Annotated in this window: 57 protein-coding genes and 3 pseudogenes (1 of these 60 running past the window's edge); 29 read left to right on the top strand and 31 right to left on the bottom strand. The window is 62.5% G+C overall.

Going from position 1 to position 54,518, the window contains the following annotated elements; translation table 11 throughout:
* Nucleotides 1-71 precede the first annotated feature (71 nt).
* The gene (locus JG739_RS15965; protein WP_202362441.1) at nt 72-464 is read left to right on the top strand and encodes a DoxX family protein; all 393 of its coding nucleotides are present in this window, start codon (nt 72-74) and stop codon (nt 462-464) included.
* Between the two features lie 53 nt (nt 465-517).
* On the opposite strand, the gene JG739_RS15960 is transcribed toward JG739_RS15965, so the two are convergent.
* From JG739_RS15960 to JG739_RS15940, 5 genes are all read right to left on the bottom strand, one after another.
* On the bottom strand, nt 518-1,339 hold the full coding sequence (locus tag JG739_RS15960; protein WP_202362440.1) for a class I SAM-dependent methyltransferase: 822 nt from the start codon (nt 1,337-1,339) through the stop codon (nt 518-520).
* Between the two features lie 14 nt (nt 1,340-1,353).
* Nucleotides 1,354-2,172, bottom strand: coding sequence for a methyltransferase domain-containing protein (locus JG739_RS15955; RefSeq protein ID WP_202362439.1), 819 nt, complete (start codon nt 2,170-2,172; stop codon nt 1,354-1,356).
* A gap of 431 nt (nt 2,173-2,603) precedes the next feature.
* Nucleotides 2,604-2,906 (bottom strand): DUF982 domain-containing protein, encoded by a 303-nt coding sequence (locus JG739_RS15950; RefSeq protein ID WP_202362438.1) that lies wholly within the window; start codon nt 2,904-2,906, stop codon nt 2,604-2,606.
* A gap of 428 nt (nt 2,907-3,334) precedes the next feature.
* Nucleotides 3,335-3,625 carry a hypothetical protein gene (locus JG739_RS15945; protein ID WP_202362437.1) on the bottom strand — a complete coding sequence of 97 codons (291 nt, stop codon included), beginning with the start codon at nt 3,623-3,625 and terminating at the stop codon, nt 3,335-3,337.
* Nucleotides 3,626-3,678: 53 nt separating this feature from the next.
* A complete protein-coding gene (locus tag JG739_RS15940) occupies nt 3,679-3,915 on the bottom strand; it encodes a hypothetical protein (RefSeq protein WP_202362436.1) in 237 nt (78 codons plus the stop codon).
* Between the two features lie 475 nt (nt 3,916-4,390).
* On the opposite strand from JG739_RS15940, the gene JG739_RS15935 reads away from it, so the two are divergent.
* Nucleotides 4,391-5,056: a DUF1236 domain-containing protein gene (locus JG739_RS15935; protein ID WP_202362435.1), complete on the top strand. Its 666-nt coding sequence runs from the start codon at nt 4,391-4,393 to the stop codon at nt 5,054-5,056.
* 864 nt (nt 5,057-5,920) lie between these two features.
* Nucleotides 5,921-6,490, top strand: coding sequence for a hypothetical protein (locus JG739_RS15930; RefSeq protein WP_202362434.1), 570 nt, complete (start codon nt 5,921-5,923; stop codon nt 6,488-6,490).
* 34 nt (nt 6,491-6,524) lie between these two features.
* On the opposite strand, the gene JG739_RS15925 is transcribed toward JG739_RS15930, so the two are convergent.
* From JG739_RS15925 to JG739_RS15915, 3 genes are all read right to left on the bottom strand, one after another.
* A complete protein-coding gene (locus tag JG739_RS15925; RefSeq protein WP_202362433.1) occupies nt 6,525-7,199 on the bottom strand; it encodes a LuxR C-terminal-related transcriptional regulator in 675 nt (224 codons plus the stop codon).
* Nucleotides 7,199-8,602 carry a sensor histidine kinase gene (locus JG739_RS15920; RefSeq protein ID WP_202362432.1) on the bottom strand — a complete coding sequence of 468 codons (1,404 nt, stop codon included), beginning with the start codon at nt 8,600-8,602 and terminating at the stop codon, nt 7,199-7,201. The genes JG739_RS15925 and JG739_RS15920 overlap by 1 nt, the downstream gene beginning before the upstream one ends.
* Before the next feature lie 383 nt (nt 8,603-8,985).
* Nucleotides 8,986-9,177, bottom strand: a complete 192-nt coding sequence (locus JG739_RS15915; RefSeq protein WP_202362431.1) for a DUF3606 domain-containing protein — start codon at nt 9,175-9,177, stop codon at nt 8,986-8,988.
* Nucleotides 9,178-9,657: 480 nt separating this feature from the next.
* Between JG739_RS15915 and JG739_RS15910 the strand changes: the two genes are divergently transcribed.
* The 3 genes from JG739_RS15910 (at nt 9,658) to JG739_RS15900 (ending at nt 11,083) form a co-directional block, all read left to right on the top strand.
* On the top strand, nt 9,658-9,957 hold the full coding sequence (locus JG739_RS15910; protein WP_202362430.1) for a DUF1236 domain-containing protein: 300 nt from the start codon (nt 9,658-9,660) through the stop codon (nt 9,955-9,957).
* A 308-nt stretch (nt 9,958-10,265) separates the two neighbouring features.
* Nucleotides 10,266-10,565, top strand: coding sequence for a DUF1236 domain-containing protein (locus JG739_RS15905; RefSeq protein WP_202362429.1), 300 nt, complete (start codon nt 10,266-10,268; stop codon nt 10,563-10,565).
* A 74-nt stretch (nt 10,566-10,639) separates the two neighbouring features.
* Entirely contained in the window at nt 10,640-11,083 is a 444-nt protein-coding gene (locus JG739_RS15900) for a hypothetical protein (protein ID WP_202362428.1), read from the top strand.
* Nucleotides 11,084-11,146: 63 nt separating this feature from the next.
* On the opposite strand, the gene JG739_RS15895 is transcribed toward JG739_RS15900, so the two are convergent.
* Nucleotides 11,147-11,521: a M20/M25/M40 family metallo-hydrolase gene (locus JG739_RS15895; protein ID WP_342216460.1), complete on the bottom strand. Its 375-nt coding sequence runs from the start codon at nt 11,519-11,521 to the stop codon at nt 11,147-11,149.
* Here JG739_RS15895 and JG739_RS15890 point away from each other — a divergent pair.
* The 3 genes from JG739_RS15890 to tnpC all read left to right on the top strand — a co-directional run bounded on the left by JG739_RS15890 (nt 11,501) and on the right by tnpC (nt 13,945).
* Nucleotides 11,501-11,887, top strand: a complete 387-nt coding sequence (locus JG739_RS15890) for a transposase (protein WP_183445375.1) — start codon at nt 11,501-11,503, stop codon at nt 11,885-11,887. The two genes, JG739_RS15895 and JG739_RS15890, sit on opposite strands and share 21 nt — an antisense overlap.
* Nucleotides 11,884-12,228 (top strand): IS66 family insertion sequence element accessory protein TnpB, encoded by a 345-nt coding sequence (gene tnpB, locus JG739_RS15885; RefSeq protein ID WP_183445374.1) that lies wholly within the window; start codon nt 11,884-11,886, stop codon nt 12,226-12,228. The genes JG739_RS15890 and tnpB overlap by 4 nt, the downstream gene beginning before the upstream one ends.
* 76 nt (nt 12,229-12,304) lie before the next feature.
* Nucleotides 12,305-13,945, top strand: coding sequence for an IS66 family transposase (tnpC, locus tag JG739_RS15880; RefSeq protein ID WP_183445373.1), 1,641 nt, complete (start codon nt 12,305-12,307; stop codon nt 13,943-13,945).
* Nucleotides 13,946-13,996: 51 nt separating this feature from the next.
* Here tnpC and JG739_RS15875 read toward each other — a convergent pair.
* Nucleotides 13,997-14,992, bottom strand: a pseudogene (locus JG739_RS15875) (amidohydrolase); the annotation flags it as partial.
* Between JG739_RS15875 and JG739_RS15870 the strand changes: the two are divergent.
* Nucleotides 14,957-15,805 carry an AraC family transcriptional regulator gene (locus JG739_RS15870; protein WP_202367270.1) on the top strand — a complete coding sequence of 283 codons (849 nt, stop codon included), beginning with the start codon at nt 14,957-14,959 and terminating at the stop codon, nt 15,803-15,805. The pseudogene JG739_RS15875 and the gene JG739_RS15870 sit on opposite strands and share 36 nt — an antisense overlap.
* A 66-nt stretch (nt 15,806-15,871) precedes the next feature.
* Here JG739_RS15870 and JG739_RS36040 read toward each other — a convergent pair whose 3' ends face one another.
* Both JG739_RS36040 and JG739_RS15865 read right to left on the bottom strand, forming a co-directional pair.
* Nucleotides 15,872-15,997 carry a hypothetical protein gene (locus JG739_RS36040; protein ID WP_274609458.1) on the bottom strand — a complete coding sequence of 42 codons (126 nt, stop codon included), beginning with the start codon at nt 15,995-15,997 and terminating at the stop codon, nt 15,872-15,874.
* Nucleotides 15,998-16,086: 89 nt separating this feature from the next.
* On the bottom strand, nt 16,087-16,590 hold the full coding sequence (locus JG739_RS15865) for a nuclear transport factor 2 family protein (protein WP_202367269.1): 504 nt from the start codon (nt 16,588-16,590) through the stop codon (nt 16,087-16,089).
* 125 nt (nt 16,591-16,715) lie between these two features.
* On the opposite strand from JG739_RS15865, the gene JG739_RS15860 reads away from it, so the two are divergent.
* From JG739_RS15860 to JG739_RS15850, 4 genes and pseudogenes are all read left to right on the top strand, one after another.
* Nucleotides 16,716-17,624: a LysR family transcriptional regulator gene (locus JG739_RS15860; protein WP_202367268.1), complete on the top strand. Its 909-nt coding sequence runs from the start codon at nt 16,716-16,718 to the stop codon at nt 17,622-17,624.
* Between the two features lie 159 nt (nt 17,625-17,783).
* Nucleotides 17,784-18,349, top strand: a pseudogene (locus JG739_RS15855) (copper homeostasis protein CutC); the annotation flags it as partial.
* 45 nt (nt 18,350-18,394) lie between these two features.
* Complete coding sequence (locus JG739_RS35370; protein ID WP_244749908.1) at nt 18,395-18,547, top strand: hypothetical protein; 153 nt, start codon at nt 18,395-18,397, stop codon at nt 18,545-18,547.
* Nucleotides 18,544-19,065 (top strand): GNAT family N-acetyltransferase, encoded by a 522-nt coding sequence (locus JG739_RS15850; protein ID WP_202367267.1) that lies wholly within the window; start codon nt 18,544-18,546, stop codon nt 19,063-19,065. Before JG739_RS35370 ends, JG739_RS15850 begins: the two co-directional genes overlap by 4 nt.
* A gap of 160 nt (nt 19,066-19,225) precedes the next feature.
* On the opposite strand, the gene JG739_RS15845 is transcribed toward JG739_RS15850, so the two are convergent.
* From JG739_RS15845 to JG739_RS15830, 4 genes are all read right to left on the bottom strand, one after another.
* Nucleotides 19,226-20,023 (bottom strand): FAD binding domain-containing protein, encoded by a 798-nt coding sequence (locus tag JG739_RS15845; RefSeq protein ID WP_202367266.1) that lies wholly within the window; start codon nt 20,021-20,023, stop codon nt 19,226-19,228.
* 117 nt (nt 20,024-20,140) lie between these two features.
* Nucleotides 20,141-22,489, bottom strand: a complete 2,349-nt coding sequence (locus JG739_RS15840) for a xanthine dehydrogenase family protein molybdopterin-binding subunit (protein ID WP_202367265.1) — start codon at nt 22,487-22,489, stop codon at nt 20,141-20,143.
* 110 nt (nt 22,490-22,599) lie between these two features.
* Entirely contained in the window at nt 22,600-23,094 is a 495-nt protein-coding gene (locus JG739_RS15835) for a (2Fe-2S)-binding protein (RefSeq protein ID WP_202367264.1), read from the bottom strand.
* Nucleotides 23,095-23,357: 263 nt separating this feature from the next.
* Nucleotides 23,358-23,789 carry a nuclear transport factor 2 family protein gene (locus JG739_RS15830; protein ID WP_202367263.1) on the bottom strand — a complete coding sequence of 144 codons (432 nt, stop codon included), beginning with the start codon at nt 23,787-23,789 and terminating at the stop codon, nt 23,358-23,360.
* Nucleotides 23,790-24,084: 295 nt separating this feature from the next.
* On the opposite strand from JG739_RS15830, the gene JG739_RS15825 reads away from it, so the two are divergent.
* The 4 genes from JG739_RS15825 to JG739_RS15810 all read left to right on the top strand — a co-directional run bounded on the left by JG739_RS15825 (nt 24,085) and on the right by JG739_RS15810 (nt 28,196).
* A complete protein-coding gene (locus tag JG739_RS15825; protein WP_446720554.1) occupies nt 24,085-25,164 on the top strand; it encodes an FIST N-terminal domain-containing protein in 1,080 nt (359 codons plus the stop codon).
* An 8-nt stretch (nt 25,165-25,172) separates the two neighbouring features.
* A complete protein-coding gene (locus tag JG739_RS15820) occupies nt 25,173-26,513 on the top strand; it encodes an ATP-binding response regulator (RefSeq protein ID WP_202367262.1) in 1,341 nt (446 codons plus the stop codon).
* A gap of 487 nt (nt 26,514-27,000) precedes the next feature.
* Nucleotides 27,001-27,405, top strand: coding sequence for a hypothetical protein (locus tag JG739_RS15815; RefSeq protein WP_202367261.1), 405 nt, complete (start codon nt 27,001-27,003; stop codon nt 27,403-27,405).
* Nucleotides 27,406-27,515: 110 nt separating this feature from the next.
* Nucleotides 27,516-28,196 carry a transposase gene (locus tag JG739_RS15810; RefSeq protein ID WP_202367260.1) on the top strand — a complete coding sequence of 227 codons (681 nt, stop codon included), beginning with the start codon at nt 27,516-27,518 and terminating at the stop codon, nt 28,194-28,196.
* Nucleotides 28,197-28,521: 325 nt separating this feature from the next.
* Here JG739_RS15810 and JG739_RS15805 read toward each other — a convergent pair whose 3' ends face one another.
* Nucleotides 28,522-29,205 carry a response regulator gene (locus JG739_RS15805; protein WP_023803603.1) on the bottom strand — a complete coding sequence of 228 codons (684 nt, stop codon included), beginning with the start codon at nt 29,203-29,205 and terminating at the stop codon, nt 28,522-28,524.
* Between the two features lie 303 nt (nt 29,206-29,508).
* Between JG739_RS15805 and maiA the strand changes: the two genes are divergently transcribed.
* The 3 genes from maiA to JG739_RS15790 all read left to right on the top strand — a co-directional run bounded on the left by maiA (nt 29,509) and on the right by JG739_RS15790 (nt 32,344).
* Nucleotides 29,509-30,159, top strand: coding sequence for a maleylacetoacetate isomerase (gene maiA, locus JG739_RS15800; protein ID WP_202367259.1), 651 nt, complete (start codon nt 29,509-29,511; stop codon nt 30,157-30,159).
* Between the two features lie 32 nt (nt 30,160-30,191).
* Nucleotides 30,192-31,232: a zinc-dependent alcohol dehydrogenase family protein gene (locus JG739_RS15795; RefSeq protein ID WP_202367258.1), complete on the top strand. Its 1,041-nt coding sequence runs from the start codon at nt 30,192-30,194 to the stop codon at nt 31,230-31,232.
* Nucleotides 31,233-31,414: 182 nt separating this feature from the next.
* A complete protein-coding gene (locus JG739_RS15790) occupies nt 31,415-32,344 on the top strand; it encodes a hypothetical protein (RefSeq protein ID WP_202367487.1) in 930 nt (309 codons plus the stop codon).
* A 55-nt stretch (nt 32,345-32,399) separates the two neighbouring features.
* On the opposite strand, the gene JG739_RS15785 is transcribed toward JG739_RS15790, so the two are convergent.
* Nucleotides 32,400-33,263, bottom strand: a complete 864-nt coding sequence (locus tag JG739_RS15785) for a DMT family transporter (protein ID WP_202367257.1) — start codon at nt 33,261-33,263, stop codon at nt 32,400-32,402.
* A gap of 107 nt (nt 33,264-33,370) precedes the next feature.
* On the opposite strand from JG739_RS15785, the gene JG739_RS15780 reads away from it, so the two are divergent.
* Nucleotides 33,371-34,774, top strand: a complete 1,404-nt coding sequence (locus JG739_RS15780; protein WP_202367256.1) for an aminotransferase-like domain-containing protein — start codon at nt 33,371-33,373, stop codon at nt 34,772-34,774.
* A gap of 57 nt (nt 34,775-34,831) precedes the next feature.
* Here the strand turns inward: JG739_RS15780 and JG739_RS15775 are convergent, their stop codons facing one another.
* The 3 genes from JG739_RS15775 to JG739_RS15765 all read right to left on the bottom strand — a co-directional run bounded on the left by JG739_RS15775 (nt 34,832) and on the right by JG739_RS15765 (nt 37,400).
* On the bottom strand, nt 34,832-35,332 hold the full coding sequence (locus tag JG739_RS15775; protein WP_202367255.1) for a MaoC family dehydratase: 501 nt from the start codon (nt 35,330-35,332) through the stop codon (nt 34,832-34,834).
* A 246-nt stretch (nt 35,333-35,578) separates the two neighbouring features.
* Entirely contained in the window at nt 35,579-36,007 is a 429-nt protein-coding gene (locus tag JG739_RS15770) for a phasin family protein (RefSeq protein WP_202367254.1), read from the bottom strand.
* 97 nt (nt 36,008-36,104) lie between these two features.
* On the bottom strand, nt 36,105-37,400 hold the full coding sequence (locus tag JG739_RS15765; RefSeq protein WP_202367253.1) for a DUF445 domain-containing protein: 1,296 nt from the start codon (nt 37,398-37,400) through the stop codon (nt 36,105-36,107).
* A gap of 198 nt (nt 37,401-37,598) precedes the next feature.
* Here JG739_RS15765 and rirA point away from each other — a divergent pair, with 198 nt between their 5' ends.
* A complete protein-coding gene (rirA, locus tag JG739_RS15760) occupies nt 37,599-38,057 on the top strand; it encodes an iron-responsive transcriptional regulator RirA (RefSeq protein WP_202367252.1) in 459 nt (152 codons plus the stop codon).
* 253 nt (nt 38,058-38,310) lie between these two features.
* On the opposite strand, the gene JG739_RS15755 is transcribed toward rirA, so the two are convergent.
* From JG739_RS15755 to hemP, 5 genes are read right to left on the bottom strand one after another with little or no spacing between them, the layout of a single operon-like run.
* Nucleotides 38,311-39,099 (bottom strand): heme ABC transporter ATP-binding protein, encoded by a 789-nt coding sequence (locus JG739_RS15755; RefSeq protein ID WP_202367251.1) that lies wholly within the window; start codon nt 39,097-39,099, stop codon nt 38,311-38,313.
* A 42-nt stretch (nt 39,100-39,141) separates the two neighbouring features.
* A complete protein-coding gene (locus tag JG739_RS15750; RefSeq protein WP_202367250.1) occupies nt 39,142-40,242 on the bottom strand; it encodes a FecCD family ABC transporter permease in 1,101 nt (366 codons plus the stop codon).
* A gap of 12 nt (nt 40,243-40,254) precedes the next feature.
* Complete coding sequence (locus JG739_RS15745) at nt 40,255-41,157, bottom strand: heme/hemin ABC transporter substrate-binding protein (protein ID WP_370463552.1); 903 nt, start codon at nt 41,155-41,157, stop codon at nt 40,255-40,257.
* 11 nt (nt 41,158-41,168) lie between these two features.
* A complete protein-coding gene (locus tag JG739_RS15740) occupies nt 41,169-42,236 on the bottom strand; it encodes a hemin-degrading factor (protein WP_202367248.1) in 1,068 nt (355 codons plus the stop codon).
* Between the two features lie 27 nt (nt 42,237-42,263).
* A complete protein-coding gene (gene hemP, locus JG739_RS36375; RefSeq protein WP_370463553.1) occupies nt 42,264-42,515 on the bottom strand; it encodes a hemin uptake protein HemP in 252 nt (83 codons plus the stop codon).
* A gap of 207 nt (nt 42,516-42,722) precedes the next feature.
* Here hemP and JG739_RS15730 point away from each other — a divergent pair, with 207 nt between their 5' ends.
* From JG739_RS15730 to JG739_RS15715, 4 genes and pseudogenes are all read left to right on the top strand, one after another.
* Nucleotides 42,723-44,942, top strand: coding sequence for a TonB-dependent hemoglobin/transferrin/lactoferrin family receptor (locus tag JG739_RS15730; protein WP_202367246.1), 2,220 nt, complete (start codon nt 42,723-42,725; stop codon nt 44,940-44,942).
* 5 nt (nt 44,943-44,947) lie between these two features.
* Nucleotides 44,948-45,391, top strand: a complete 444-nt coding sequence (locus JG739_RS15725) for a hypothetical protein (protein WP_202367245.1) — start codon at nt 44,948-44,950, stop codon at nt 45,389-45,391.
* A 61-nt stretch (nt 45,392-45,452) separates the two neighbouring features.
* On the top strand, nt 45,453-46,487 hold the full coding sequence (locus JG739_RS15720) for an energy transducer TonB family protein (protein WP_244749906.1): 1,035 nt from the start codon (nt 45,453-45,455) through the stop codon (nt 46,485-46,487).
* A gap of 43 nt (nt 46,488-46,530) precedes the next feature.
* Nucleotides 46,531-46,844 (top strand): annotated as a pseudogene (locus tag JG739_RS15715) (antibiotic biosynthesis monooxygenase family protein).
* A 174-nt stretch (nt 46,845-47,018) separates the two neighbouring features.
* Here the strand turns inward: JG739_RS15715 and putA are convergent.
* Complete coding sequence (gene putA, locus JG739_RS15710) at nt 47,019-50,630, bottom strand: bifunctional proline dehydrogenase/L-glutamate gamma-semialdehyde dehydrogenase PutA (protein WP_202367244.1); 3,612 nt, start codon at nt 50,628-50,630, stop codon at nt 47,019-47,021.
* 162 nt (nt 50,631-50,792) lie between these two features.
* Here putA and JG739_RS15705 point away from each other — a divergent pair, with 162 nt between their 5' ends.
* Nucleotides 50,793-51,245 (top strand): Lrp/AsnC family transcriptional regulator, encoded by a 453-nt coding sequence (locus JG739_RS15705; RefSeq protein ID WP_202367243.1) that lies wholly within the window; start codon nt 50,793-50,795, stop codon nt 51,243-51,245.
* A 4-nt stretch (nt 51,246-51,249) separates the two neighbouring features.
* Here the strand turns inward: JG739_RS15705 and JG739_RS15700 are convergent, their stop codons facing one another.
* The 4 genes from JG739_RS15700 to JG739_RS15685 all read right to left on the bottom strand — a co-directional run bounded on the left by JG739_RS15700 (nt 51,250) and on the right by JG739_RS15685 (nt 53,594).
* Nucleotides 51,250-51,564, bottom strand: a complete 315-nt coding sequence (locus JG739_RS15700) for a helix-turn-helix domain-containing protein (RefSeq protein WP_202367242.1) — start codon at nt 51,562-51,564, stop codon at nt 51,250-51,252.
* The gene (locus tag JG739_RS15695) at nt 51,561-51,788 is read right to left on the bottom strand and encodes a type II toxin-antitoxin system RelE/ParE family toxin (protein WP_244749905.1); all 228 of its coding nucleotides are present in this window, start codon (nt 51,786-51,788) and stop codon (nt 51,561-51,563) included. Before JG739_RS15695 ends, JG739_RS15700 begins: the two co-directional genes overlap by 4 nt.
* 143 nt (nt 51,789-51,931) lie before the next feature.
* Nucleotides 51,932-53,095 carry a cytochrome-c peroxidase gene (locus JG739_RS15690; RefSeq protein ID WP_244749950.1) on the bottom strand — a complete coding sequence of 388 codons (1,164 nt, stop codon included), beginning with the start codon at nt 53,093-53,095 and terminating at the stop codon, nt 51,932-51,934.
* Between the two features lie 49 nt (nt 53,096-53,144).
* Nucleotides 53,145-53,594 (bottom strand): FixH family protein, encoded by a 450-nt coding sequence (locus JG739_RS15685; protein WP_202367239.1) that lies wholly within the window; start codon nt 53,592-53,594, stop codon nt 53,145-53,147.
* A gap of 210 nt (nt 53,595-53,804) precedes the next feature.
* Between JG739_RS15685 and JG739_RS15680 the strand changes: the two genes are divergently transcribed.
* Nucleotides 53,805-54,518, top strand: partial view of a sugar kinase gene (locus JG739_RS15680; RefSeq protein WP_202367238.1) — the 5' portion only. 207 nt of this gene lie beyond the right edge of the window; 714 of the gene's 921 nt are visible here — the first part of the coding sequence; the start codon lies at nt 53,805-53,807; its stop codon lies beyond the right edge, outside the window.

Here is a 54,518-nt window from a genome sequence, read left to right as displayed (position 1 = left end):
GCGTTGTCCGGCAGGCAAACGCCATTCAACGCGATCGACCCGCCGAAGTAGCGGATGAGCAGGAAGACACCATGACAGCAATCTATGTATACTGGATCAGCACGGCACTCTTATCGCTGCTATACTTGGCATCAGCCTCTATGTACGCGGCCAAGACAGCCTGGGTGCGGCAAACTCTTGCCGACCTTCACTATCCGGCTCCCTACCTCGTCCCGTTCATGGTCGTCGCGAAGGTTCTCGGCGTGGTCGCCATTTTGTCGCGCGTGAACGTGCCGCTGAGCGATCTCGCCTACGCCGGCATCTTCTACCACCTCACTCTGTCTGGCGCGGCGCATTTTGGCGTTGGCAAGCCCAAGGGCGCCTTACCGGCCGTCATAGGCCTGGCGCTGCTGGTCGCGTCATTCGCCACGCAGAACGCCGCTCGCGAAGTGCCGTCGCCCTACGCGCTGACGGCGCTGCTTTGACAGGGCGAAGCTCGAACAACCCTACGCGAGGTTCTGAGTAGCAGTGAAACACTCTAGCCTTTGGCGGTGGCCAGGTTGGTGCTGAGTTCGAAGGCCAGTCCGGGTCCGTCGCTGTAGGACCGGGCGACAGCAGCGCTGTCGTTCACGATCGCCTCGATAACGCGCTTGCGCTCCTGGTCGTCCATCGTCTTGCCGGCAGCGCTCATGCCGACCAGTGCCATAGTGTTCAACCGCAGAAAGGGTTCGCTTTCCTCGAATCGTATGGTGCGCGACAACTTCTTCGAGCGGACGTCACTGAAGCCTGCGTCGCGGAGCAGAGCCTCGAGCGGGTCCGCCTCGCCATAGCCGTACCGCTGATCGGCGACCGGGCCGAGATGTCGCTCGGCGACGCGGCGCAGTTCCCGAAAGAAAGGGATTTCCTCATCGGAGCGCCAGGTGGCAACCGCCAACCGGCCGCCCTGCGCCAGCGCCCGCCGCATCTCTGCCACCGCAGCTTGCTTGTCGGGAAAGAACTGCAGCCCCTGCTGACAGACGACCACGTCGAACTGCTCTCCGTCAGCGAGCGGCAATGCGCTGGCATTGCCTTCGCGCCAGTCGATGTCCGGCGCCACGCTGCGCGCGACGGCGAGCATGTCTGGGCTGATGTCGATGCCGGCAACGTACCCAGCGGCGCCGAGCCGCTCCCTTGCAACGCGCGCGACTATTCCAGTACCGCAGGCGATGTCGAGGACACGATGGCCTGGTGTCAGCTTCACTTCGTCGAAGGTGACTTCGGCCCAAGGCCGGAACAGAGGCCCCACGAGCCAACGCTCGTACATCTCCGGAAAACTTTCCTGACCCATCGCATAACTGGGCAAGGTCGCTGTTGCTGCCATGGTTTTCTCCTATCTCAAATCGTCGCACGCGTCGGCTTGCGGGTGGTGAGGCTTGCGTAGGCGATGTGGCCAAAGAAGGTTCCCGCACCCACCCGGCGACGCGCTTCCGACTTCAAGGCGGCCGCCGTTGCTTCGCCGATTGCGCCTGACGCATGCAGAATATCGGCGCCTCGATCGATAACGGACTGCATATAGGCGCCGCCGCCGGTTTCCGCGTAGCCGTGGCTTCGAAAATCCGCCTCCTCGAATCCGCTGGCGCGTATGAGCGATGGAAGCCGGCGCATCAGCCAGCGGTCGTTCACCGAATTGGCCATCATGGCAGCGACGCAGGTCTGCAGCGGATCGTGATCGCCGAAAGCGACTGTCGCGGTCGCATAGTCGCCGTCAAGCACCGCGAGCAAGCCGCCCGGCCGCAGCACGCGGTGGGCCTCCGCGAGCGCTCGCTCTGGTCCCGGGACGTGTGAGAGAGTGGAATCGAAGACGACGACGTCGAATGCATCATCGCCGAACGGGAGAGTTCGTCCGTCAGCTTCCTGAAAGGTCACGTTGGCAAGGTTGGAAGCCAATCCTTGCGCCTCCCGGATCAGCGATGCCGCCGGGTCGATGCCCACGACCGCTTTGACGTTGGGCCAGCCTGCAAGGACCCGCGTCAGCACGCCCGTTCCGCAGCCCACCTCCAGGACATGCGCCCCTGTGGGAAACTTGATGTCTGAAAGAAAGACGCGCCGCATGGCCTGTTGCTGCGGGTCCGCGCCTCGTGTCTCGAGGACGCTGGCCAGGCGTTCCTGCATGGAAGACCCCAGCTCGGCGACAGTGGCCCAGACATCAGGCATCGGATCATCCTACCCAATGAAAGCTCTTATCGGGGCACCAGGGGCGGCCGCTTCCCCCCCGAGCTCCCGGGTCCGAGCATACCGCAACCGCGGGCTCACAAAAATGCAATTGTCTCATCGGCTCGATGCATGACGTGCATCAGGGAAATAATCCGTGGAGATACAGAGGTTCGCGCGCAGGTAACGCCCGTTCGTGGCGAAGGCGGCCTGGCCGGCGCCAACCTAGGCAAGGCAACCCACCTCCCCCCACTCCCTGCGGCGCCGGCCATCTTTTCACGAATGCACGTCGCGAAAAAGGCACGCCCTCGGGCAGGAACCAAGGGTACGCAGCGGTTTGCAACAGCGGCATGCATAACAACAACAACCCTAAGCGCGCCGCAGGCGTCGCATGGGTCCATTCCAGCGCGCCGCGCTTCAGGCAGCTACATCAGCTACGCCGTCACGCCACCGCGACCGGTTTTCTGTGCCGCCATCCACGGCATAGCTGCAGAGACGTCCTCGAGGATCTTGGCCGATCTCGCGAAGCCGGCGAAAGCTTCGCGTGCAACTGAAATGGGAACCTGGCCATCGTAGGCGCGCTGGCAGGCTCGGAGCGCCGTGTCAAAGATTGGCCCTCTGCGATTGTTAGGCCATTCCTGCAGGAACTCGAAAGCGTCAGCCAGGCATTCGATTTCCTCCACCATGAACTCCCCTTTCCTGACGAAAACAGGCCGGTCGAAAGTCCTGTCGTTCATTAGCACCTCCATTCAACTGAACGAGTGTTTGAGCTTCCACGAGAGCCGTGAGCGACGGCTGCGGAAAAATATGTGAAGCGCACTTTTTGCTGTCAAGGAACGGCCAAACCGGGATTGAAGCAAAACGGCTCGCAGCTCTGAGACCGCATGCGAAACCGTCGCTGTATGCCGCCGCACCTGCAACCGAGGACGGTCAGAACGCCATTGCTCCCGATGAAGCCGAACTCTCGCAAAGGCCGTCGGCCGCATTCGCCACGCCGGCGGACAACAACAGAAAGCCCGCGCACTCGGGAGAGACGCGGGCTGACCGGAGCTACCGATCTCGCAGCATTTGTATGAGGGGACAATACTACGCTGCTGGCACTAAACTTTCGTCGCAGGACAGTGTTCCAGCCTCAAAGGAAAAAACCGCAGGCTTGTGTTCGCCGCTACAGCAGCGCCTCCCAACGCAGCACCGCGTAAACTGCTCCGGCCACCATCGAGAGCACAGCAAGAAGCAGGAGCAAGATGAACGGGTACGGCTTGCTGACGGCGGCGTCAACCTCGTCTTGCTTCTCGTTCAGACCCTCGTCTCGATCGCCTTTCCCGATGACACTGCGGGTATTTTCCCCCTGCGTCTCCTGGGAAATTTTTGTAGCGATGTCCCATGCGATCACCGGATCATCGGGCAGGTGCCTCTGAAGCCATTCAGGGAGACCGCGGCCAGTGTTCTTGTCCATTTCGCGAACAAGTCTTCTGCTTCAATTATGTCCCTACTCGCTAATATACATCATTAGCTTTCCGCAGTTTTCAAGGCAGGACGGCCCAGTTTTCCGGCTGTTTCAGTTTCAAGGCTCGGCAGCACGTCCTGGTCCCTGGATCGCTTCAGCAGCGCTCCCGACGCCTGCAGCAAGCGTTGCGACAGGGCCAGTGTGTAGCGAAGGTCCTCAACCAGCGCCCTTCCATGCTCGGCGGTCTGCCGAACGCGCGCCGCATGGATTTTGGTGGTTTCCCAAACAGGTTCTTCCACGGTGACTGACTCCCAGGGCTGCGTCGTGGAATGGAGCATTGGCCAATTTGCACTATCTGCGTTAAGCCAACGGAGTTCCAGCGCAGACAAAAAAGCCGGCCGTACCCGCAGGTGCGACGGGGCGATCACGCGGTCACCCAAGCACGGCTTGGGGCTGAGATGTGCCCGGTGCGCGCGGACCGAGAAGAATCATACGCGTGGCTGCTGCCCGGCGTCTACCAACCGCGGGTTGGAGGACCAGCAGGGAGCGCGGATCGTTCTATCTCCGCCTCCCAACCAGGACCTCGCGTGGGCCGAACGAGGGAACCCGCGCGTCTGCTGGAACAAGGACACGCCCTATTCGGCGCGCGCCCGATGGCTCAGTCCGGCGCGCGCCTGGACGCGGGCTTCCGCGCCCGGTCAATTCGCCTGGAACAAAACATTGCAGAGGTGGTTTTTCCCCATGAAGGGACAGGCTTTTCGAAGGAGACGTCTCGTGAAAAAAGTTCTGATCACCAGTATGCTGGCCATAGGCGTTGGCTGTGGCGCAGCGCTTGCGCAGGAACAGCAGCCGGCCCAAAGCCAGTCGGGCGCCGATTGCCCGGCCGGTTCGGCTGGTTGCCCGGAAGGTGCGATGGGCGAACAGGGTAAGGCCGGCGCCACCACCGAGGAGCAGGCTCAAGGCAAGGCGAAGATGCAGACCGACGAGCAAGCCCAGGGTAAAGCCGGCGTAACCACCGAGCAGCAAACCCAAGGCGAGGCTGGCGCCACAACCGAGCAACAGGCGCAGGACAAGGCCAAGACCCAGACCGAGCAGCAGACCCAAGGCGAGGCTGGTACCACCACCGAGCAGCAGACCCAGGGCACTGCTCAGCCACAGGATAAGACGGAGACCGGCGCGATCAGCAATGTGACCGTTGAACAGAAAACGCAAATCACCCAAATCCTCAAGGAGGAAAAGGTCGAACCGGTTGCCGACGTCGACTTTGACATCTCAGTGGGTGTCGAGGTTCCGCGGCAGAAGGTTAAACTGCGTCCTCTGCCACCCAGAATCATCGAGATCGTTCCGGCTTACGAAGAGTACGAGTATTTCGTGTTGGCCGATGGCCGTATCGTCATCGTCGACCCGGATACGCTCACGATCGTCCTTATTCTGGCCTAACGCCCTTGTTCGCGCTAAACGAGGGGTCCGCTGCCCCCACGGCGGACCCCTCACCTGCACCGACCAGTCTCCTGTCACCGAAGGCGACGGCTATTACGTCGGTTCAAGCTGACAGGCTTTTGTGCGTGTCGAGGATCCTTCCAGCCGTTTGCCACCTGGATTACACCTGGACGGCGTCCTTCCTGCTCAAAAGGCCTGAGATAGGACTTCGGTCTGGCGACTTGCCGACCATGGGCTGGCCCAGGCAGTGCTTTGGTCCGGGATCGCTACAGCAAAAGCCTGAAATGGGGGAGTTCTTAGGAACCGAGTTCCTGCAGGCGTCGTTGCGATGCCGACCCCGTGACAGGAGGCTGCAATGGACCCCAGCATTCACCAGGCACGATGGCTGCTTTTTCCGGTATTTGGCCTAGTGGTCGGGGTCGCAGCCGTTGGGCTTTTCATCGGCTGATGGGGTCGACCGATGAAGGCAACGCACTCGCGCAGTCATGAGTCCCTTCCTGCGCAGCGAGACCCACCGGTTTCTCCCCTTGAGACTGGTGGGTCTTGACACAGCCCGATGATGGCGAAAGCGTGATAAATTGGTGCAGAGTACAGAGGATCGAGTTAGGCGAAGGACTGACTGGGGCAAAGGATTGACCTGGGCGAATTCGAAACTGGTAGAAATGCAACATAGAGCGTGACGGTCAAAGGATATTCTGGCGTGCTATGGCAAATTCATTGATCACAGACGCAATACGGCCGCAGCGCCCGAAGCAATGTGAGACAAGAGTTCTCGCCAATGCGCGGCCTGCGCTGCCTCAATCGCAGCGCAGTCTCAAATCTCTTCGAGGGCTTCGCGTTGCCATCTGCCTGAGCGCATCGGCCTTGGTTCTCGTCGCGAGCCCCTACCGTGTGGCACAGGACGGCCTGTCCCTGACGCTAAGCCCGCAGGCCGCCTGGGCGCAAGGGAACTCTGGGAGGTCTGACTCTGGCAACTCTGACTCTGGCAACTCTGACTCCGGCAACTCTGACTCCGGCAACTCTGGAGACACTGGTGGCCCCGGCAACTCTGGAAATGCCCCTGGAAACGCCGGAGACCCTGGCAACGCTGCAGACACCGGAAATGCCGCAGACCCTGGAAATGCCGCTGACCCACCGGATACGGACCCGATCGGCAACCCGGACGAGGACGAATCAAAAGCACTGAACGTCACTCCCCCGACAAATCCGGTTACCGCGCTAAATCCTGGCAACAAGCCCAAAACATATGTCAACGCGACCACTGGAGACCGGATCGAGGTGCGCGGGGCAAGCGTGGGTGTAGTGCATTCCAACGGGCTGAGCGAGCGCATCGATGGCGGCCATTATGAGATGCGCGATGCCATGGGCCGCATCATCATACGGCGGCAGGCAAAGAACTCCGATCGGGCAAGACTGCTCCGGATGATCGAGTGATGGCAGGTTCCAAAGGCCGCAAGGCTGTCTTGCTTCATGCAGGATGGCGGACAGGCGGATGCTGATGCTCGGTCGCGTCGCGCAATGTCATCGCGGCTTCGGTCCGGTTGCTCACATTGAGCTTGGCGAGAATCCGCGTCATGTGATGCTTTATGGTTTTCTCGTGCAGGTTCAGCTGAAGACCAATCCGCTTGTTGCTCAATCCCGCGGCAACGAGCGTCAGGATCTCTCTTTCGCGACTGGTGAGTTCGGCCAGCACGTCGGGTTTCTCGATCGCGGTTGATTGGCTCGACAAGTCGACCAACACGCGCGCCGACAATTGCGGGCAGACATACCGTTCGCCCATCGCCACGGTGCGCAGTATCGCGGCTAGGGTTCTCGATCCGACACCCTTCAGGACGTAGCCTCTTGCCCCGCTCTGCAAGGCGGTCATGACGTGCTGGTTTTCCTCCGAAACGGTCAGCATCACGATTTTCAGATCCGGGTGCCGCTCCAGAGCCGGCTCGACCGCGCTGAGGCCTCCTCCAGGCACCGAGATGTCCATCAGGAGAATATCGAGCTGCTGGTCTTCCGATATCCGCAAGGCGTCATCTCTAGTGCTGCCTTGGGCAACGATCTCGAACCCACCGATCTGCTCGAGAGTGCGCACAACACCTTCTCTGAACAGCGGATGGTCGTCGACAATGGCGAGCTTTATTGCCGTTGCCATCACGTCTGTCCTATTTCGACTGTGTTGAGAACCATTTTCACCACCGTGCCATTCTGTGAAGATGTTACATCAAATTGGCCGCCAAGGCTTTCTACCCGCTCACGCAACCCGATGAGCCCCAGCCGTTCAGGGTGGATGACCTTCGGGTCGAAACCTGGGCCGGTGTCGGAAACCTCGATACAAACGCGCTCCCCGTCGAAATGTTTCGCGACCGATTGACCGGCGCCCCCGGCATGGTGGAAGCCGTTGTTCAGCGCCTCCTGAATGAAGCGAAAGATGCAGATCTTGGCCGCTGGCGGCAAGGGTGTGTAGCTCCCGGTCATGGACAGCATCACTTTGACGCCGGTCCGCTCCTCGTGCGCTCGCACGGCAAGCTCGAGGATTTCCGTCAACTCGGCATTCTCGACATGCGGCAGCATAAGACCCTTGCTGACATTCCTGATTTCTCGCATCGCGTCGTCCAGATTCGCTTTGACCACCTGCAATTCCCGCGCTCGCGCCGCAACCGGCGTGGCAGGATCGGCTAGCACGGGGCTGTCAATCCCTAGCGCAGCGAGGGCAACCAGCTGCGCCGGCCCGTCGTGCAGGTCCGCGCCGATCCGCCTGAGGTAACGTTCGTTAAGTGCCGTGGCGCGCTGCGAAGCGCGCTGCACCCGCAACCTCAACATTTTGTTTTGAGCAACCAGGTCGGAAAGCTCGGCAATGCGCTGCTTCAACGAACGGCTCTGGGAACGAATCGTGCGGCTGCCGCGGAAGACGATCACCGAAAGCCCGAGGAAAAAAACCGCGGTGACGGCTGCGACGTCGAACCAGGTCCGAACAAGTGCCTGCCGGAGATCCTTCTCGAAATCGGTAGCGATCTCGTCGAATTCCAAAACAGCCACGACTTCGCCCGACCATGGCTGAAGCATCGGATTATAGATTTCAAGAAGATGCAGGCCCCTGTCCCGCTCAGCCTGGTTGTCATAGTGCCTGTCCAATTCAGCAACCATGTCGCCGGCGAATGCGGCCTGGAGATTGTCGTTAAGGGGAAGGCGCTTCCCGACCAGATTTTTATTGGTTGAATAGAGGATCGTGCCATCGCGGCGCCAGAGCTTGAACGATTCGAGCCTTGTGCCGAGTGCGCCTTGTCCCAGCGTTTCATCCAGCGCGTGCGCAACGCTCTCGTCCAGCATCTCGCTCCTGCGCATGTCGGGAAGCAGCGGGGCGATGACGCTGTCGACGTAAAGAGCGGTAGAGGCGGCCGAGTTCCGGGTGACCGCGGCCTCAATCTGGCTTGTCACGGACATTCCCACCACGATCATCGCCGACAGCGAGAACAGGCCGCCGGCGAGCAGAAACTGAGTGGCCAGCGACAGTGCATTCCACCGATCGATCAGTCTTGTCGCTCTGTATGGCGCCATATCCCCAACGGCTCGGTCGGCGGCGCGTCGCGCCAGCGGCACGATTCGAGAGAACCGGCCAATGTGCTGTCGAACGGCACTAAGGGACGCCATCTTAGATCTGCAACCGATCAATCACAAAGGGAACCTAGGGCTTACCGACCGGGCGAAAACCGCACGTTACGGATTTTTGTGCAAGCCACTGCCCTGATCGAGTCAACTGGCGGTGGTTTCGAGAACCGGCGAGCAGCGGACATTTTTGGTCCGTGGAGCACCGGAAGCGAAGAATAACGCCATCAGCGGGCCGCCAGAGTAGAGTTTCCAAACGGGCTCTCAACCATGATGCTGCCAGTACAGATCAAGACCTTGTCGCCGCGCGCAGCGGCAGAAGGTGCGGCGCGCTTTCACTTCCGGTCGCGCAATGCCCTCACCGCTTGGATGAGGGTCTTCCGATCGTTGCCGTTCTTCTTGATCAGCTTACGGACCTGGCTGGGCGAAACGCCATTTTCTCGCGCGAAATGTTCTACCTCGTCATACTCGTCCACCAACAGGCGGTCGCGGTCGAGATAATCTCGATTTTTGTTGTTATCGTCCATTTGCTTATCCCCGCTAAGCTCGTTTGAACGTTGGCGGAAACGATGGTCCTCTCGCCAAATCGAGGCACGGCGGTGGTCCTTGTCGGCGCAGAAAGGGACGTGGCCGCGCAGACATCTTTTGTTATCAGTATCATCGTCAAGTCGGTCGTTCGTCAGCTGACGACTATGCCAATTGCCAGGAAGGCAATGGAGACAGCGAAAACCGGTGCAAGCAGCCAGCGAGCCTGGTGAACACTATTCTCCATCGATTCCTCCCGTGACGCACGGCGAGCAACGAGTGCTGGCAGTCGTGGTTCCCGGCCAACACTCCATTGTCGCCCTTTGCGCACGACAATTCAGACTTAGGTCCAACGGCACGGCGTCTCTGGTCGGACCGAAGCCCTGCCGCGGAACGTTTGCAGCTGTCCCGTTGTTGAAAGAGTGCTTGGCGCGACGAAGATGCGTACCAGCGCAAGAGAGCTCATTAGGAAGGAAAAACTTATGAGAATTCATCTTTCCACTGCAGCCGCAGGATTTCTGCTGCTGGCAAGTGTCGGCGCCGTGGCTGCCCAGGACGTGATCATCCAGCCCGAACAGGAGACCGTCATCAGGGAGTATGTGAGAAAGCAGCCGCTTGCCTCGGTGAACCTGCTTGGTGTGGAGCTCAATATCGGCTCGGCGCTGCCCGAGACGGTCGAGCTTCATGAAGTTCCCGACGTCGAGTATCGCTACGTCGTCGTCGACAACCGGACCGTTCTTGTTGATCCGGGCACACGCAGAATCGTTAAAATCATCGATTGACGTGAATCGGTTGGGGAGGGCAGGCCCGCCGCTTTGAACGCGGCGGGCCGTTTTGCCGTTCCGCTGTCACCTACGGTGCAAAGCGCCTACGGTTCATAGCGAGTGAAGCGTGCAGTCGGTGCGCCCGAACCCGCGGCAACGCCCTTTGCGCAAGACGCCTCAGACTTTGGTCCGACGCAAAGGCCCGCCGAATCGGACCGAAGCCCAGCCAAGGAACGTTTGCGGCTGCCTCAGGTTTGGATAAGCAAGGCGCGGATGCCGTCCAGCGCAAATGGGCTTACAAGTCACATCACATAAAGGAGGCACTTATGAGAATGCATCTTTCCACCGCAGCCGCGGGACTTTTTCTGCTGGCTAGCGCTGGCGCTGTTGCCGCTCAGGACGTGATCATCGCGCCTGAACAGGAAACCGTGATCAGGGAGTATGTGAAAAAGCAGCCGCTCGCATCCGTGGAACTCCCTGGGGTGGAACTCAATATTGGTTCAACGATACCCGAGACAGTCGAGCTTCATGAAGTTCCCGACGTCGAGTATCGCTACGTCGTCGTCGACAATCGCACCGTTCTTGTTGATCCCGGCACACGCAAGATCGTCAAGATCATTCAGTGACCTGAACGCGAGGGGAGGAGACGCCCGCCGCTTAGACTTTGAGCGGCGGGCGACTATGCTATGAGCAGTGTCAAATGCGAACAATCAGCAGACTTTTCGATTCCCGCGACGAGGCAGCGCGCGCCGTTGCCGCGCTTCAGGCGGCAGGAGTTTCTCAAGAACAGATCAACGTCATCGGACCTTACGACGACGAAATCAGGGCTGTCCTGCGCGGTCCGGGTGGTGCCGCACTTGGCGCCGCGGCTGGTCTGTTAATCGGCCTGTGTGCTTTTGAGGCCACCGGCATTGATCCTGTCGCGGCAGTGGCTGGCCTAACTCTCGTCGGTGGGGCATGCGGTGGCTTTGCCGGTGGGCTTCTCCAGGCATCTGCCGATGTTGCCAAACAGCCGAGTGAGCCGAACGTTGCACAAGGCGTCATTTTTGTGATGGCGCAGGTAGATGAAAAGCAGGCCGATGCCGCGCAGGCAGTGCTGGAAAATCCCGTCCGCGTAACGCAACTCGTGGCCACAGTCGGCTGATGCGTCGGGAGGTTCGCGCCTGACTCGTTTTCCCGCTGAGCCGTCAGTTTTCCCTGTGACGGTTCACGAGGCGGGAAGCGTCTGCTCGACCAGATTGACGTAGTAGCGCAGCACGGTCGGCACGATCTCGTCATTGAAGACGTAGCGATCGCCGTGCAGGCCCTCGCCGGGCCCGACGTCGCCGGCGCCGATCCACGCGTAACAGCCGCCTGCCGCGCGGATCATGAAGGCAAAATCCTCGCAGCCGAGGCTCGGGCTGAACTCGGTCGAGACGTTCTCGCTGCCGACGGTGGCGGCGGCTGCCGCGATGGCGCGGGCCGTGGCAATCGCCGTGTTGATGGTAAGCGCGTAGGCGTCCCCACGTAGCGTGCAGGCGGTTGATCGCTCATTTTCAGCATGAATCATGCGGAGAATCCTATGAGCGACAGTATGAGCCATCATCGAACATTCGAGATTTTGACGGCGGAGCCTGTGCCGTCCCGACGCAAGCCGCGCCATCGGTCGGACGAAGAGAAGGCACGGCTTGTCGCCGAAGCGTTCTCGCCAGGGGGCAATGTCTCGGCGGTTGCGCGTTCCGAGGGGCTGGACCCCTCGCAGCTCTATGCGTGGCGCCGCAAGGCGCTTTCGTCGGGCATGGTTGCGCCACTGACGGAGGGAGCGAGCAAGCCGGCGAAGTTCACGCGCTTTGAAGCGGTGGGCAGCGACACGGTGGAAATCGTCATTGGCGACGCAGTGGTGCGCGCCGGCGGCGATGTCGATCCCGATCGCCTGGCGAGGATCATCCGCGCGGTTCGTAAGGCATGATCGCTTCCGGTGTGGTGGTTTACGTGTCGTGCCAGCCGGTCGACTTCCGCAAGGGCGCGGCATCTTTGATGGCGCTGGTCAGGGATGGCGGCCTGGACCCATTCTCGGGGGCACTTCACGTATTCCGTTCGAAGCGTGCGGACCGGGTTCGCATCGTGTGGTGGGACGGCAGCGGGGTTTGTCTTTATTCGAAGACTCTGGAAGATCACAGCTTCTGCTGGCCGGGGATATCGGCCGCGCGCATGCGTCTCGACCACGCCCAGTTGATGGCGCTTCTGGCCGGACTGGACTGGAAAAAGATTCGTCCGGCCAGGGTCAGGCGGCCGTTATCGACGGGCTGAAACCGGCCTGCGGCAAGATGAATCATGCGGCTGGAACGGTTGGGAAAGCGGCTGTTTTTGTGCTCTGTTGCTTGCCATGGTTCTACCGGGTCTTGCCCTTCCCGACGACGTTGATGCGCTGAAGGCGATGATCCTTTCCATGGCTCGCGAGCAGGCTGCAAGCGAGGCCCGGATCGCAGTCGCCGACGCTCGGATCGCAGCATCTGAGGCGGAGGTCGCCCGGCTGAAAGCTGTCGAGAAAAGCGCCAGCGAGCGGATCGCCAATCTCACGTCAATCCTGAAAGTTTTACAGCGCACGCAACATGGCACGCGTTCCGAGCGGCTACGCCTGGCCATCGACGACGAGCAGGCCTCCTTTGCCTTCGAAGAGGTCGAGACCGGCCTTTCGGAAATCCGGAGCGAACTCGACCGCGCGGTCGGGAACAAGCCGAAGCGCGCCCCGCGTCCGCGCAAGGGCTTTGCTGCCCACCTCGAACGCATCGAGGAGGTCGTCGAGCCGGAAATCCCGGCCGACTGCGAGGGGCTTGAAAAGGTTCTGATCGGCGAGGATCGATCCGAGCGGCTGGACGTCGTGCCGCCGAAGTTCCAGGTCATCGTCACGCGCCGTCCCAAATACGCCTTCCGGGGCCGTGACGGCGTGGTCCAGGCTCTGGCGCCGGCGCACATCATCGAAAGCGGGCTGCCGACGGAGCGGCTGCTCGCCTATATCGCCGTCTCCAAATACGCCGACGGCCTCCCGCTTTATCGGCAGGAGGCGATCTATCTGCGCGACGGCGTCGAGATCAGCCGGTCGTTGATGGCGCAGTGGATGGGGCATCTGGGCTTCGAGCTGCAGATGCTTGCTGATTACATACTGGAGCGCATCAAGGAGGGCGAAAGGGTCTTCGCCGACGAGACGACCTTGCCCACCCTTGCCCCTGGTTCCGGGAAAACCACGAAAGCCTGGTTGTGGGCCTACGCACGGGATGACCGACCCTATGGCGGAACCAGTCCGCCAATGGTTGCCTATCGTTTTGAAGACAGCAGAGGTGCGGATTGCGTGGCGCGCCACCTCGCCGGATTCAGCGGTATCCTGCAAGTGGATGGCTACTCGGCCTATACCAACCTGGTCAAGGCACGGGCCAAAGCCGGCAGCAATGAAACAATCCGGCTCGCCGGGTGCTGGGCTCACCTGCGGCGCAAATTCTACGACCTGCACATCAGCGGGGTCTCGCAGGCCGCGACGGATTCGATCATCGCCATGACCGAATTGTGGAAGGTCGAGGACGAGGTCCGCGGCAAGGATGCCGGAAGCCGCGCCGCGCTACGTCAGGAAAAGTCCGTGGCCATTGTCGCGAGCCTCTTCGATCTATGGGAAGCGGAACTGGGCAAGGTCTCCGGAAAATCCAAGACCGCCGAGGCGATCCGCTACGCGCTCACCCGGCGGGAGGCGCTGGAACGCTTTCTGATGGACGGTCGCATCGAAATCGACTCCAATATCGTCGAGCGTGCAATCAGGCCCCAGACGATCACGCGAAAGAATAGTCTATTCGCCGGCAGCCACGGCGGTGGACGAACCTGGGCGACGGTAGCCACCTTGCTGCAAACCTGCAAAATGAACAGCGTCGATCCGCTCGACTGGCTCTCGCAGACCTTGACCCGCATCGCTCAAGGCTGGCCGGCATCCGAAATCGAAATGCTCATGCCTTGGAACTTTAGGCCTGACGTTATCGGCTGACCGCTTACTGTTGATGAGCGGCGGATAGCCCTTCTTGTAGTCGAGCGTGGCCTTGAGCGCATGGGCTGCAGCAACGCCATGGGCGATCTCGCCGATCAGCTTCTCGCAATGTTCGGAATGACCGGGCTCGAAAAACCGGCAAGTGCCTTGCAGCCAGACCCTGCCCGGCACGATGTTGCCGACATTGCCGCCGTGGATCTGGGTGAGGCTGACGACCAGCGCGGTTTGCGGATCGACCGAGCGGCTGACGATGCGCTGGACGGCCTGGACAAAGGCGCCCGCGGCCAGGATCGGGTCGTCGCCGAGTTGCGGCATGGCGGCATGCGCGCCAAAACCCTCGAAGCTCAGCTCGAAATTGTCGACGGCCGCCATCTGTGCTCCAGCGCGAGCGGCGATTGTCCCCTGCTCCAAGCCCGGCCAGTTGTGGACGGCATAGATCGCCTCGACCGGGAAACGCTCGAACAGGCCGTCTTCGATCATACGCAGGCTGCCGCCTTTGTTTTCTTCGGCTGGTTGGAAGACGAAGTACACGATGCCGTCGAAGGCGCGGGATTGGCTGAGCAGTCTGGCCGCGCCGAGCAGCATGGCGGTGTGGCCGTCATGGCCGCAGGCGTGCATCACGCCCTCGTTCCTGGACGCATAGGGCAAGCCGGTCCTCTCGACAACCGGAAGCGCATCCAGCTCGGCGCGAAGACCGATGGCGCGTGTGCCCGTGCCGCTGCGCAGGACGCCGACAACCCCGGTGCCGCCGATCCCCTCATGCACCTCATCGAAGCCGAAGGCGCGCAGTTTCTCGGCAACGAAACGTGCCGTTTCGTTCTCGTCGAATCCGAGTTCGGGATTTGAATGGATATGGTGGCGCCATTCTATGACCTCTGGTGTCAGGGCGGTGATCGGGTCATTGTGCAGCACGATGGTCTCCTTCCACGCCCGCAAGGGGCCGGGGATCACGATTAGAAGGTCGCACAACAGGCGTCTTGAACCAGATTGACCGCTGCAGGGACGAAAGCCGTGGACGCGACGGAGACCAGGAAATACTGGCGCCATCCCTGCTTCCCTGAGCTTGGCCTGTTCAAGGCGCGCTTCACGCAGCATCGCTACGAACTGCACACGCACCCCACCTATGTGATCGCGCTGATCACGGCCGGCTGCGAACGCATCCGCATCGGACGCCACAAAATAATCGCTCCGGCAGGCACCATTGCCGTCGTCCATCCCGAGGAGTGGCATGACGGGGAGCAGGGTGCGGATGAAGGCTGGGCCTACCGGACGTTTTATCCCCCGGTGCCGCTGATGGCGGGGCTCGCCCACGAGCTGGGCAGTGCTGACGCTCCGGTCTTCTCACGTCCGAATATCGAGGACAGCGATCTCGCCGCAGCGTTGATGGCAGCACACCAGAGCTCGACGTCGCAGGACGCGACGCAAGCCGAGACGTCGCTGCTCGTCGCCTTGAGGCATCTCATCGTTCGGCATGGCGATTGCAGCGGGTCGGTAGAGGAGATCGAAAGCTCGGGATCGCGACGGAGGTTCTCGCTCTACCAGGAGCTTGTCGAAAGCGACCTTGACTCGCAGCTCGACCTGCAGCGGCTTGCCGACGCCGCGCGCGTCACCCGGTTCCAGGTCATCCGGGATTTCAAGAAGGCGATCGACCTGACGCCGGCCGCCTATATCCGCGACCGAAGACTGCGTCGCGCCAGCAGCTTGATCGAACAGGGGCTCGGCCTCGCCGAGGCCGCCATTGCGGCGGGTTTCGCCGACCAGAGCCATCTTTCCCGTGCGTTCCGGACCATGCATGGCATGACGCCCGGCATGTTCAGGAGAGGCAGAGCTCCCGAACCAAAACGATTCACATCGAAATGAAATGATCGGGCAATGGCAGGACCACCAATGTCGGCGCCTATCGGCTCCCGGCGCAAGCTTGCGTTGTCATTTCGCCGCCGCGCTCACCTGGTCCGGCTCAGCACGGCGCAGTCGCCCTCCGCGCGGTGCGGCGAAGGCGATTGAGCCGAGGGCGACGACGGTTGCCGTGGCCAGCGTCAGAATTTTCAACATTGCAAATCTCCTTTGGGCGAGTCTCCTTTGGGCAAGTCTCCTTTGGCCTGGAGCAAGAAGCGCGGCGCGACGGATTGAAGGCCGCCGTCTCAGCGGTCATCCGCCAGTCGGCCGGGCAGTGGCTTCAGCTTGTAGTGCGTCCAGTAGAAGGCGTCCGACTGGTGCATGTCGGTCAAAAAATTCTGCGCCTCGGCGATCTTGCCATCCCTGATGCGAAACATCAGGGCGTAGAGCTGGTCGATCTCGGGGCCTGAGCCGACGTTCGACCAGCCGCGATGGATGTCGACGACGAGATCGCCCTGTGCCTGGAAGAAGATCGGCTCAGCCTTGAATTTGCCGTCGGCCAGGCCACGGAAGAAGGCGACCACTTCCTCCGGCCCGCGCTTGTCGCCGGCCAGCGGATGATGGCCGGGGATGCGCCACACGATGTCGGACGCGAGGAAGGGCCGAACCGCCTCCGGGTTCCCGGTCGCATAGGCTGCATAATAGTCCTTGATCAACTGGATGTTGCGGTCTTCCTGCGGTCCGCCGCTCGCCGGGGCGGTGGACACCGCCAGGAGAGCGCTGGCGGCGAGCGAAGCGAGCCTGGTCATCGGTCCTGTCTCCTAGCCTTTCGGGCCGTCGCAACAGCGACGCCCATTTGTCGGACCAACATGACGCTTTTTGCTCACCGGAAAAACCCGTATAGTTCGACAAGGCTATTTGGAATATCCTCACAATGCGCCTCGACCAGTTCAGCGGCATCGTCGCCTTCGTGAAGGTCGCGGAGGTCAGGAGCTTCACCCGCGCCGCCGCCGAACTCGGCGTTGCCCCGGCCTCGCTCAGCGAGGCAGTCAAAGGGCTCGAGGAGCGTCTCGGGGTGCGGCTCCTCAACCGCACGACCCGCAGCGTTGGCCTGACCGAAGCCGGCGCCCACTATTTCGATCACGTGCGGCCAGCGGCTGAGGAGATCCGGGCGGCCGGCGCGGCACTGCACGAGACCCGCGATCGCCCTGCCGGCACGCTGCGCCTGAGCCTGCCGTGGATCGCCGCGCCGCTGCTGATCGAGCCGCTGATGGAGCCGTTCATGGACGCTTACCCGGACGTGCGGCTTAGCCTGATCTTCGACGACAATTTCGTCGATATCGCCGCGCAGGGCTTTGATGCCGGTCTGCGGATCGGCGAGCTTCTCGACAAGGATATGATCGGCGCGCGTCTGGGCGGGCCGCTGCAGACGGTCGTGTTGGGCAGCCCCGACTACCTGGCGCGTAACGGCACGCCGAAGCGGCCCGCCGACCTCGCCGCCCACCGTTGCATCGCCTTCGCCTTCACCCGCACCCGCGCCATCTCGTCCTGGGAGTTTGTTGTCGATGGACGCCAGGTCGAGTTCACGCCCGACGCACGTCTGGTCGTGAACACACTGCCGCTCTGCATTACTGCCGCCGAGCAAGGGCTTGGCCTGGCCTTTGCCGTCGAAGGCCTCGCTGCGCCGCTTCTCGACTCAGGCGCGCTGATCAAGGTGCTGGAGCCTTTCTGTCCCACCTACGAACCGCTCCACCTCTATTATCCCAGCCGCCGCCTCGTCCCGCCCAAGCTGCGGGCTTTTATCGACTTCGTGCGCGCGAACGCCCACAATTTGCGGATCTGATGTGCCGTCGCGCTGTCGCGTCTGGATGGGCAACAACGCGTATTCGCGAACTGGTCCCACTTAGGCTCAAGCACCGGCTGAGCCACTAGTTCGAGCTTTCACCGCAAGGGACCCAATGCTAGGGCAGGACCAGCTCGAATTTCACCAACGGATCGCCCTGTGACCGACACCGAACGCCCTCGCCTGCCGCTGATCGAGATCTGCGTCGAAGGCATAGATGGCCTGCTCGCCGCCCAGGCCGCCGGCGCCGACCGGGTCGAGCTCTGCGCCAGCCTCGTCGAGGGCGGCATCACGCCGTCGCTTGGGACGGTGCGCGCAGCCCTCGAACTGGCGACGATCCCATTCCACGTCATCGTGCGGCCGCGCGGCGGCGATTTTCTCTACAGCGACGCTGAATACGGTTCGATGCTCGCCGATGTGCGCGCGCTGAGCGAGCTTGGCGTGGCCGGCGTCGTCGTCGGCTGCCTGAATGCCGACGGTACCATCGATGAAAAGCGGATGAGCCAACTGGTGCAGGCGGCGGGGCATTTGAACGTCACCTGCCACCGTGCCTTCGACATGACACGCGATCCGGCCGAAGCGCTGGAAGCGCTGATCCGCAGCAAGGTCGGCCGCGTGCTGACCAGCGGCCAGCGCGATACCGCTTTGGAGGGCGTGGCCCTGTTGGGGACCTCGTCCGACAGGCGGGGAAGCGCATCATCATCCTCGGCTGCGGCGGACTCGACCCAAACAACATCGCCGAAGTGCGGGAAAGAACCGGACTGACCGAAATGCATCTCGCTGCACTCAAGGATGTGCCGAGCGCCATGCGCTACCGCAATCCGCAGGTCGGCATGGGTGGCACCGATCTCGACCGCGAGTACCGCAACACGGTGACCGACGCGGTGCTGGTGGCGGCGACGATTGCGGCGGCGCGAGCATGACCCCGAAGGAAGCAAAACATTTGACGCAAGCACGGTTACCGATCGAAAAAGTCTCGCCGCAGAACGAGTCCGCCGTCCTCGCCCTCAATAACGAGCACGCGACCGAGTTGTCGTGGCTTGAGCCGGAACGCCTGTTCTTCCTGCTCGGCGAAGCGTTCTATGCCCGCCGCATCGGCGCACTCGAAGCCTTCATCATGACCTTCGACCAGGACGCCCGCTACGACAGCCCGAACTTCCTGTGGTTCCGCGAGCGCTATCCGCGCTTCGTCTATGTCGACCGCGTCGTCGTTGCGGGAGAAGCGCGTGGCCGCGGCCATGCCCGGCGGCTCTATGAGGATCTGTTCGACCATGCGTTGCGTGCCGGCCAGACCATCGTCACCTGCGAGGTGAATGCCGAACCGCCCAACCCGGCTTCGGATGCCTTTCACGCAGCGCTCGGCTTTGTCGGGGTCGGCGAGGCGGTGATCCACGGCGGCAACAAGGCGGTGCGCTACTATCTCAGGCCGATCACCGGCTGAGGCGAGAGCTCTACCAGTTGCGGTTCAGCCAAGCGCGAGCCGCTTGTCTCGTGCGTCTCTTCCTTCCTTGTTTGTGGGAGTAGGGCAGTATGTTTACGCTGCTCGCCGACCCAGCCAATTCATCCTGTTCCATACTGCCCTACTGCCCTACTCCCCTCCTTCAGGCATTGGCAGCGGCCACTGCGCGCTTGGCCATCACCACGATCAGATTGGCCCGATAGTCGGCCGAGGCGTGGATGTCGCTCATCAAATCATTCGCCGGCACTTTCACTCCGTTGAGGGCAGCGGCGTCGAAATTCGTGGCAAGTGCCGCCTCGATTTCCTTCGAACGAAAGATGCCGCTGTCGCCGGCCCCGGTCACGGCAACGCGGACTCCATCCGCACCGCTGGCCACGAACACACCGACGATCGCATAGCGCGATGCCGGATTGCGGAACTTTTCATAGGCCGCCTTGGTCGGCGCGGTGAAGGTCACCGCGGTGACGACCTCGCCGTCCTCCAGCGCCGTCTCGAACAGGCCGGTGAAGAATGCCTCGGCGGCGATCTCGCGCTTGTTGGTGACGATGGTAGCGTCGAGGGCAAGAAGTGCCGCCGGATAATCGGCGGCGGGGTCGTTGTTGGCGATCGAACCGCCGATTGTGCCCTTGTAGCGCACCGCCGGATCGCCGATCCGCGACGCCATATGGGCGAGCGAAGGACACGCCTTCTTCAGCTTCTCGTCGCTGGCGACATCGTGATGCGTGGTGGCGGCGCGGATGGTGATGGACGAGCCCGCCACCTCAATGCCTTTCAATTCCTCGATGTGCGAAAGGTCGACCAGATCGGACGGTGCGGCAAGCCGCGTCTTCATCGCCGGGATCAGCGTCATGCCGCCCGACAAAAGCTTGGCATCGCCGGTCTCGAGCAGCTTGACGGCATCGGCGACCGAGGCGGCGCGGTGGTAGTTGAACGAGTACATTTGTCTTTCTCCCTTCGGGGGAAAGGAGCAAATAGGGAGTAGTGAGTAGCGAATAGGGCCCATCCCTTCGCACGCTCTTTGTTCCCTATTCGCTGCTCCCTATTCGCTATTTGCTTATCAGTGTTTCGTCGCCCGGATCGCTGCCCAGACCGTGGACGGCGATGCCGGCATGGCGATATCGGTGATGCCGATGGCGTCGGTGATGGCATTGATCACGGCCGGCGGCGAGCCGATGGCGCCGGCTTCGCCGCAGCCCTTGATGCCGAGCGGATTGCCCGGGCACGGCGTGTTCGAGGTCGAGACCACGAACGACGGCAGGTCGTCGGCGCGCGGCATGGTGTAGTCCATGTAGCTCGCTGTCAGAAGCTGCCCGCTGGCATCGTAGCGCGTGCCTTCCAGCAAGGCCTGGCCGATGCCTTGCGCGATGCCGCCATGCACCTGACCTTCGACGATCATCGGGTTGATGATGTTGCCAAAATCGTCGGCGGCGACGAACTGGACGATCTCGGTCACGCCGGTGTCCGGATCGATCTCGACCTCGCAGACATAGCAGCCGGCCGGGAAGGTGAAGTTCGACGGATCGTAGAATGAGGTCTCCTTCAGCCCCGGCTCCATGCCGCCAGGCAGGTTGTGAGCGGTGTAGGCAGCAAGCGCCATCTGGAACCACGGCACTTGTTTGTCGGTGCCGGCGACCTTCAAGGCGCCGTTTTCGATGACGATGTCGCCCTCGTCGGCCTCGAGCAGATGGGCGGCGATCTTCTTGGCCTTGGCCTCGACCTTGTCGAGCGCCTTGGCGACAGCCGACATGCCGACGGCGCCCGAGCGCGAGCCGTAGGTGCCCATGCCCATCTGCACCTTGTCGGTATCGCCGTGGACGATGGAGACGCTATCGATCGGTACGCCGAAGCGCTGGTTGACCAGTTGCGCGAAAGTCGTCTCATGGCCCTGGCCATGGCTATGCGAGCCGGTCAGCACCTCGATGGTTCCGGCGGCGTTGACGCGCACCTCGGCACTTTCCCAAAGGCCGACACCCGCTCCAAGACTGCCGACCGCCGCGGACGGCGCCAGCCCACAGGCCTCGATATAGCAGCTCATGCCGATACCGCGCAGCTTGCCTCTCTCGGCGGCGGCGGCCTTGCGCTGGTCAAAACCGGCATAATCGGCAGCTTTCATCGCCGCATCGAGCGAAGCGGCATAATCGCCAGCATCATAGTTCATGATGACCGGTGTCTGGTGCGGAAACGCCGTGATGAAGTTCTTTCGGCGAAGTTCGGCCGGCGACACGCCCAACTCGCGCGCGGCGGTCTCCATGGTGCGTTCGAGCAGATAGGTGGCCTCCGGCCGCCCTGCCCCGCGATAGGCGTCGACCGGCGCGGTGTTGGTGTAGACGGCGCGCACATTGGCGTGGATCGCCGGAATGTCGTACTGGCCCGACAACAGCGTCGCGTAGAGATAGGTCGGCACACAGGACGAGAACAGCGACATGTAGGCGCCAAGATTGGCGATGGTGTCGACCTTCAGCCCGGTGATCCTGTTGTCCTTGTCGAAGGCCATTTCGACCGTCGAGACATGGTCGCGGCCATGGGCGTCGGTGAGAAAGCTCTCGGTGCGGTCGGCCACCCATTTGACCGGCACGCCGGTCTTCTTCGACGCCCACAGACAGATGATTTCTTCCGGATAGATGTAGATCTTCGAACCGAACCCGCCGCCGACATCCGGCGCGATGACGCGCAGCTTGTTTTCCGGCGCGACATTGTAGAAGGCGCTCATCACCAGGCGCGCGAGATGCGGGTTCTGCGAGGTCGTCCAGCAGGTATAGTGGTCCTCGGCCTTGTCGTAGTAACCAAGCGCTGCGCGCGGCTCCATGGCGTTGGGCACCAGCCGGTTGTTGACGATCTTCATGCGGGTGATGTGGGCAGCCGCCTTGATTGCCGCGTTGGTTGCCGTGCTGTCGCCGAGCTCCCAGTCGAAAATCAGATTGCCGTCGGCTTCCGGATGGATCTGTGGCGCACTCCTTTCGAGCGCCTTCGGAGCGTCGACGACGGCCTTGAGTTCCTCGTAGCTGATGTCGACCGCTTCGGCCGCGTCGCGCGCCTGCCCCTTGGTCTCGGCGACCACGACGACCACCGCGTCGCCAACATAGCGGACCCTGTCGAAGGCCAGCGGCGACCACGCCCCCATCTTCATCGGCGAGCCATCCTTGGAATGGATCATCCAGCCGCAGATGATATTGCCGATGCCGTCGGCCTTGAGCTCCTTGCCGGTCAGCACGCCGATGACGCCCGGCATGGCCTGCGCCTTCGCAACGTCGATTTTCCTGATCTGCGCATGCGCATGCGGGCTGCGCACGAAGGCCGCATGCTTCATGCCGGGAACCACCATGTCGTCGACATAGCGCCCGGCGCCGGTAATGAACCGCTTGTCTTCCTTGCGCGCTACACGAGCGCCAACACCTTCAATGCCCATCGCAGAAATTCCTCCCGAAAAAGTAGGGGAATAGGGGAGTAAGGCAGTAGGGCAGTAGGGATTTGAGCCGACTTCCCCTACTGCCTTACTGCCCTACTCCCTTACTGCCCTCATGCAGCTTGCCTGGCCTTGCCCTTCGAAGACATCGTCTCCGATGCGGCGAGGATCGCCTTCACGATGTTGTGGTAGCCGGTGCAGCGGCAGATATTGCCTTCGAGCTCGGCCCGCACCGTGGCCTCGTCGAGGCCTTCGGGATGGCGATTGACCATGTCGGTCGCCGCCATGATCATGCCCGGCGTGCAGAAACCGCATTGCAGCCCGTGGTGCTCCTTGAACGCCGCCTGCATCGGATGCAGGTCGGCACCGTCCGCCAGGCCTTCGATGGTCACGACGTTCGACCCGGAGGCTTGCACCGCAAGCATCGTGCAGGATTTTACCGCCTTGCCGTCGACATGGATCACACAGGCGCCGCATTGCGAAGTGTCGCAGCCGACATGCGTCCCGGTCAGGCCGAGATTCTCCCTCAAGAAATGAACCAGAAGCGTACGGTCTTCGGCAGTGCCGCTGACCCGCTTTCCGTTCACCGTCAACGATATCTCCGACATGAAACCTCCCTGGGTGCTACCTTGGTCGTTTTTTGGCGTCGGTGGTGCCCGAGCCCTCCATCTGTCCGCTATTCTTATACCGCATAGCGCACGGGAAATAGTGCCGCGGGATGCCGAGATTGCGAGAATGCAGTTCGGCCGAAAATCCGCCTATTGTACTTTCGGTCACGCAAAGACAGGCAAACGGCGGAGCGAAGCGAAACCATGGTCGCCTGGCGATGCCGCCTTGCGGCCATCAGCGGCCGAGGCTGGCCACGCCGATTTCAGCCTATGCCGTGCTTTCTGAGAACCTCCTGCTCGTCGCCTGACACCCAGCCAAATATTTTAGGCTCTCCGGCCAGTTTCTGCACGAGATAGTGGACGTCGAAATCGATCGTGACGTCAGTTTGGCCTTTGCGCGCAAAGATCGACGTCCAGGCGACGTGGGCAACGCAATGATACCGGTCAATCGGCGAAATGCGAACATCGCGTATTCGCATCTCCTTGGTGCCGATCGCTCGATAGCGCGCATAGCCTTGTTCCATAGCCTGCTTGAGCTGGTCGTCGTTCTTCCCGACCATGATGCCGGCAGGCGACGCCGCAATGAAGGCGGAAGCATAGACCGATGTCACTTCGTCCATGTCAGCATCACCGGCGAGGGATTTCCGGGAAAGCTGCTCGTATCGCTCGAATAGCTTCCTGACCTGGGCGTCCATGGATCACTCCCTTCCGCTGTGGTTTGGATCTGAAGTTTCTGAGCGCCGATGCCGTCAAAAACAGCAGAAAATTCAATTCCGTCATGTTGGCTCATTGCCAAAGTAGCACTTGAAGACAACAATGACGTCGACGCCGGCGCGGCCAGGAGCACAAAAAAAGAGCCGCGCACAAAAAGAGCGTCGGAGGAAATAGAGGAGGAAGCCGCTGGCCAGTTCACGGACGCGCTATGCATGCGGCCTATCGGTTCTCACCACCGACGAACCCGACGCGGATGCATTCGCCCGGGCGGTGGCAGTGGAAGCGGCGGCCATCGACGCTGGGTTTGCCCTGCTGTTTTTCTCGCAGAGCCTGCTTGAGGCAGTCGCCCTTTCGGAAGCGCTGAACAACCACGCGCCGGCGCTCCGCTATGCCGGCTGCTCGACGGCCGGCGAGATTACGCCCAAAGGCCTGGAGGACGGCCAGGTCATGGCCATGCTGCTTCCCTCCGCAGCTTTTTCGGCAGCCAGCACCATGGTCGAAAATCTGTCCTCATCGAGCATGGACGAAATCACCGGCGAAGTCGAGGCGCTGAGGCGTTCGTTGCGCAGCCGCGTCGGGCACGAGCGAGCCGACACCACTTTCGCGCTCTGCCTCATCGACGGGCTGTCCTATGCCGAAGAAGCGGTCACCTCCGCCATCCATTGGGGGCTCGACGATATTCCACTGATCGGCGGGTCGGCCGGCGATGATTTGAAGTTCAAGACGACGCGGCTGATCTCGAACGGCAAGGTCGCCTGCGACTGCGCCATCATCGTGCTGATCACCACGGAAATTCCTTTCCACGTGTTCAAGACCGACAATTTCGTTCCCACCGACGAGAAGCTGGTGGTGACCGCGTCCGATCCCGACCACCGCACCGTGCGCGAATTCAACGCCACCAATGCCGCCGAGGAATATGCCGCCTCGGTCGGCGTCATCCCGCAGATGCTGACGCCGCTGAGTTTCGCTTCGCACCCGGTGGTGGTGAAAGTCGGCGGCGAATTTTACTGCCGCTCGATCCAGAAGATGCATGCAGACGGCTCGCTGTCGTTCTTCTGCGCCATCGACGATGGCGTCGTCCTGTCCATCGCCCGACCCAAGAACATGGTTGAATCGACGCGTGCCGCCTTCAGGGACGTCGAGGAAAGGCTTGGCGGCATCGACATGATCCTCGCCTTTGACTGCGTGCTGCGCAGGCTCGATGCGCGCAACCGCCAGGTCTTCCGGGAGATTTCGGAACTCTACAGGGTCAACAACGTCATCGGCTTCGGCACCTATGGCGAGCAGTACCGGTCGATGCATCTGAACCAGACGTTCACCGGCATCGCCTTCGGAGAGCGGCAGGCGGCGGAGTAGGAGGTTTCATGCCGCTCAGGAACATCAACGACCTGGAGAAGCTGAAGAAGATCAACGCCGCCCTGGTCAGCCGCGTCGAGCGCTCGATGGATCAGCAAGGCAACGCATTCTCGCTGTTCCAGACCGCGATTTCGCTCGAGAATCGAGTGCGTACGCGCACCGAGGAACTGCACTCGACACTGCGTAGATTGGAACAATCCAACATCGATTTGAGCGCGGCCAAGGAAAACGCTGAACTGGCGAACCTGTCCAAGACCAGGTTCCTGGCCGCCGCCAGCCACGACGTGTTGCAACCGCTGAATGCCGCGCATCTCTCCGTCTCGGCGCTGGCCGAAGTGCAGACCAGCGACGAAGGCAAGAAACTGGTCCGGCAGGTCGAGCGGTCGCTGGAGACGATGGAGGATCTGCTCCGCACCCTGCTCGACATCTCCAAGCTCGACGCCGGCGTCGTGCAGCCCGATATCGGCGACGTCAGCCTGGAGATGCTGTTTTCGTCGCTGCGCTCGGATTTCCTGCCGGTCGCCGAAATGAAGGGCCTGACGCTAAAATTCCGGCCGGTCAACGCCGTCGTGCGGTCGGACCGCACCTTGCTGCGCCGCATCCTGCAGAACATCCTTTCCAACGCGCTGCGCTACACCCGCTCCGGCGGTGTGCTGGTCGGCACCAGGCATCGCGACGACACAATCCGCATCGACGTCGCCGATACCGGCTGCGGCATCCCCGACGACCAGCGCGAGGCGGTCTTCGAGGAATTCCACCGCGGCACGATCCCGACCGATGCCGGGCTTGCCGGCGCCGGGCTGGGACTGGGCCTGGCCATCGTGCGCCGCATCGCCGCCGCACTCGGCCATCCCGTGACGTTTTCGTCGAAAGTCGGACACGGCACGATTTTCCACATCGACGTTCCGGTCGGGATCGGCGCCAGCGTCGACGCCATTGCCAGCAGCGCCGACATGGAGCGACCGCGCGGCTACGGTCTGTTCGGCACAAAGGTGCTGCTGGTCGAGAACGATGTCGAGGTGCTGCAGGCGATGACATCCCTGCTCGAGCGCTGGCAATGCCTGGTGCGCCCAGCGACCTCGACCGATGCTGCGCTCGAGATGCTCGGCGATACGGACTGGGTGCCGGACATCGTCATCGCCGACCAGCATCTCGACGGCGGCGACCTCGGCACCACCACCATCGCCGAGGTCCGCGATTATCTCAGCCGCGCCGTGCCGGCGCTGATCGTCACCGCCGACGGTTCGGAGACCGTCGCCAAGGCAGCCCGCGCCGCCGGCATCGAGCTGATGCGCAAGCCGCTGAAACCAGCGCAGCTACGCGCGCTGCTGGCGCATTTGCTGGCTTGATCGCTCTCCCGACCCCGAGCGACAAGAAATCGTGCACTGTCAGCGCATTCGGCGCGATCCTGTCCCTATGACCAACTTCGTCGAAATTCGGGACGCTTTCTAATGAGAACAATAGACGTTCAAATAAATGACCACTCCGTAAACGTTATGGAAAGCGCAAACAGTTTTCCTGGTATTCTGACAAATTTGGAGACCGCAGACAGTTTTAGTTGCGATTGTACAATTTCAACTAGATCAAAAAGATATATTCGAAAATTACGGTGACAGTGCACTTTATCATATTTGCACAGCCGTCATTGTGTAGAGATTGACCGTAATGGCTCGCCTTGCCCGCATTGTCGTTCCCGATATGCCGCACCACGTGACCCAGCGAGGGAAAGGCCGCGCAAAAAATGGTGCACTGTCACCGTATTCCCAATCCGGGACCGCTCAACCTTGAGCTGTGGGCCATGAAGGCGCAGGCCGAGGCGTTGAAAATGTAAGGGCAATGATAGCGATAGGAAATCAATTTGGCGGCCCAGAACAGCGCGGCAGCCTCGTCCACTCAATGCTCAACAAGGCAATGAACGTCGCCGCCGATGTCCGTGATGCGAGTTCTAACGATGGTACAAAGGCATGGATAAATCCGATTTTCATTCTGCCTGGCTCGGTCAGTAAGCCTGAGTTTGAGGGCTACAAGCTTGGCCACTTCTCTCGAAAGCAGAAAGGGTTGGTGGTGATGATCGCCGTTCCGCAGCCCGTCGCCGATGGTGAGGATATAGCTGACTTTGTGGGCATGTCGTTGCGCGAAGCTGTGCGGCTTGCTGCCGCCTATTTTGCTGAAAAGGGCATCAGCTTCTCGACGCTGAAAGCCGAGAAGATCATCCTGGCGATCGAGGCGGTCCTTGAGTAAGCGTCCGGTTCTCTCAATACCCTCAACGGCTCTCCCGGATTGCGGTGGGATTGCGGTGACAGTGCACTTTATTATGTTTGCACAACCGTCATTGTGTGTAGATTGACCGCATGGCTCGCCTTGCTCGCATTATCGTTCCCGGTATGCCGCACCACGTGACGCAACGGGGCAACGGCCGCGCCAAAGTGTTTTTCACACCCGAAGACTATGCGCTTTACAAGCGACTGCTGGTCGAGCATTGCCGGCTCGCCGATGTTGGCATCTGGGCGTGGTGCCTGATGCCGAACCATGTGCACCTGATCCTGACGCCGGCCGATGCGGATGGCCTGCGGCGCGCGCTCGCCAAGGTGCACCGCTCCTATGCAGGGATCATCCACGCGCGGCAAAAGAGAACCGGGCATTTCTGGCAAGGCCGCTTCGGTGCCGTTGCCATGGACGAGGATCACCTGCTGTCGGCAGTGCGCTATGTCGGACTGAACCCTGTGCGCGCAGGACTGGTGAAGCAGGCGGCGGATTGGCCCTGGTCAAGCGCTCGGGCGCATCAGACGAATGAACCCGACGGTGTTACCGATCTGAGGCCGATGAAGGACCGGCTGCCATCGTCGACAGGGCTGTTCGATTTACTCGACACGGATGTTGCTGCTTTCGACGCGCTGCGTAAGGCCGAGAGCATCGGTCGGCCGGTGGGCAATGACGCGTTTCTGGACCGGATTGCCGAGCAAATCGGCAAGGCCGTGAAACCAGGAAAACGAGGCAGGCGACGAAAGAAAAATGGTGCACTGTCACCGTAAATCACTGTCAGCGTATTCGGCGCGATCCTGTCCCTATGACCAACTTCGTCGAAATTCAGGACACTTTCTAATGAAAACAATAGACGTTCAAATAAATGCCACTCCGGAAAGCGCAAACAGTTTTCCTGGTATTCTGACAAATTTGGAAACCGCAGACAGTTTTAGTTGCGATTGTACAATTTCATCTAGATCAAAAGAATATATTCGAATCCATATTTTGTTTACTCTATCTTCTCCGGAGATGCGCGATCTATCAGGCCCTTTGCGGCTCTGGACGGAAAAAGGTGAGTTCTCAGTGAAAGTTTACTCGCCCTAACGGGTGCGCCTAAAACCCCGCCTGGCCGCGAAACAGCTCGGCGCTGTCGAGCTTCGAAACCTCGATGACGGCTTGCGTCCGGCTGTAGACGTTGAGCTTGCGCAGGATCTCGGAGACATGCGCCTTGACAGTGGTTTCGCCGACCTGCAGTTCGTAGGCGATCTGCTTGTTGAGCAAGCCCTGGCGCAGCATCTGCAGCACCCGCAATTGCTGCGGCGTCAGTTTGGCAAGCCGCTGCACCATCTCGGCGCGGTCGGTGCTGTCGGCGTCCGGCGGCTGGCCTTCATAGGTTTCGGGCACGTAGATCGCACCTTCCATCACCGAGCGGATGGCGGCGGCCAGGTCGCTCTTGCGCGCCGATTTCGGGATGAAACCGGCAGCACCGTAGGACAGCGCCTCGGAAATTATCTTGGGCTCCTCATGCCCCGAAACGATGACCACCGGCAGGCGCGGATAGCGGGTTCGAAGCTGCAGCAGTCCGTCGAAGCCATGCACGTCTGGCATGCTGAGGTCGAGCAGCGCCAGATCGAATGGCTTGGCGTCCGCCAGGAGCTCGAACGCCTCGGTAATCGAGCGCGCCTCGACAGTGTCGACGTCCGGATAGGCCATCTGCACGGCGCTGTGCAGCGCCTCGCGAAACAGCGGGTGGTCGTCGATGATCAGAAACCGGGCGCGATCGTTGACTGCGGTCATGGCGTTCGTTTCAGTTCAGGGCAGGATAGAATAGCCCAGCGACCATGGCCAGATTATTGGCAAATAGTACATCGCCATCCCGGGCCGAAGGGCGTAGAGACTGTTTCGAAATTCGCTCTGGCGAGTCGTATGATGATGGTTTCGAGAACCGGAGCGCAGCGGACATCTGGTCCGTGAGCACCGGAAGCGCAGAAAACGCCATCAGATGACCGCCAGAGTAGAATTTCCAAACGGTCTCTGAGATGGCAATTTCCGGACCATCATGCCCTTGCCCGGCCGTCCAAATCGGCCGAATGTGCAGGAATGAGCGACCTCGTCCTGCATAACTACTACCGCTCCTCCACCTCCTACCGGGTGCGGATCGCGCTGGAGATGAAGGGCCTGACCTACCAATATGTGCCGCATCATCTGCGCCACGGCGAGCATCTCGAGCCCGCCTATCTCTCGGTCAATCCGCAAGGACTGGTGCCGGCACTGATCCTCGGCGACGGCACGTTGCTGACCCAATCGCTGGCGATCATCGAATTTCTCGACGAGACCAGGCCCGAACCGCCGCTTTTGCCGCAGGACGCGGCTGGCCGGGCCCGCGTCAGGATGCTGGCGCAGATGATCGCCTGCGACATCCATCCGGTGAACAATCTGCGCGTGCTGACCTCGCTGCGCACGCTGTTCGGGGCCGGCGACGAAGACGTCGCCAACTGGTTCCGGCACTGGGTGAACGAAGGTTTCCAGCCGCTTGAAAAGATTCTGGCTTCCTCAGCCGAAACCGGGACATTCTGCCATGGCGACACGCCGGGGCTGGCCGACATCTGCCTGGCCGCACAGGTCACCAGCAATGCCCGCTTCGGCGTCGACCTGACGCCCTACCCGACGATCGCACGCATCCGCGCCGCCTGCATGGCGTTGCCGGCCTTCCAAAGGGCCGCACCGGAGAACCAGATCGATGCCGAGTAGGGCAAGTTGGACAAAAACATGAGGAATTGCCGATGAAAGCCGTTGTCTTCGAAAAATTCGGTGAGGTGCCGACGATCCAGACCGTTGCCGATCCGGAGCCGGCACCGGGCGGCGTTGTCATCAAGGTCGAGGCGACCGGGCTCTGCCGCAGCGACTGGCACGGCTGGATGGGACACGACGACGGCATCCGCCTGCCGCATGTGCCGGGCCACGAGCTTGCCGGCGTTGTGGTGGCCGCTGGCAACCAGGTGACCCGCTGGAAGACCGGCGAGCGCGTCACCGTGCCGTTCGCCGTCGGCTGCGGCCGTTGCTTCGAATGCAACTCGGGCAACCATCAGGTCTGCGAACACCAGACCCAGCCCGGCTTCACCGGCTGGGGCTCGTTCGCCGAATATGTCGCCATCGACCATGCCGACACCAATCTGGTCCGCTTGCCGGACGAAATGGAGTTCGCCACCGCCGCCAGCCTCGGCTGCCGTTTCGTTACCTCGTTCCGCGCCATTGTCGACCAGGGCCGGGTGACGCCAGGCGAATGGGTGGCCGTGCATGGCTGCGGCGGCGTCGGCCTGTCGGCGATCATGATCGCCAGCGCCATGGGCGCCACCGTGATCGCCATCGACCTGACCGACGAGAAGCTGGACTTCGCCAAAAAAATCGGCGCGGTGGCGACGATCAACGCCGCGAAGACGCCGAACGTGGTCAAGGCGGTCAAGCAGATCACCAATGGCGGTGCGCACATGTCGATGGACGCGCTCGGCCACCCGACGACCTCGTTCAACTCGATTGCCAATCTGCGCCGGCGCGGTCGCCATGTGCAGGTCGGGCTGATGCTCGGCGATCACGCCAGGCCGCAGGTCCCGATGGACAAGGTGATCGCCTTCGAGCTCGAAATCCTCGGCAGCCACGGCATGCAAGCCTACCGCTACCAGGCGATGATGGAGATGATCCGCACCGGCAAGCTGAAGCCCGAACTGCTGGTCGGCAAGAAAATCAGCCTCGAAGAGGCGCCAGCCGCCTTGATGGCGATGGGCGGCTTCGAAGGCATCGGCATCGGCGTGGTGACGAAGTTCTAAAGGGCAGACTGCTGTTCGACGCCACACTGCTTCACGTTAATTTCCACCTGTCGAGTCATCGAGTTCAGGCGCGGCGCTCTCATTTAGTTTGGGCGATTCAGAGCCGGTTCCAGGTTGACAATTTCTGTGAATTTGCCCCCTTTGATATGTCTCGTTCCGAAATTTTGGTGAGAGACAGCAAGATGACGCACGTTCCCTACACCGGCTCTGGTCCGTACTGTTACGCGAACTCGTTTGCAATGATGTTCGGAGCCGATGCACCGCCCACGGCAGTCATTGAGATCGCTACAGGCAGCCCATTTGGGATGCAGCTGATCGGCGGCACGTTGCCGTTCTTCGACCCCTATGGCTGGACGCCCGAGGCAGGTTTTGACGCAGCGTTGACCGCGCTTGGCTGGACGTCCTCGGCCGTCAGCGGCAGCAATGCCACAGACGCCCTCGCCCGCTTGCGGGTCTCCCTTGCGGATGGCCCGGTATGGATTGGTCCCATCGAGATGGGACACCTGTCGCATCAACCGGGCAAGACGGGGCCGATCGGCGCAGACCATTATGTCGTCGTCATCGATGTCGTCGAGGACCATGTTCTCATGCACGACCCCCAGGGCTATCCCTATACTTCTCTGCCACTGACGGATTTCATGGCGGCCTGGCGAGCCGAGACGATTGACTACGGTATGCCCTATACGATGCGCACTGGCTTCAGTCAGTTCGCGAAAGTGTCCGATGTCGAAGCCATCAAGGCCTCGATCCCAACCGCCATCCAGTGGCTATCGATGTGCGGTGATCACAACATGCCAGCTGGCAGTCTCGGAAACGGCGCAGCCGCTGAAGCTCTCGCTACGCTCATCGAAAACGATTGCGATGAGGAATTGCGTGGCCATCTGATCCACTTTGCGATCCGGGTTGGCGCTCGCCGTGTTGCAGATGCCGCGACCTGCTTGGCGCGAGCCGGATATACCGAAGCCTCGCGAATCGCGGCCGAACAGGCGCGGCTCATTGGCTCGACTCAGCACCCCTTGGTCATTGGCGACGACGCGGCAGCCGCCACTGCGTTGCGAACACTTGCGCCAACATATGACAGGTTACAGTCAGCGCTGCAAAACCAGGACTGAGCGGCCCTAGCGCGCTCGACACAACATCGCATCGGCTGCATTCAAACGGCCTGCCTTACCGCGCACATTTCTTCGCACCGACCACGGAAAGCACGACGGCTGCGGTGACGGCGATCATCGCAGGACTGACCTGCTCGTTTAGCAGCATTGCCGCCAGCCCAAGGCCGAAGAAAGGCTGGAGAAGCTGCAACTGCCCGACGGCAGCGATGCCGCCTTGCGCCAGTCCGCGATACCAGAACACAAAACCGATCAGCATGCTGAACAGCGAGACGTAGGCCAGGCCGATCCAGGCGGCCTTGCCGACGTTTTCGAGCGACGGCGGCATGGTGATGAGCGTCAGGGCGAGCATGACCGGCAGCGAGAACACCAGCGCCCATGAGATCACCTGCCAGCCGCCGAGTTTGCGGGACAACGTGGCGCCTTCCGCATAGCCCAGTCCGCACAGGACAATTGCGGCCAGCATCAGCATGTCGCCAAGCGGCGCGGCTGCCACACCTTGCGTCACCGCAAAACCGGCGACAAGGGCGCTGCCAAGGCACGAAAACAGCCAGAAAGCCGGTTTGGGGCGATCGCCGCCGCGAATGACGCCGAAGATCGCTGTTGCCAGCGGCAACAGGCCAACGAAGATGATGGAATGGGCCGAGGTGATGTGCTTGAGCGCCAACGCGGTCAGCAGCGGAAAGCCGACCACGACGCCGAGCGCCACGATAGCCAACGACAACAGATCCTGCCGCTCCGGACGCTTCTGGCGAAAAACGAGCAGCAGCGCGAGGCCGAGGATGCCTGCCGTGGCAGCGCGGGGGACGGTCAGGAAGGCCGGATCGAAATCCATCACTGCGACGCGCGTTGCCGGGAGCGATCCGCTGAAAATCAGCACGCCTACGAATCCGTTGATCCAGCCGCCCGCCGCCTTGTCCATCGCACGCTCCTGATGTTCTCGCCCTCTATCGGGCCGGAACATATGGCGCCACCAGAGACAATGAGGTACAGTTCGACAAAACTGTCATGGTAGGTTGAGCAGTACGGATGGACGAGCAGGCGACGGCGAGTGCCGGCAGCGGGACGCTTGTCGAAAGCGTCATGGCGACGATCAGGCACCGGATCGCGGCACGCAGCCTGACACCGGGAACACGACTGCCTTCGATCCGGGCTTTCGCGAAAACCATGCAGGTTTCCAAATCCACCGTGGTCGAAGCCTATGAGCGGCTTGCGGCGGAAGGCATCATCCGCTCGCGTCCAGGCTCGGGTTTTTATGCCGCCGGACCGCTGGCTCCCTTGTCGCTGGCCGAGATCGGCCCCAGGCTCGACCGTGCCGTCGATCCGCTCTGGGTTTCGCGCCAGTCGCTGGAAGCCGGCGACAGCGTGCTCAAACCCGGCTGCGGCTGGCTGCCGGCATCATGGCTGCCGGAGGCTGGATTGCGCCGGGCGCTGCGGACAATGGCACGCGGCGAAGATGTCACGCTGACCGACTACGGCACCCCGCTCGGGCTGCCGCCGCTGCGTTATCTGCTCGCCCGGCGCATGGCAGAGCACGGCATCGAGGCCTCTCCCGCCCAGATCATGCTGACGGAATCGGGGACCCAGGCCATCGACCTCCTGTGCCGGTTCCTGCTCGAGCCGGGCGACACGGTGCTGGTGGACGATCCCTGCTATTTCAACTTCCATGCCCTGCTGCGCGCTCACCGGGCCAAGGTGGTCGGCGTTCCCTACACGCCGTCGGGGCCGGATATCGAGCTGTTCGCGCAGGCGCTGATCGCGCACCGGCCGCGCCTCTACATCACCAATTCCGCGCTTCACAATCCAACGGGTGCAATTCTGTCGCCGGTCGTCGCCCACCGATTGCTCAAGCTCGCCGACCAATCCGATCTGACGATCATCGAAGACGATATCTTTGCCGACTTCGAACACACGCCGGCGCCCAGGCTGGCGGCGTTCGACGGTCTTGGTCGCGTCGTCCATATCGGCAGCTTCTCCAAGACGCTTTCGGCGTCGGTGCGCTGCGGTTTCATCGCAGCTCCGCGCGACTGGATGGAAGGGCTAACCGACCTCAAGATCGCCACATCCTTCGGCAGCGGCAGGCTTGCCTCCGAACTGGTGCAGACGCTGCTGAAGGACGGCAGCTATCGCAAGCACGTCGATTTGCTGCGCATGCGGCTTTCACGCGCCATGGCTGAGACAAGCAGCCGCCTGAAGGCGATCGGCATCGTGCCGTGGATCGACCAGCCGAGCGGCATGTTCTTGTGGTGCAGCCTGCCGGAAGGCGTCGATGCAGCTGATATAGCCCGCCGCGCCTTGGCGGCCAATGTCGTGCTGGCGCCCGGCAATGCGTTCAGCCTGTCCCAGACAGCCAGCCGTTTCCTGCGCTTCAACGTCGCGCAGTCGGAGGATGAGAGAATTTTCAGGACGCTCGAAGAGGCGATGTCGCGTTGAATTTTCGGCTCTCTCCCTTCTCCCCTTGTGGGAGAAGGCGAGATTGCGCTTCGCCGCTCACGCCCCTGCCCGCCTGCGCCGCCGCTCATAGAGCATGACCAGTGTTTCGGCGGTCAGCGCCGGCTTCTTCTCACCTTCGATCTCGACGATGTTGGCGGCCTTCATCAGATACTGGCCGGGGCCTTTGTCCTCCATGGACATCAGCGTGATGCGCAGCCTGATGCGCGCACCGGCCCTGACCGGCGCCAGGAACCGCACCTTGTCGAAGCCATAGTTGAAGACGGCTTGCGTGTTGTCCGGCACGATGCCCATGTCGAGCGCCAGCGCGCCGATGATCGACAGCGTCAGATAGCCATGCGCGATGGTGGCGCGGAACGGGCTCTGCCGCTTCGCCCGCTCTGGATCGACATGGATCCATTGGCGGTCGCCGGTGCATTCGGCAAACTGGTCGATGCGGCTCTGGTCGACCGTCGTCCAGTCCGACACGCCAAGCTCCTGCCCTGTCATCGTCCTGAGCTGTTCGTAGGTCGGCGGCGGCCTCAGCCGTATTTGCGTCATTCCTGCTTTCCCGATCGCTTGCCCTGCCTCCGGACCACGAACCGGCCGCCTCTGTCAATTCGGTCAGTGTGTTCGGCTGCGATATCCTCGGCCGGATCGCGCCAGTGGCGGGCCCAGTGCCGGTGTTCAGCGGGGAAAACAGGATTGTCGGGCAAGAGGAACTTTGTTCGCCTCGGCGAGCCCAAAGGCCAACATCCAGGCCTTCACCAGCCGGATTTGATGGGAGAAAAACTGCTTGGGAACAGCCTACTTCTTGTCGTAGCCGCTGCGGATTTCCGCCATCGCCTCCTTGATGCGCTCGCGCAGGATCTCGACCGATTCGGTGCCGGACTTCCTGGCCAGCTCGGCCACCTCGCCGGCATTCTTCAATGCGGTTTCGAAGGATTTCCTGGCGAACGCCGCTTGCTTGGCCATCAGTTCCTGAGGATCGCCCGGAGCCCTGTAGTCCTGCACCATGTCGGCGATCTCGTGCAGCGTGTCCTGCAGCATCTCGCGTTGTCTCGAAAGCAGCGACGACGCTCCGGCAGCACTTGCCCTGGCCGACTTTTCCAGTGCTTCGAGGTTCTTTCGATGATGGCTGAGGATCGCCTCGACATCGACGTTCGGCAGCTTCAAGTCGCGGCCGAACCTGCCGAAAATGTCCATGAATGTGTCGGATTCCGGTTGCTTTGCCACGGTGGCGTCTCCCCTGTTGCTGCGAATGCGGCAGCTGAAGAGAAACAATAGGGCACTGGAGCTTCGCGGTCCATTCGAAGGCGCAATACATCGCGGCTCAGTCGACTAGGAACAGCCGTTCCAGGGTATGGAGCACGACGCCGGCCAGGCCGCCGATGACCATGCCGTTAAAGCGAATGTATTGCAGGTCCCTGCCGATGTTCATCTCGATCAGCCTGGTGAGTTGGGCCAGGTCCCAGCGCTTGACCTGGTCGGCGATGAATTTCGAGACGCCGCTCTTCTGGCTTTCGACGAACGAAGACAGCGCCACGATGAACCCCTGGTTCATGTCGGCCCTGATCTGCGCGTCGCCGGCAAGATGGCGGCCGACCTCGACGAACATGTTGGCGAGATGGGCGCGGATCATTGAATTCGGCGCCTTGGCGTCCTGCTCGATGACCACTCTGAGGCTTTCCCACATGTCGCCGGCAAGCGCCTTCAGCTCCGGCCGGGCGAGGAAATCGCGCTTCAGTTTCTCGGCGCGCCTGGCATATTGCCTGGACGTTCTCAGCCGCTCGACGAAGGTCAGGACAAAACGGTCGAACTCGGCGCGCATCGGGTGATTGGGATCGGCCCTCACCTCGTCGAGCAGCGAACCGGCGGAAGCGACGATCTTCTTCAGCAGATAGGCGTCGGCGCGAAACATGTTGAACAGCGACGGCAGTTCCTCGCGGATCTTCTCGCGCATCGTCGCCAGCGCCTGCTCGTCGCTCAGGAAGCGGCCGACGACCCTGGTGAATTCGTCAAACAGCCTTTGGTGGCGGCGGTCGTCGGTCAGAGCCGACAGCAGCTCGGCGGCGAGCGGCGCCAGCGGCACCTTTTCGATCTGCTCCAGCATGCGACTGGTGACGAAGCCGCGCAGGCCGGACCGCTCGACCGCCGCCAGCGTCTGCGGCACCAGCCGGCCGACGAAATGCGACAGATCGGCGGCGCGGTTGGGGTCGACCAGCCAGTCGGCGACGAGCGCGGAAAAATCGACCTCGGCGAGCTTTTCGCGCACCGGCTCGGGCGCCAGGAAATTGACCTCGATGAAGCGGCCGAGATTGTCGGCGATGCGGTTCTGGTTATCCGGTATGATCGCGGTGTGCGGGATCGGCAGGCCGAGCGGCCGCCTGAACAGCGCCACCACCGCATACCAGTCGGCCAGCCCGCCGATCGTCGCCGCCTCGGCGAAAGCGGCGACGAACCCCAGCCACGGATAGCGGCCCTCGAACGACTTGGCCGCCGCAAAGACGAGGACGCAGAGCGCGAGCGCTGCGGTGGCGACGAACTTTGTGCGCCGAAGCGCCGAAAGCTTGGCCTCCGCATCGGCATCGAACCGGGCGGATGCCAAAGCCGGTGCTGATTGTGACATGGATAAACTGCTCCTGGTCGAGGTCGCGGACTTAAACTAGCAATCCGCCCACCCGAATGCGCGCCATATTAGGATTATGGCTTGCACGACCGCGCACACAAACCTGACAAATAACTTCACCTATTACGCGGTGCTAGTCTGGAATTATTCCAAGGTATAGGCCATATTAAGGTTGAGCTACTGCTTCGTGAGGACAAGATGCGGCTGACACGCCAGACCAACTACGCCATGCGCATTCTGATGTATTGCGCCGCCAATACCGACCGGCTGAGCCGCATCCCGGAGATCGCTGCCGCCTACTCGGTGTCCGAGCTCTTTCTTTTCAAGATCCTGCAGCCTTTGGTCGAGCATGGTCTGGTCGAGACGGTGCGCGGCAGGAACGGTGGCGTCAGGCTCGGCCGCCCGGCCGAATCGATCACCTTGTTCGACGTCGTGCGGGTGACCGAAGAGAGCTTTGCCATGGCCGAATGCTTCGAGAACGACGCCGCCGAATGTCCGCTGGTCGACAGTTGCGCACTGAATTCAGCGCTGCGCGAGGCACTCAACGCCTTCTTCGCCGTGCTCGAGCGCTATACCATCGCCGACATGGTAGCGGCGCGCCCGAATGTGCGGCACCTGCTCGGCATCGACATGCTGCAAAGAGCGCCGGCCGCCTGACTTTGCGCTTTACCCTCTCCGAGCGTTTGCGCTGCCCCTCACCCGCCTGCCGGCGACCTCTCCCCGTATAGTGACGGGGAGAGGGACGCCGTCATCGACGATTTCGCCAATCACCAGCGTTACAGGTAGGCGCCAGCGTTGCGGCCAGCCCTTTCTCCCCGTCACTATACGGGGAGAAATGCCCGGCAGGGCAACGAGGGGCGGCGCCGACCCTGCAAGTTGGGAGGGCAGCGCCGACCTTGCGAGTTGGCACTTACGCCGCTGACTGCGGTAGCACGAACGGCATGTCTCCGGCCGGCAGCACGCCGACCCGCAGCCGGCAATCGAACACTTTTTCGATCAGTTCGTCGCTCAGCACGTCCTGCGGTGAGCCGGTGGCGGCAAGCCTGCCGCGATGCATGACAAAGATCCGGTCGGCATACATCGCCGTCAAATTGAGGTCGTGCAGGATCGCGACGACGCCGCCGCCCCGTCTGGCGAAATCGCGGGCGATGTTCATGATGATCAATTGGTGCTTGATGTCGAGGCTGGAAACCGGCTCGTCGAGAAAGAGATAGCGCGGTTTGCCGTCGAGGACCGGCGCCCAGACCTGGCAGAGCACACGGGCCAATTGCACGCGCTGCTGCTCGCCGCCCGAAAGCTCCTGGTAGAAACGGCCGGCAAAGCCGTCGAGATCGACGCGCGCCAGCGCCCGCTCGGGCAGGCGCTCGTCCTCGCCAGGCAGCGCGCCCGAGCGCCCGCCGAGCAGGCCGAGCCTGACGATCTCGCGCACCGTGAACGGAAACGACAACGTCGTCGCCTGCGGCAGCACGGCGCGCAGCATGGCTGCCTCGACCGGCTTCATCACCGACAGGTCGCGGCCATTGATGGTGACTTCTCCCGAATAGGCAAGATCGCCGGACAGCGCCCTCAGGAAGGTCGTCTTGCCCGAACCGTTGGGGCCGACGATGGCGGCGATTTCGCCGGGCCGCATGTCGAAATCGACATTGGCGACGATGCCCTTGCCGCCGATCGCCACCGAGACATTTCGTGCTTCGATCATGCCCGCGCTTCGATCATGAAAACCCTCTCACAGGTCCCCCTCTCACAGGTCAATGACGCCACGCTTGCGCAGCAGGATCCAGAGGAAGAACGGAGCGCCGGCGATCGCCGTGACGATGCCGATCGGCAGCTCGGCCGGCGCCACGATGGTGCGGGCGACGGCATCGGCCAGCAGCAGCAGGCAAGCGCCAAGTAGCGCCGAGGCCGGCAGCAAATAACGGTTGTCCGGGCCGATAGCCAGGCGCAGCAGATGCGGCACGACGATGCCGACAAAGCCGATGCCGCCGCTGACGGCAACAGACGCCCCGACCGCCGCCGAGACGCCGACGATAGCCGTGTATTTCAGCCGCTGAACCGGAATGCCGAGATGGCCGGCGGTGGCTTCGCCCAGCGCCAGCGCGTTGAGGCCGCGCGCCAGGAACGGCATCGCCGCCAGCGCCAGCACAATCACCGGCCCGACGGAGCCGATTTTCTGCCAGGTCGCGCCGGCGAGCGAGCCGAGCTGCCAAAAGGTCAGGTCGCGCAACTGCCGGTCGTCGGCCATGAAGATCAGGATACCGGTCAGCGCCATGGCAAGGGCCGCCAGCGCGATGCCGGCGAGCAGCATGGTGGCGACCGAGGTTTGGCCGTGCCGGGTGGCGACCTGATAAAGCACCAATGTCGTCGCCAGCCCGCCGCAGAACGCCGCCAGCGGCAGAGCGAGTGTGCCCAGCATCGAAGTTACCGGCGCCAGCACTGTCGCGCCAAGCACGATGACAGCCACCGCGCCGAGGCTCGCTCCGGCCGAAACGCCGATCAGGCCAGGGTCTGCCAGCGGGTTGCGGAACAGCCCTTGCATGACCGCGCCGGAGACGGCAAGCGCTGCGCCGATCAGCACGCCGAGCGTAACGCGCGGCAGGCGGATGTCGTAGACGATCAGGCGGTCGCGGGCGCTCAGCGCCTCATTGCCGGGTGCCGCACCCGACAGCCAGTCGCCGACGACGCTGACGGCGGAGGCATCGGATGCGCCTGAGGTCAGCGACAGCAGGACGGCAACGGCAAGCCCCAGGCACAAAAGCAGGATGACGATGCGCGCGCGCCCCGAACGATCGCCGTCGGATGCTGTCGCCATAATGCCCGCACCAGCGATCGATTGATCCACCATCGGGGCGCCCGCTCAGTCCGCGGCCTGCCCGCCATAAAGCGAGGCGGCAAGGTCGTGGATGACGTCGGCGGTGCGCGGCCCGAAGCCGAGCAGATAGCCGCCATCCATGCGGACTACCTTGCGCGCCGCACCCGCCGGTGTCGACCGGATGGACGGATGCGCGAACAATTCGTCGTCCGATACGCCGGGACCGGCATTGTTCATCATCAGGATCACGTCGGGCCTGGCGGTGATGACAGCCTCGTCGGACAATTGCTTGTAGCCGGAGAAGCCGTCAACCGCGTTGACGCCGCCCGAAAGCCTGATGATGCCATCGGCGGCAGTGTCGCTGCCGGAAGCCAGGATCTTGCCGCCCTGCATCGACAGCACGAACAGGACGCGCTTGCGGTCCTTGATCGAAGCGGTCCGCTTTTCGGCGGCCTTCAGCTTGGCATCGATCTCGGCTGCCAGCGCATCGGCCTTGGCGTCCACGCCAAGCGCCTTGCCGACGATGCGGATCTTTTCGAGAATGCCTCCATGGTCGTAGCGCTCCGGCACCTCGATGAACGGGATGCTCGTTTTCTTCAGCACGTCGACGGCTTGCTTCGGCCCGCTGCCGTGCAGCGCCAGGATGCCCGATGGATTGACCGACAGCACACCTTCCGGCGACAGCTGGCGCATGTAGCCGACGTCAGGCAGTTCGAGCGCCGCCTTGGGATAATTGCTGGTCGAATCGCGAGCGACCAGCCGGTCCTGCTCGCCGAGCGCAAAGACGATCTCGGTGATCGAACCACCAATGGCCGCTATCTTCGACGGGTTGGTAAAAACCTCCGTGCCTTCGGCGGCACGGGCCGGCAGCGCAAAGGCCACGGAAAGGCTCATCGTGGCCCCAAGCGCCATTCTAAAAACACGCGCCCGTTCAAGCAAAGCAGCCATTGTCATTGTCCTCAGGCTGCGGTCGGGTCTGGAATGCGCGGCAGGTTCTCTGCCAGAAACCGCCAGTCCTCGCGCTCGCTTTCACCTTCGTGGCGCTTGCCGAAGAACTGGATGATCATCTTGCCGTCGGCGCCATAGGCTTCGAGAGACGTGACATGGCCATCCTTGGTCGGCTTGCGCACGGCCCAGACCTCCTGGATGTGGTCGGCCCGCAGATGCAGGTGGAAGGTCTCGTCCAGCACGTTGATCCACGGCCCCATCAGCTTGATCGACGTGATCGGGCCCGAATGGATCTGGATGCAGCCGCGGTTGCCGACAAAGCACATGATCGGCATCTCGCCCTCGGCGGCATGATGGAACATGGCGCTGACGGCATCGTTGTCGAGCAGCCAGGCGTAATCCTGGCCGACCATGCGCATCGCCTGGCGGCGGTCGAGCTTCAGCGTCTTCAGCATGCCGAAGAACTGATGCACGTCGGTCAGCCGGCTCCAGCGGTCGCGCAGATCGTTGACGTCAGCGGAAGCCTCGGCCTCGCTTTCAAGCCCGCCTTCTAAAATCGACCCCTCTGACATCGCGACGCTCGACTCCTGGTTCGGCGATTCCAGTTCGGCCACCAGCTTCTGATAGGCATAAAGGTTGGACGCGGGCCGCAGATGCACCTTGTGCACCGCCTCGCCTGCCGCATCGAAGAACTGCAGGCTGCGCCTGATATCGCCGCCGTCGCGCTTTTCGACGGCAAAGCCGTGCGCCCAGATTTTTGGGAAGATGCGCAGGTCGATGTTCTCGCCAAGCACCATGGCATTGTGGTTGCCGGTGACGACCTTGTCGTAGACGCCGATCTTCTCGTGCACAGCGCTTTCGTTGCGCGTCAGCGCCATGACTTCGCCGACGGCCTCGAGGCCGGTCAGAAGATCGTTGACGCGTGGCTCGACGCGGACGACGCCGTCGCCGCAATACGCGGCGACCAGCTCGGCCTCCGAAATGCCAAGCTGGGCGGCGAGATCGCGCTCGCGCGTCTTCGGATTGTCTGCCCGCGCCCGCCGGATCTCGTGCGGCGCGGGTTTTACGCGCTGGTCCATCTCTTGAACACCTACTTGTCTGACAACCTACTTGTTGAGGATGAGCTTGCCCTGGCGGGTGATTTTTAGCCGGTAGAGCGCTCCGTGATGCTCGATGCCGATTTCATGCTCGCCCTGGAACAGAGCGTTGCTGGACAGGGTCCTCACCGTCAATGGAACCCGATCGAAACGAGCCGAATTGTCGTCGGAACGACGGACGCGATCGCGAAAGTCACCGGGGCGAAAGTCGTTGGGCCGAAAGTCTTTGGGCCGAAAGTCTTTGGGATTGTGCGTGTTCATCTGGTTCGATCCCTTTCCTGGGCCGGGCCTGGTCGGCTGGCGCGGCGCTTGCGTGAAATGCCGATTCATTTCTTGACTTGAATACTCATGTTTACTAGTCAGTGCAATACCGGACTAACCGAGTCAAGATTTAAGAAGCCGGACACGACGAAAAATGCCGGCAAGTTAAGCCGGCCAGCATCGAACCAGGATTTTTGGAGTTGGGGCATGGGGTTGGGGAATTGGCGACGGCTGGGTCTGGCGAATAGCAGCCCAGATCCGGGGCATAGATCAATGGCAAAGGGCATGGCGGCATCGCTGGCGGGTGCTGCGGCGATCGCGCTGCTCACTCCGTCGGCCAATGCCCAACACACCGCCCAAACCGCAACGGATCAGCAGCAGGCCGAACAGGCGCAGACGCCTGAACAGCCGGCCGCAGCAGGCGCAACGCTGCTCGACCAGATCCTAGTCGTCAGCCGCACCGGCGAGACGGCGATCAATTCCCTGGCTTCGGTCAGCCATGTCGATCAGGAGCAATTGCAACGCCGCATGGCGACGACGCCCAACGACATGCTGTTGGGTGTGCCGGGTGTAGCGGTCCAGGCGGACGCAAGGCGCGTCTCCTCCAGCATCAACATTCGTGGCTTGCAGGATTTCGGTCGCGTCGCGGTGATCGTCGACGGTGCGCGGCAGAATTTCCAGCGCTCCGACCACGGCCCGCAATCGACCTTCTATATCGACCCGGAACTCATCAAATCCGTCGACGTCATTCGCGGCCCGGTCGCCAACACCTACGGCTCGGGCGCCATTGGCGGCGTCGTCCTGTTCGAGACCAAGGACGCGGACGACTATCTTCGCGACGGCGAGACATGGGCGGCGTCCGCGACCGGGCGCTATGAGAGTAACGGCGAAGGCTGGACGACCAGCGCTGCCGGCGCCTACCGTTTCAACGAAAACTGGGATGTTCTCGGCAACATCGTCTACCGCGACTACGACGACTACAAGGATGGCGGCGGCGATACGGTCGACGGCACCGGCTTCGACGTTTTGAGCGGCCTGCTCAAGACGACCATCCGCCCCAGCGAAAACAGCGAACTGAAGCTGGGCTGGAATGGCACGAGCGACGGCTGGAACGAGGTCAGCGGCGGCACGCCGGTGAATGACGTCGACCTGGAGGCGAATACCTTTACCGCGCGCTACAACATCACCGACGAGGACAAGAGCTGGCTCGATCTCCACATCAACGCCTCCTACAACAAGACCAACATGGAGATGACGAGCCTCGTTGCGCAAAACCGGTTTGATCCCGTCACCGGTCTTCCCATCGTTTTGCCGGCGGGCTCGATGTCGACCTTCGATGTCGGCACGTCGGGCATCGACATCTGGAACACCTCGCGGTTTGAGACCACCGGCATTGCGCACGAGCTGACCTATGGCGGCGACTGGGTTGGCGACGATGTCGAAACAGGTGGCGCCGCAGGCGGCGCCAGCTTCTATACCCCTTCGGGCAAGCGAAACGTTTCCGGCGCCTACATCCAGGACAAGCTCACCTGGGACTGGCTCGAAGTCATCGCCGGCCTGCGATACGACAGCTACAAGCTGGAAAGCGATATCGGCGAAACCTCCGGCGACCGGCTGTCGCCGCGCATCACCGTCGGCATCTCGCCATTCGAAACCGCCAGCCTTGAAGGCCTGCAGTTCTACGGCACCTATGCCGAGGGATATCGCTCTCCGTCGCTGTCGGAAACCCTTATCAGCGGCAACCATCCGGCAGGCGTCAGCTTTCCGTTTCTCCCCAATCCCGATCTGAAGCCTGAAATCGGCAAGACCGTCGAATTCGGTGTCAACTACAAGCAGGACGACATCCTCGAAGCCGGCGACGCATTTCGTTTCAAGGCCGCCTATTTCAACAACGACGTCGACGACTACATCGACGGCGTCACCCTGTCGGCGTTCGACCCGACCAGCGGCTGCCCTTTCGGTCCCGGCATCCCGATCTGCTTCCAGTACCAGAACTTTGCAGAAGCCAAGATCCGCGGCTTCGAAATGGAAGGCGTCTATGATGCCAGCTGGGGTCTCGCCGGGCTTTCCGCCTCGATCATCGATGGCCACACCATCTCCTATGACGGCGAGCGCGCGGACCTTGTTACCGTCCCCTCTTCCCAGGTCACCGGGCAACTCGGCTTCCGCTTTCTGGAGGACAAGCTGACCGTCGGCGGCGAGGTGCAATACAATGGCAAGCCGAAGGGCAACCCGGTGGCCAGGGACTACACGCTGGTCAATGCCTTCGCCAGCTACCAGGCGACCGACAATCTCAAGGTCGACTTCCGCGCCGACAATTTGTTCGACGTCAAATACACCAACCCGTTGAATGCACCGGCCACCAGTGTAGTTTACGAGCCCGGCGTCACGCTCAAGCTGGCGGCGACAATGCGATTTGGAGGCTGACGACAATGACAAGCTTGACGGCATCGCTTCGCCTGCTGACCTCGGTGCTGGCCATGCCGCTTGCGATGGGTCCGGCGTGGGCGCAACAGTCTGCGCCGGCCCCTGCTCTCACGCTTGAGCTCAATGGCGCGCAGGCCTCCGAAAAAGGCTGCCGTCTGACCTTCGTGGTCAACAACACGCTCGGCGCCGACCTCTCGAAAGCGGCGTTCGAGATCGCGCTGTTCAACGAGGCCGGCGTCGTCGACCGGCTGACGGTGCTCGACTTCAAGGACCTGCCGGCGGGCAAGACCAAAGTGACGCGGTTCGATCTTGCCGGCGCCGACTGCGCCAAGGTCAGCCGCGTGCTGATCAACAGCGCGACCGAATGCGCCGGCACCGGCATCAAGCCGGACGCTTGCATGCGTGGGCTGAAGACCGAGACCAAGACCGGCATCGCCTTCGGGGTCTGAGAAGGCAGACTGGAAGCGGGTACGAGGCCGGCCTGTTGCCCTAGGGGCAAATGATGTTGATTTGACAAGTCCGCGCCGGTTGCGGCAGGTCTCGCCGCGAGCCATGCAGAACATCAGTCCCCTCCCCGACGCCGATGGCGAACTGGCGATTGCGCCGACCGGACCGCTTGCGCCTGCCCGACCGTCAGCCATGAGCCGCAAATGGACGGCGGCGATTGTCGCCTCCTGCCTGTTTCATGCGGCGGTGGCGGCCGCTTTTCTCATCGCACCTGCCGGCACGTTTGATGCCGGGGACGCAATCGAGATGGAAGGCGCCGATCGAACCGGCGCCGACGTGGTCGGCAGCGACTTGGATGGTCGGGTCCTGGGCGCGATGAACGTCACCCTGGTGCCCGACCCGCGGCCGGCCAAACCTGAGGTCAAGCCCAAGGTCGAGCCCGCGCCGCCTGCCGACCGGCCCACCAGGAACCGGCCGATCAGGGAAATGGCCGAGCAGCCCCCCGCGCCCTTGCCGCAGATTGTCGAACACCCCACCGCCGCGCCAGACATACTGATGGCCGACAGCCCGCCGCTGGACGAGCAGAGCGTGGCTCCGAAGATCGAAACGCCGGCAGAGCCGGCTGCTCCGGCCGAAACCGCCGAGGCGCCTCCTGCCGATATCGGACAGCCGCCGATCCCGACGCCAAGGCCGAGCACGACACCAGATTTTGGCGGAGCCGGCGAAACGAACGAGGCCCGCGGCGCGGCGGATGGCGAGGAACGCGACGCGGTGGCTGCCAGCAAGGGCAAGGAGCAGGCAGCGGCAGGCAATGCGATAGAATCCCGCTACAGCGGTGAAGTCCAGAAGAAGCTTGCCCGCGCCAACCGTCGAGTTTCGAAAGCGATACAGGCGAGCGCTCGCAACAATGCCAGGGTCGTTTTCGTTGTCATGGCCGACGGCAGCATCAGCGACATACAGCTTGCCGAAAGCTCAGGTTCTGCGGAGCTTGATCAATTCGCTTTGACACTGGTGCGCAAGCAAGCACCGTTCCCTCCCATTCCAGCCGAAACCGGCAGGTCGAACTGGGTGTTCAAAGCCCGGATCGGTCCATTTTAGGCAATCCACCAAGCATCAATCCGCAATTCCGAAAGGACAGAAAATGTACATCGCCATGAACCGCTTCAAGGTCCAGAACGGCTCGGAGGAGGCATTCGAGGACGTCTGGAAGAACCGTGATTCGAGCCTGTCCGAAATGAAAGGCTTCAAGCAATTTCATCTGCTGCGCGGTCCGGTCAACGAGGTCGAAGGCTACACGCTGTTTGCCTCGCACACGGTGTGGGCGAGCCATGAAGATTTCGTCGCCTGGACCAAATCCGAAAATTTCCGCGCCGCGCACGCAACGCCGGCTCCACCAAGGTGCACTATCTCGGCCATCCGCAGTTCGAGGGCTTTTCGGTCGTCGAGGGCGCGTGAGTAGTCTCAGGCGACCCATGGTTCCCTTGGGCCCTTACCGAACGATCGCCGCATCGCCCTGACGAAATAGGCGCCGTCGGCGAAGCTGCCAATCTCCCCCCTCGAGGGGAGAGATTGGCTGTCACCGCGGCATTCGCCAATCTCCTGCCCGCGATGAGCGAGCCTGGCGGAATCCTACGCCGCCGCCAGCAGGCTGGCGTTGCCGCCGGCAGCCGTGGTGTCGACGCAGACGGCGCGCTCATGCGCGTAGGCAGCCGGGTTGAGCACTTCGCTGACCAGCGGCACGATCGGGCCGGCGCGGTCGGCGATCACCTTGCGCACGATACGCGCGGCCTCGGGCGTGCCGGAAAAGGCCACGACGTCGACACGCAGCGCGCGTGCCTCGACCGGGTCGGGCCGGCCGTCGATGGCCGCCAGCGGCAGGCCCTTGCAGGTCAGTGACGACAGTGCCGCCGGCGCACCGGGCGCGACGGCCAGCACCGCATTGCCGGCGGCGAGCGCCTGGATGGTCTGGGCAAGCAGCGTGTCGGCATCCGGCCCCAGGCACAGCACGCGGCCGCGCGGCGACAGCGACAGCGTGTTGGCCTCGCCGGTCGGCCCGGGCAAATCGACCTGGCCGAAATCGATGCTGGCGGCGGCACCGATGGCCGCGGCACCCTTGCCGCGCAAATGCTTCCTCAGCACGGCAACGCGATCCGCCCGCGTCGACCAGCCGCCGAGCGCCGGGTCCGGCAGATTGTCGGCGAGTTCGGTCGCCGTCACCTTGCGGCCGTCAGGAACAGACGTGCCCGCCTCCGGCCCCTTGCGGAACCGCCTGAGATAGTGCGGCCCGCCGGCCTTCGGCCCGGTGCCGGAAAGTCCTTCGCCGCCGAACGGCTGCGAGCCGACCACGGCGCCGATCTGGTTGCGGTTGACATAGATGTTGCCGGCATGGATGCCGTCGACGAAATGCTGGGCGCGGCCCTCGATGCGGGTGTGCAGGCCGAAGGTCAGGCCATAACCCTTGCGATTGATCGCGGCGATGACCCCGTCGATATCGTCGGCGTCGAAGCTGGCGACATGCAGCACCGGCCCGAACACCTCGCGCTCGATGTCCTCGATGCCCTTGACCCGAAACACATGCGGCGCCACGAAGCGGCCGGCCTTCGGCGCTTCGAGCTTGGCGACCAGCCGGCCCTGCAGCCCCATCTCTGTGCAATAGTCGCGGATCGATTTTTGTGCCTCCTCGTCGATGACCGGGCCGACATCGGTCGAAATCCGCCAAGGATCGCCGAGGCTGAGCGCTTCCATTGCGCCCTTCAGCATCTCCAGCATTTTCTTCTCGACGTCCTTTTGCACGTAGAGCACGCGCAACGCCGAGCAGCGCTGGCCGGCGCTCTGGAAGGCCGAGGCCAGGATGTCGCGCACCGCCTGCTCGGGCAGCGCGGTGGAATCGACGATCATCGCATTCAACCCGCCGGTCTCGGCGATCAGCATGGCGTCGGGCGCGGCGGTCTCGGCCAGTTGCTTTTCGATCAGCTTGGCGACCTCGGTCGAGCCGGTGAAGCAGACGCCGGCAATGCGCGGGTCGGCGGTCAGCGGGCCGCCGACCGAGGGGCCGTCGCCGGGCAGAAGCTGGATGACGTCTTCCGGCACACCGGCCTGGCGCAGCAATTCGACGGCGCGGAAGGCAATCAGCGGCGTTTGCTCGGCCGGCTTGGCGATGACCGAATTGCCGGTCACGAGTGCTGCCGCAATCTGGCCGGTGAAGATGGCGAGCGGAAAATTCCATGGCGAGATGCACGCGATCACGCCGCGCGCCTCGGTTCCCGTTTCGGCATTGGCCGCCTCGGCAGTGTAATAGCGCAGGAAGTCGACCGCCTCGCGCACTTCGGCGACGCCGTCGGCCAGCGATTTGCCGGCTTCGCGGGCGGCGAGCGCGAAGAATTCGACGGCATTGGCCTCATAGAGGTCGGCCGCGCGGTTGAGGATTGCGGCGCGCTCGGCGACGGCGCGCTTCGCCCAGGCCGGTTGCGCCTCCACGGCGATGCGCACGGCGGTCGAAACCTGCTTGGCGGTGGCCTCGCTGACCGTGCCGACCACCTCGTCGGGTTTTGCCGGATTGACCACCGGACGCTGTTTGCCGTAGCCGGCGGCACGGGTGATCGGCCTGGCGTGCCAGCGGTCCGGCCCGGCGAACTCAGCCCTGGCCTTGTCGATCGCGGCCAGCGTCACCGGATCGGTGATGTCGAACCCCTTCGAATTGCGGCGGGCGGGACCGAAGATCGCCGACGGGCTGGGAATCGCCGGATTGGCGGCCGGGCCCTGTTTCTCGACGGTTTCGAGCGGATCGCGGGCAATATCCTCCGGCTCGACCTCCTCGTCGGTGAGCTGGTGGACGAACGAGGAGTTGGCGCCGTTTTCGAGCAGCCGGCGGACCAGATAGGCAAGCAGGTCGGAATGGGCGCCGACCGGCGCATAGATGCGGCAGCGCGTGCCCTCGGCCCGCCGCACCGTCTCGTGCAGCGCCTCGCCCATGCCGTGCAGGCGCTGGAATTCGAAGGCGTCGCGATCGCCGGCCATCGACAGGACGGCGGCGACGGTATGGGCGTTGTGGGTGGCGAATTGCGGATAGATGCGGTCGGTCATCGACAGCAGCTTTTTCGCGCAGACCAGGTACGACACATCGGTGTTGGCCTTGCGGGTGAAGACCGGATAGCCGTCAAGGCCGAGCGTCTGCGCCCGCTTGATCTCGGTGTCCCAATAGGCGCCCTTGACCAGCCGCACCATGATGGTGCGGTCGTGCCTCTTCGCCAGCGCATAGAGCCAGTCGATGACGAAGGCAGCGCGCGGACCATAGGCCTGGACGACGACGCCAAAACCGTTCCAGCCGGCAAGCTCCGGCTCGGCCAGCACCCGCTCGATGATTTCGAGCGACAGGTCGAGGCGGTCGGCCTCCTCGGCGTCGATGTTGAGGCCCATGCGTGAATGGCGCGCCGCCAGCGCCAGCGACAAAAGCCGCTCGGCCATCACAGGCAGCATCTTTTCCTTTTGCATCACTTCATAGCGCGGATGCAGCGCCGACAGCTTGACCGAGATGCCGTGATTCTGGCGGATGTCGGGACCATTGGCGCCGGCGTCGAGCGACGAGATGGCATCGGCATAAGCCTTGAGATAGCGCAAGGCATCGGCCTCGGTGCGAGCCGCTTCGCCCAGCATATCGAAGGAATAGAGATAGCCTTTCTGGGTCATCGCTCGGCCGCGCTTGACGGCCTCGGCAATGGTGCGGCCGAGCACGAACTGCTCGCCCATTTCGCGCATGGCGGCTCCGACCGCCCTGCGGATGACCGGCTCGCCCAGCCGGCGCACCATGGCGCGCAGCGTGCCTTCGATGCCGTCCTCGCCTTCCTCGAGCACCCGGCCGGTCAGCATCAGCGCCCAGGTCGACGCATTGACGAAGATCGAGCTCGAGCCGCCCGAATGCGCCGACCAGTCATGCGGCGCGATCTTGTCGGCGATGAGGTCGTCCATCGTCTCGGTGTCCGGCACCCGCAGCAGCGCTTCGGCCAGGCACATCAGCGCGACGCCCTCCTTGGTGGACAGGCCGTAGGCGGACAAAAAGACTTCCATCAGCCGCGGATCGGACGAGCCGCGCACCGCCCGCACCAGATCGGCGGCGCGGGCAGAGATTGCCTTGCGCTCTTTCGTCGAAAGCCCTGTCGCCTCGGCCAGCCGCTTCACGGCCGCGTCTTCGTCAGCCAGGTAATTGGCACGGATCTGCTGGCGGATGGCTTCGAGCGCTGGCATGACGGTCCTGTGGAGCGAGCATCAGTGAGCGGTCCGGCGGTCGCCGGACCGAATGACGCAAGTTATCACAAAGCGCAGTTCCGATCGGTCCAAAGAAATCGACAGGAGAGGTCGACTGGTCTATCATTCGGCCGAATTTCTTCCAATTTGATCAGATATTTGATGGCAGAAGACCAATTGGACCGCATCGACAGGAACATCCTTTCGGCGCTGGGCAGCGACGGCCGGCTTTCGATGTCGGAACTCGCGGCAAAGGTCGGCCTGTCGAAGACGCCGGTGCAGGCGCGGGTCAAGCGGCTCGAAAAGGACGGCATCATCCGCGGCTACCAGGCGATCGTCGACCGTGAGCGCATGGGCGAAGGCCATGTCGCCTTCGTCCAGGTGAAACTGTCGGACACCCGCTCGGCCGCGCTCGACGCCTTCAACCGCGCCGTGCAGGCGGTGTCGGAGATCGAGCAATGCCACATGATGGCCTCGAGCTTCGATTATCTGCTGAAAGTCCGCACCACCGACATAGCCGCCTACCGCCGCGTGCTCGGCGAGCGCATCTCCGCCTTGCCCCACGTCGCCCAGACCTCGACCTTCGTGGCGATGGAGACGGTGAAGGACCGGTAGGCGCTCAATGGCCGGCGCGCGGCTTCGGCTTCCCGGACTCGAAGCTGATACGGAGCTTTGATCCAGTCGCCTTGGCGAAACGCTGCAAGGTCCGGGTCGAGGGCATATTTCGACCACTTTCCAGGCGAGCAATCACCGCCTGTGTCGTACCCATGGCGGCGGCAACTTCTTCCTGCGTCATATCGGCTTCACCTCGCGCCTTGATCAAAGCTTCCGCGATCGCGAACTCCTCTTCCAAGGCGTCGTATTCGGCGACAAACGCCGGGTCCTTGAACCATTCCTTGGCGGCTTCCTCGACGGGAATTGTTTTCCGGCTCATAGGACCTCCTTTGCTCGCTTGAGGGCCAACGCGATCTCGCTTCGCGGCGTCTTCTGGGTCTTCTTGGCGAAAACGCGCACGACAACCACACGGCGCTCGGCCGCCGTCACATAGATCCCGCGTGCAATGCCATCACGGCCCTTCATCCGCATTTCCCATAGCCGGCCTTCCAAATGCTTCACATACGGCTCGTGCACATTCTGCAGCCCATGCGCTTCGATCAAGCGCGATATCCTCAGAAAGCTGGCGAGGATGTCCTTCGGCTGGGCTTCGAGCTCCCGTCTCACCTCGATATTGAGAAACTCGACCGACCAGCTCATCTGAATCGGAATATATCTTTTTTGCGATATTTATCAACTGTCCGGCTTCACTCCGCCAGCGTCTCCAAAAACGCCACCAGCGCCGCCCGCTCGCGGTCCGAAAGCTGCAGCGGGTGGATCTCGGATACACCCTCGACACTGGCAGGCGCCTTCGAATAATGCGCCACCACCTCGTCGAGCGAGGAAAACTGCCCGGCATGCATGTAGGGCGCACGGGTGGCGGCGCCGCGCAGCGACGGCGTCTTGTAGGCGCGGACGAGTTCCGGCCCGGCCTTGACCATGAAGCGCAGCTCGCCGCAGGCGCTGGCGTCGCCATCGCGAAACGCGCCGAAACAGTTGAACGGATCGGCCTCGACTTGGCGCACCGCATCTATGCGGCCGCGATCCGGAGGCAGATTTGCCACCGGCGGCACGCCGGTGTTGTGAAAACTGCCGTCGGTAAAACGCGGCCCGGCATGACACGTCACGCAATTGGCCTTGCCGATGAACAGTTTCAATCCGAGGATTTCCTCGGGCGAAAAAGCAACACCTTCCGGCGCTTGTATACCGGTATCCAAAGCGGCGGCGAACCGGTCGAAGCGCGTCTGCGGTGGCGCAATCGACCGCTCGAAGGCGGCGATCGCCTTGCCGATATTGGCGAAGACGCGATTGACGTCCTCGGCTTGCGCATCGGACATGGCATTCCACGCCGCCTTCTCGGCATCGCTGCCGAGCGGACTGGCATTGGCCGGCACATTGGAAAGGTCGGGCAACGGCCCGAAGATGCGCTCGTAGCGCTCGCCGAATCGCGCCTTGATATAATGCGCGTAGGCGGCGCGGTTGCCGGCCTGCTCCAGCGGATTTTCCAGCGGCGCCAGCGCCTGTGCCCACAGACTGTCACGCCGCCCGTCCCAGAAGAACCATGCGTCATGCGCAACGCCGGCCAGCGGCATGGTGCGCCGGTTGGTGCGGCCGACACCGACCGCTCGCGGCAGATCGTCCTGGAACTGCCGGTCGATCTTGTGGCAGGTCGAGCAGGAAACCTTGCCGTCGCCGCTCATCCCGGCGTCGAAAAACAGCGTCGCGCCAAGCGCGGCGGCGGCCGGCACATCGGCGAAGCGGTTGGTGATGTCGGTCTTCAGCGGCGGCAGCGCTGACAGCGCCAGCGAGGCGATGGTCTTCCTTTCGGCATCGGAAAACTCAGGCTTGCTGCAGCCGGCAAGCACAGCCATCGCCAGCAGTGCGAAAATTCGCGAAAAGCGGTTCAATTTGCTCCAGTGCTCAGAGCACCACATTGAAGACCACCGTGTCGGATCCGGCCGCCGCGGAAATGGCGAAATGCAGTTGCCACAATCCGCTCATTGTGAATTTTACCCCGCCGATGCGATAGCGGCCATCGCCCAGATAATCGGTCGCATGCGGGCTGGTTGGCAGACCGTGCCTGTGCTGCGGCATGCCGCCGGAGATCGTGATCGCAGCGCCCTCCACCGGAGTTCCCGCGTTTGTCTTCAGCGTCAGCAGCCAGGATTGCAACTCGCCTTGACGGACAACGCCCCGCTCCGGCTCGAAACTGGCTACAAACAGGCCGTTCGCCGTCTCTTTCGAACGGGCAATCTCGGAGCCGGCGGGCCGAGGCGCTTGCGGCGCGGTCAGATAGACGGCGGCGAGAATGCCGGCCAGCAAGGCAGCCAGACCAACACCTGCCAGAACGTAGCGCCATAACGATGCCAAACCGGTTCCTCTTCCAGAAATAACGTCTCACTGAGCGGGTCGCGTCCCGCCGCGCAGCTGAGAAAACGCCGCTGGCGCAAAAATCCGCTGCCGCCAAGCATGGCGCTGCCGCTCGCAAAAAGCTACAGCACCGGGTCTTTGGTTTTGTGCAAATCGTTATCCCAAAACCGCTGCACAGGCTGTGGGCGACATGCACCAGGAGAGAGATACATGGCAGGAAACGGCGTCGCCTCGATCGGTGAATGCATGCTCGAGCTTTCAGGCCAGGCCGGGCCGAACTGGCGCATGGGCTTTGCCGGCGACACGTTCAATACGCTGTGGGCGCTGCATGCGCTGAGCGGTGACCGGCCGGCGACCTATGTGTCGGCGTTCGGCGACGACCCGTTCTCGCGCGACCAGATCGATTTCTTCGCGCAAAACGGCATCGGCATCGGCGCCAGCCCGATTATACCAGGCGCCCGGCCTGGCCTCTATGCAATCACGCTGACCGGCGCCGAACGCTCCTTCACCTACTGGCGCGGCGACGCAGCCGCGAGACAGCTTGCCTCCGACGCGGCCGCTTTGGCGAAAAGCCTTGAAAATCAGGCGCTTGTTTACTTTTCCGGAATCACTTTGGCAATTCTGGACGACGCCGCGCGCAAGACGCTTTTGGCGGCGGTGGCCAAGGCGCGCGCCGCCGGCTCGTTCGTCGCCTTCGATCCCAATTATCGGCCGCGGCTGTGGCGCCGGCGCGAGGAGGCACAGACCGCGATCCTCGATGCGCTGGCGGTCACTGACATCGCGCTGCCGACCTTTCCCGACGAGCAGATGCTGTTCGGCGACGCAGCGCCGCAGAAGACCGCGGAACGGCTGGGAGAGCTGGTCGGCGAAGTCGTCGTCAAGAACGGCGAGGAGCCGGCGCTGATCGCCGCAAACGGAACCCTG

Origin of the sequence: Mesorhizobium sp. L-2-11 (assembly GCF_016756595.1) — a bacterium.
Classification (GTDB): Bacteria; Pseudomonadota; Alphaproteobacteria; order Rhizobiales; family Rhizobiaceae; genus Mesorhizobium.
This window is presented reverse-complemented; position numbering and strand designations above follow the sequence as displayed.

What these genes read in the sequence shown, in the direction of transcription:
- JG739_RS15965 (WP_202362441.1), top strand. Translation starts at nt 72, where the DNA reads ATGACAGCAATCTATGTATACTGGATCAGCACGGCACTCTTATCGCTG.
- JG739_RS15960 (WP_202362440.1), bottom strand. Translation starts at nt 1,339, where the DNA reads ATGGCAGCAACAGCGACCTTGCCCAGTTATGCGATGGGTCAGGAAAGT.
- JG739_RS15955 (WP_202362439.1), bottom strand. Translation starts at nt 2,172, where the DNA reads ATGCCTGATGTCTGGGCCACTGTCGCCGAGCTGGGGTCTTCCATGCAG.
- JG739_RS15950 (WP_202362438.1), bottom strand. Translation starts at nt 2,906, where the DNA reads ATGAACGACAGGACTTTCGACCGGCCTGTTTTCGTCAGGAAAGGGGAG.
- JG739_RS15945 (WP_202362437.1), bottom strand. Translation starts at nt 3,625, where the DNA reads ATGGACAAGAACACTGGCCGCGGTCTCCCTGAATGGCTTCAGAGGCAC.
- JG739_RS15925 (WP_202362433.1), bottom strand. Translation starts at nt 7,199, where the DNA reads ATGGCAACGGCAATAAAGCTCGCCATTGTCGACGACCATCCGCTGTTC.
- JG739_RS15920 (WP_202362432.1), bottom strand. Translation starts at nt 8,602, where the DNA reads ATGGCGCCATACAGAGCGACAAGACTGATCGATCGGTGGAATGCACTG.
- JG739_RS15915 (WP_202362431.1), bottom strand. Translation starts at nt 9,177, where the DNA reads ATGGACGATAACAACAAAAATCGAGATTATCTCGACCGCGACCGCCTG.
- JG739_RS15910 (WP_202362430.1), top strand. Translation starts at nt 9,658, where the DNA reads ATGAGAATTCATCTTTCCACTGCAGCCGCAGGATTTCTGCTGCTGGCA.
- JG739_RS15905 (WP_202362429.1), top strand. Translation starts at nt 10,266, where the DNA reads ATGAGAATGCATCTTTCCACCGCAGCCGCGGGACTTTTTCTGCTGGCT.
- JG739_RS15900 (WP_202362428.1), top strand. Translation starts at nt 10,640, where the DNA reads ATGCGAACAATCAGCAGACTTTTCGATTCCCGCGACGAGGCAGCGCGC.
- JG739_RS15890 (WP_183445375.1), top strand. Translation starts at nt 11,501, where the DNA reads ATGAGCGACAGTATGAGCCATCATCGAACATTCGAGATTTTGACGGCG.
- JG739_RS15895 (WP_342216460.1), bottom strand. Translation starts at nt 11,521, where the DNA reads ATGGCTCATACTGTCGCTCATAGGATTCTCCGCATGATTCATGCTGAA.
- tnpB (WP_183445374.1), top strand. Translation starts at nt 11,884, where the DNA reads ATGATCGCTTCCGGTGTGGTGGTTTACGTGTCGTGCCAGCCGGTCGAC.
- tnpC (WP_183445373.1), top strand. Translation starts at nt 12,305, where the DNA reads ATGGTTCTACCGGGTCTTGCCCTTCCCGACGACGTTGATGCGCTGAAG.
- JG739_RS36040 (WP_274609458.1), bottom strand. Translation starts at nt 15,997, where the DNA reads ATGTTGAAAATTCTGACGCTGGCCACGGCAACCGTCGTCGCCCTCGGC.
- JG739_RS15865 (WP_202367269.1), bottom strand. Translation starts at nt 16,590, where the DNA reads ATGACCAGGCTCGCTTCGCTCGCCGCCAGCGCTCTCCTGGCGGTGTCC.
- JG739_RS15860 (WP_202367268.1), top strand. Translation starts at nt 16,716, where the DNA reads ATGCGCCTCGACCAGTTCAGCGGCATCGTCGCCTTCGTGAAGGTCGCG.
- JG739_RS35370 (WP_244749908.1), top strand. Translation starts at nt 18,395, where the DNA reads ATGCATCTCGCTGCACTCAAGGATGTGCCGAGCGCCATGCGCTACCGC.
- JG739_RS15850 (WP_202367267.1), top strand. Translation starts at nt 18,544, where the DNA reads ATGACCCCGAAGGAAGCAAAACATTTGACGCAAGCACGGTTACCGATC.
- JG739_RS15845 (WP_202367266.1), bottom strand. Translation starts at nt 20,023, where the DNA reads ATGTACTCGTTCAACTACCACCGCGCCGCCTCGGTCGCCGATGCCGTC.
- JG739_RS15840 (WP_202367265.1), bottom strand. Translation starts at nt 22,489, where the DNA reads ATGGGCATTGAAGGTGTTGGCGCTCGTGTAGCGCGCAAGGAAGACAAG.
- JG739_RS15835 (WP_202367264.1), bottom strand. Translation starts at nt 23,094, where the DNA reads ATGTCGGAGATATCGTTGACGGTGAACGGAAAGCGGGTCAGCGGCACT.
- JG739_RS15830 (WP_202367263.1), bottom strand. Translation starts at nt 23,789, where the DNA reads ATGGACGCCCAGGTCAGGAAGCTATTCGAGCGATACGAGCAGCTTTCC.
- JG739_RS15820 (WP_202367262.1), top strand. Translation starts at nt 25,173, where the DNA reads ATGCCGCTCAGGAACATCAACGACCTGGAGAAGCTGAAGAAGATCAAC.
- JG739_RS15815 (WP_202367261.1), top strand. Translation starts at nt 27,001, where the DNA reads ATGATAGCGATAGGAAATCAATTTGGCGGCCCAGAACAGCGCGGCAGC.
- JG739_RS15810 (WP_202367260.1), top strand. Translation starts at nt 27,516, where the DNA reads ATGGCTCGCCTTGCTCGCATTATCGTTCCCGGTATGCCGCACCACGTG.
- JG739_RS15805 (WP_023803603.1), bottom strand. Translation starts at nt 29,205, where the DNA reads ATGACCGCAGTCAACGATCGCGCCCGGTTTCTGATCATCGACGACCAC.
- maiA (WP_202367259.1), top strand. Translation starts at nt 29,509, where the DNA reads ATGAGCGACCTCGTCCTGCATAACTACTACCGCTCCTCCACCTCCTAC.
- JG739_RS15795 (WP_202367258.1), top strand. Translation starts at nt 30,192, where the DNA reads ATGAAAGCCGTTGTCTTCGAAAAATTCGGTGAGGTGCCGACGATCCAG.
- JG739_RS15790 (WP_202367487.1), top strand. Translation starts at nt 31,415, where the DNA reads ATGACGCACGTTCCCTACACCGGCTCTGGTCCGTACTGTTACGCGAAC.
- JG739_RS15785 (WP_202367257.1), bottom strand. Translation starts at nt 33,263, where the DNA reads ATGGACAAGGCGGCGGGCGGCTGGATCAACGGATTCGTAGGCGTGCTG.
- JG739_RS15780 (WP_202367256.1), top strand. Translation starts at nt 33,371, where the DNA reads ATGGACGAGCAGGCGACGGCGAGTGCCGGCAGCGGGACGCTTGTCGAA.
- JG739_RS15775 (WP_202367255.1), bottom strand. Translation starts at nt 35,332, where the DNA reads ATGACGCAAATACGGCTGAGGCCGCCGCCGACCTACGAACAGCTCAGG.
- JG739_RS15765 (WP_202367253.1), bottom strand. Translation starts at nt 37,400, where the DNA reads ATGTCACAATCAGCACCGGCTTTGGCATCCGCCCGGTTCGATGCCGAT.
- rirA (WP_202367252.1), top strand. Translation starts at nt 37,599, where the DNA reads ATGCGGCTGACACGCCAGACCAACTACGCCATGCGCATTCTGATGTAT.
- JG739_RS15755 (WP_202367251.1), bottom strand. Translation starts at nt 39,099, where the DNA reads ATGATCGAAGCACGAAATGTCTCGGTGGCGATCGGCGGCAAGGGCATC.
- JG739_RS15750 (WP_202367250.1), bottom strand. Translation starts at nt 40,242, where the DNA reads ATGGTGGATCAATCGATCGCTGGTGCGGGCATTATGGCGACAGCATCC.
- JG739_RS15745 (WP_370463552.1), bottom strand. Translation starts at nt 41,157, where the DNA reads ATGGCTGCTTTGCTTGAACGGGCGCGTGTTTTTAGAATGGCGCTTGGG.
- JG739_RS15740 (WP_202367248.1), bottom strand. Translation starts at nt 42,236, where the DNA reads ATGGACCAGCGCGTAAAACCCGCGCCGCACGAGATCCGGCGGGCGCGG.
- hemP (WP_370463553.1), bottom strand. Translation starts at nt 42,515, where the DNA reads ATGAACACGCACAATCCCAAAGACTTTCGGCCCAAAGACTTTCGGCCC.
- JG739_RS15730 (WP_202367246.1), top strand. Translation starts at nt 42,723, where the DNA reads ATGGGGTTGGGGAATTGGCGACGGCTGGGTCTGGCGAATAGCAGCCCA.
- JG739_RS15725 (WP_202367245.1), top strand. Translation starts at nt 44,948, where the DNA reads ATGACAAGCTTGACGGCATCGCTTCGCCTGCTGACCTCGGTGCTGGCC.
- putA (WP_202367244.1), bottom strand. Translation starts at nt 50,630, where the DNA reads ATGCCAGCGCTCGAAGCCATCCGCCAGCAGATCCGTGCCAATTACCTG.
- JG739_RS15705 (WP_202367243.1), top strand. Translation starts at nt 50,793, where the DNA reads ATGGCAGAAGACCAATTGGACCGCATCGACAGGAACATCCTTTCGGCG.
- JG739_RS15700 (WP_202367242.1), bottom strand. Translation starts at nt 51,564, where the DNA reads ATGAGCCGGAAAACAATTCCCGTCGAGGAAGCCGCCAAGGAATGGTTC.
- JG739_RS15690 (WP_244749950.1), bottom strand. Translation starts at nt 53,095, where the DNA reads ATGGCTGTGCTTGCCGGCTGCAGCAAGCCTGAGTTTTCCGATGCCGAA.